This is a genomic window from bacterium (assembly GCA_016703265.1).
Lineage (GTDB): Bacteria > Krumholzibacteriota > Krumholzibacteriia > LZORAL124-64-63 > LZORAL124-64-63 > CAINDZ01.
Window position 1 is genome coordinate 461,372 of sequence record JADJCK010000004.1, and the last position, 57,253, is coordinate 518,624.

Genomic DNA, 57,253 nt, shown 5'->3' on the forward strand with positions numbered 1-57,253 from the left:
CGGGCGAAGGCGGTTCGGGCAGGGGCGTGATGGTATCGTCGTCGGCGGGGGCGATGGCGTCGGGCTGTGCCGTGACCGGCGCCGGCGTCGCGGCCGCTGTGGCGACCTTGTCCTGCCGGCATGCGCAGGCGCATCCGCCCAGCTGCAGGGCCAGTCCGGCCCACAGGATGATCGAGACGAGATTCCGCGCGCGTCGCATCATGCCGGATTCCTTCCGCGGGTCTGGTCGTTGGCCGTGGCCCTGGCCACTGCGGTCACTTGCGCCGGCACAAGTGCCGGACCGGCGCCACTCCCCGATTCGAAGGCCGCAATATAACGCATGGCTGGCGCCGATGCGCGGTCCGTCAGGCCCCGAACCGGGGGCAAGGCGCATCAGGGGCCAAGTATACCGTCCACACTAGTACAAAATGCCAAACCACCCCCGGATCAGGGGTTGAAACAACCCCCTCGTCGCCCCCATGATCCCCGCGATCCCATCCCCCCAAGGAGCCCGCCATGACCAGCGATCCGACCCGCCGCGCCACCTTCGTGTTGAGCGACCTCGAGAAGCAGCTGCTGGTACGCATCGCCGACCGCCTGCCGCGGTGGGTGCTGCCGGACCACCTGACGCTGTTCGGGATGTTCGGCTCGGCGCTGGTGACGGCCGGCTACCTGCTGAGCAACCAGGCGGTGTGGTGGCTGTGGGTGGCGAACCTGGGGTTCTTCATCAACTGGTTCGGGGACAGTCTCGATGGCACCACGGCGCGCGTGCGGAGGATCCAGCGGCTGCGCTACGGCTTCTACCTCGACCACCTGACTGATGCGTTCTCGACCATCGCCATCGGGCTGGGGCTGGGCCTGTCGCCGTACATGCTGCTGTCGGTGGGGCTGGCCATCGTCGCGGGCTACCTGGTGCTGTCGATCAACGTGTACCTGGAGAGCCAGGTGCTGGGCGATTTCCGCTTCGGGTACGGGGTGGTGGGGCCCACCGAATCGCGGCTGATCCTGATGGGGCTCAACACGCTGGCCGTCATCCTGGGCCCGGTGCCGTTCACGGTGGTGGGCGTCGGGGCGACCATTTTCGACCTGGCCGGCGTCTGCGCCGTGGCGGGGATGATGCTGATGCTCAGCCGGCGCGTGGCGCGCAACCTGAAGCACCTGGGGGCGATGGAGCCGGCGAACACGCGGCGCGAGGAGGGCTGACGCCCGCGGCAATGGCAATCGTATCAATAAGCGCGGGCGACCCCACCTCGCCCAAGTGGGATCCTCCCGCGCCCGCGCCGGGCCATGCAGGGCCCGATCGCAGGCGGGATCATCCCACACGACCGTTCCGTCCCACGGAACGGTCTGAAGGTATCCTGGAGTCATGATGCAGAAGAAGAAGTCGCCCGACCGCAGCTACGGCGAGAAGCTGATCCGGCTTTTCGCCAAGCTGATGTTCACCGGCCAGAAGTACTCGCTGACGGACCTGGCCCGCACGCTGGGCTGTTCCAAGCAGACGGTGCTGCGGCTGGTCGACGAGATCACGCTGGTGTACGACGTGCCGCTGCGCGACGAGCTGCGGGCCGGCCGCAAGTGGGTGTGGATCGACCGCAGCGGGGCGCAGGCTGCGGGCGCCGGCGCCGGCGCCGGCGCTGCACCCGAGCCGGCGGCGCTCATCAGCGAGCACGAGCACCGCACGCTGCAGATGTGCCGCGCCTTCACCGAGCACCTGCTGGGGCGCGAGACGTTCGACGAGATCGAGCGGGCCATCGAGAAGAGCGGCCATCACCTGCCGGCGGGTGTCGACGGAAGCGGCCCGGTGTTCGGCGTGGTGCGCTCGGGCGTCATCGACTACACGCGCCACGAAGACGTGCTGCGCACGCTGCTGGCCGGCATGGAGGAGCGGCGGGTGTGCGAGATCGCCTATCGCGGCCTCGGTGCGCCGGCGGCGAAGACCTTCCACATCAAGCCGCTGCAGGTGTTCGCGCACCGCGAGACGGTGTACGTGCACGCGCGGCGCGCGAAATCGCCCGGCCAGCCCTACAAGCCGCCGAAGTACGACCCGCTGCTGGCGCTCCATCGCTTCGAGTCGGCCCGGCTCACCGAGGCGCCCTTCCATCGCCCGCGCGGCTACGACTTCGACAAGGTGATGAACCGCGGCTTCGGCGTCTGGATGCAGAAGCGGTTCCGTGTCGTGCTCGACCTCGAAGGCTGGGCCGCGGCCTACGCCCGCGAGCGCACCTGGAGCCCGGACCAGGAGCTGGCCGACCTGAAGGGAGGCGGCCTGCGCCTGTCGTTCTGGTCGACGAGCGAGCCCGAGGTGATGTCTCTGGTGCTCGGCTTCGGCGCCTGCGCGCGGTTGCGCGAACCGGTTTCGCTGGTGTCACAGGTGCAGGAAGAACTGGGGGCGATGGCGCGGGGCTACGGCGTCGGGCCGGCGCCCCGGGAAGCGAAGGGCTGATGGCAAGCGACATCGACAACACCGGCGATGACACCGGCACCGGCGACGATATGCAGGCGGTCCTGCGCGGGTTCGTGGAGTCCGCCCTTCCGTTCGCGCGCGACACCACGCTGCCGCCCGGCCTGCTCGAGCAGTACACCGTGGGCCGGCTGCTGCGCGAACCGACCTTCTGCGACACTTCGTACCACGTGGCCGGACTGGTGGCGCCGCATCGCTATCTGGTCATTTCGGCCATGGCGGTCCCGCTGGAGGACGAGGACAATCCCGACCGGGGACTGTGCGTCCTGCGGAACGATGCGCTGCTGAAGGTGATCGACCGCGTCGAAGTGGGTGACCACGCCCAGGTCACGTTGCTGCACGTGCCGGACCCGCTCCTGCCCTGGTTTCGCGACACGACGCTGAACCCCATCGAACAGCAGTTCGTCGAACTGGCGCGGGCGTGCTTTGCGGAATGCCTGGACCAGCCGCCGGTGCCCGCGCTGGACACCGATGACTGGCGCGACCGCCTGGTGTACCCGCTCGGTTTCGACGACGACGGTAAGCCCTTCGATCTGCCGGCAGTCGCCGAGCCGGAGGCGTGCCCGTTTGCGGCCGGCGACACGGTCACGGCCGAAAGCGGCGTCCGGGCGGGCGACATCGTGTGGTTCGAACGCACGGCTTCCGACCAGATGGTGATCCACGTGTATGAGCCTGATGATGTTCGTGCCGACGGCAGCCCGCGCTTTCGCGTGGTGGCGGGACAGAAGCCAAATTCGGTGGAGTTCGTGCCGGTCGACTGAACGACGACCTGTCGGCACGATGTATGGAGAAGGGGACTTGCGCCGGCGCAAGTCCCCTCCTGGTGTGTCAGGTCCGCATTGCACTACGAAAAGTCGCGCGCCCCCTGATTCGCCAGTTCGTGCAGGTGGCGGTCGTCGAAACCGCGCGAACGCGGCCCGCCGCGGCCCGGAGCCGCCGCCGGCGCCTCGTAGCTCACGGTTGCCGTTTCGCCCGTCACCAGGCGCTGCAGCTGGCCCACGATTGCGCGCAACTGCTCCGACTGCGCGTTCAGTTCCTCGGCAGCCGCCGCCGTTTCCTCGGCCGTGGCGGCCGCGCCCTGCGTGGTGTGGTCGAGCTGGCGCATGGCGGTGTTGATCTGGTCGATGCCGGTGGCCTGCTCGCGCGCGGCCTTCACGATGCCGTCGACCTGCGTGCCCACCTGCTCGGCGTTGTGCGCCGTGGCCATGAAAGACTCGCGGGCTCCGGCCGTCACCTGCACGCCGCGGTTGGCGTGCTGCACCGACTTCTCGATCAGTTCGGACGTCTCGCGCGCGGCCGCGGCAGCGCGCTGCGCCAGGTTGCGCACTTCCTCGGCGACCACGGCGAAGCCCTTGCCCGCTTCGCCGGCGCGCGCGGCTTCCACCGCGGCGTTCAACGCCAGCAGATTCGTCTGGAAGGCGATGCCGTCGATGGTACCGACGATGCGCGCCGTGGCATCGGAACTGGCCTTGATGGTGTCGATGGCCGAGACCATCTCGGTCATCGAGGCCAGGCCCTGCTGCACCACCTTGCGCGAGTCGGCCATGAGCTGCTGGCAGGTGTCGGCCGCCGTGCGGGTCTCGGTGACGTTGCTCGCCATCTGCTCGAGGCTGGCCGAGGTCTCCTCGACAGCCGCCGCCTGCTCGCTGGACTGGTTGGCCAGCTGCACGCTCGCGTTGGCGATCTCGGTGGCGGCCACGGTGGTCTGCTCCGAACCGGCGTTCAGCTCGATGATCATCGCATTGATGGGGCCGCTCACCGAGCGCGCCACGAAGAACACGATGCCCCCGACCACCAGCACCGACACGAGCGTCAGGATGATGCCGAAGTTGCGCAGCCGGTTCGACGCGGCGTAGATCTGCGATTCGTCCAGCGCCACGGCGCTGACCCAGCCCAGCTTCTCGCTGCGGGCGAACGCCGACTGGCGGTCCTTGCCCTTGAAGTTGTAGGCGATGACGCCGTTGCCCTCGGCCATGATCTTCTGGCCGAAATCCCACTCGGTCACCTTGTTCTTGAGGATCAGTTCCTTCTTGGGGTGGGCCAGGAAGGTGCCGTCGCGGTCGCAGACATAGACGTAGCCGGTGGCGCCGACCTTGACGGGATCGACGAACTCGGCGGCGAACTTGCCCAGGTCGACCACGCCCAGCAGCGCGCCGGCCATGCGTCCGTCGGGGCCGTTGACGGGCTGGCAGACGACGATGATCGGGTTGCCGGTCACGCGGCTGGCCACCGCGCTCGAAAGGGTGGCCTTGCCCAAGCGCAGGCAGTCCTGGAAGTAGGCGCGGTCGCCGACCTTCAGCGTGCCGGTCATGCCGTTCACGCTCGAGGCCACGGTAAGGCCGTCCAGGCCGACCAGGTGCACGCCCTCGTAGTCGATGGTGTGCTCGGCCTGGGTGCGCAGCAGCGCCTCGGCCGTGGCTGCCAGCGAGTCGGGCGCCACCAGGGCGGCGCGCAGGTCCGGCAGCTCGCTCCAGCGCTGCACATCCAGTTCGCGGTGGGTGACCCACGACTCGAGCTGGTCCTGGATCAGGTGGTTCAGCTGGGCCATCTCGTCGTGGACGGTTTCCTCCAGGGCCTCGGCGGCCTGGTGCGTGGTGACCGTCAGGTAGGTGGCGAAGGCCACCACCAGGGCTGCCGCCGTGGGCAGCAGGAATCTGTTGCGCAGGTTCAGTTTCATGTCGCGTGCCTCTTGATCTTCTCGCCGCGGGAGGAGAGCGATGCGCCGGCCGACCGGATGCCCCGCTTCGGGCGAGCGGGGAAACGATTCAGGACCAGTGGGAATCGATCTTGATTCGCCAAAAAAACATCACGCTTTAGTTATGTTTCATGATGATGCAGTCGGGAAAAAGCGAACAGGGGAGCCCGTGGGCTCCCCTGTCGTTGCCGCTGCCGTCCCTCGCGGGTGGAGGCGTCCTAGGTCCGCCGGGACAGTGCGGCCCCGCGAATCAGTTGCGGCCGCCCAGGCCGTTGCCGTCCAGCTGCGGGGTGCAGGTGCCGTCGCCGGGACCAAAGCCCGAACCGTCGCCGGGGCCCTCGCCGCCGTTGCCGGTGCCGTCGCCGGGGCCGAAGCCCGAGGCGCCCAGGCGGTGGCTCCACTTGAAGCCCTGCCGGTAGGCGAAGCCGTCCTCGTCACAGCCGGTGTCGGCGCCCAGGCGATTGCCCGTGCCGTCCATGGGCGGCGCGTAATCGGGATCGACACCATTGGGGATGCCGTCGCCGTCGGCGTCCGGGGCCAGGTCGTTGAATCCGTCGCCGTTCTCGTCGAGGAAGCCGCCGACCATGTAGCCGAAGCCGCCGCTGCCGTCGGTCTGCGCGAACACGGGGGATCCGAAAGCGGCAATCGCCAGGACCGCCAGCGCGCTGAGGATGAAACGGGTCTTCATGGGTCTGCTCCTTGCGTCTGCATGGGCTGAATCGGCGAGGATTCGTACGGGAGCCCCATGCATCGGTCGGGCCAGTTGGCCGGCGAGGTCGCGAACATGCCGGAAACGCCTTGTTTTGCAGGGAAATCAGCGGGAGGCAGCGTCGGCGTGAACCGCCGCCATGCGGCCGGGTGCTCGACGTTCTCGTCGAATCCCTCGACGATCCTTGTCGCCGGCAGCGGGGTCCGCTACCATCGCCGCAGCTTCGCGTGCCCATCCACCGGCGGGGAATCCAGGGTGTCATGAGCCATCCGGCGGGAAAACGAATCTGGCTGCTGCGCGCGCCCATCGTGGTGACGGTGCTGGCGCTGGCCGGCGTCGTCTTCGTGGTCTCGACGGTGCGCGAGATCCGCGGCGCGCGTGCCGCGATGGGTTCGCTGACGGTGGGCTACGCGGAGCAGGTGCGCCGTGTGGTCGGCGAGAGCCAGGGCCACGCGCTGGCCGCCTTCGAGGCCTGGGAGACGCAGGCCGGCCAGCGGCTGCTGGCCATGGCCTCACTGGTGAACGTGGTGGCCGGCTCGGGCCGGCCGTCGCAGGCGATGATCGACAGCCTGGCCGCCGCCAACGACCTGGTCTGCCTGACCGTGCGCGGCGCCGACCAGCAGGTGCTCGCCTCGGCCCGCACGCCGGACGGGCTGCATGAAGAGGTTTCCTGCTGGAACGAGCTCGCGACCACCGGTGCGGCCGACCTGGCCCCGGGCCAGGCAGCGGTGCTGCATGTCCCGGATCCCGTCGGGGGCGGCTATCGCCTGGTCGGCGCCCTGCGGCGACCCGACGGCGGCCTCGTCTGCGCCGGGCTCGACGCGCAGGCGCTGGCCGACGCCCGGCGTCGCATCGGCCCGGGCCGGCTGCTGCAGGCGATCGGGCAGCTGGGCGGCTCCTCGTACCTGGCGCTCCAGGGCGGGCAGGGCATCCTCGCGGCCACGGCCAACGTCAGCAGCCTGGCCGCGGTTGCCGACGACACGCTGTTGTCGCGCGTGTTGCGCACGGGCCAGCCGGCCTCGCGCGAGATCGTCTTCGACGGCAAGCCGACCCTTGAAACCGTGTCGCGCCTGGAGGTCGAGGGCCGCCCGGTCAGCCTGCTGCGCGTCGGCATCGACCTGACCACGGTGCAGGCGCGCCAGCGCGAGATCGCGCGCAGCCTGATCGTCCATTCATTCCTCCTGCTGGCGGCGCTGGGGGCCGGCGGCGCGCTGCTGCTGGCGAGCCGGCGCCTGGCCACGGCGCAGGCGGCGTGGGAGCAGGCGCGCCGTGAAGTGTCGGCGCTGGAAGCGGAACAGGCGCGTCGCGAACGCAGCTTCGCGCTGGGTGAGCTGGCCTCGGGCGTGGCGCACGAGATCCGCAATCCGCTCAACGCCATCGGCATGGTCGTGCAGCGCCTCGGGCGCGAATTCACGCCCAGCGAGGGCCAGGACGAGTACCGCCAGCTGACGACCACCGTCCACGGCGAAGTCCACCGCATCAACCGCATCATCGAGCAGTTCCTCAGCTATGCGCGTCCGGCGGCGCCCAGCTTCCGGTCCGTCGACCTTGCGGTGCTGGTGCGCGACCTGGCGGCCCTCGTTCGTGAGCGCTTCGAAGCCAAGGGTGTCGGCCTGGTCGTGGAGTCGCCGGAGCGGCTCGATGTCGTGGTCGACCCCGACCTGGTGCGGCAGGCCCTGCACAACCTGCTGGACAACGCGCTCGACGCGTGCCCGGCGGGAGCGGAGACGCGGCTGTCGTTGGCCGTGGCTGGAGACCGTGCCCGGCTGGTGGTGGCCGACACGGGGCCGGGCATTGCCGCGGCCGACCTGCCCCGCATCTTCAACCTGTACCACACCACGAAGCCGCGGGGCACCGGCGTGGGGCTGGCCATCGTCGACCAGGTGGCGGCGCAGCACGGCGGCCGCGCCCGTGCCGCGAGCGAACCGGGTCGTGGCGCTACCTTCAGTCTCGAACTGCCGCTGGGCGGCCTGGAAAAGGCGAACTGATGACCGAGGCGAGGATCCTGATCGTCGATGACGAGGCCGTGCAGCGCGAGTCGCTGGGCGGCTTCCTCGTCAAGCAGGGCTATGATGTCGTGCTCGCGGCCGACGGGCCGACGGCGTTGCGCATCGTCCACGATGCCGTCGTCGACGTGATGCTCACCGACGTTCGCATGCCCGGCATGGACGGCGTGGAGCTCCTTTCGCGCGCACGCGCAGCGAACCCGCTGCTCGAAGTGATCGTGATGACCGCGTTCGGCACCATTGCCGATGCGGTCGAGGCGATGAAGCGCGGTGCGGCCGGCTACCTGACCAAGCCGGTCGACCTGGACGACATCCTCATCCAGGTGCGCAAGGCGGTGGAGCGCCGGAACCTGGTTTCCGAGGTGCAGCAACTGCGGCGGCAGGTGGCGGCGGCACATTCGTTCGCGGGCATCGTCGCCACGAGCGACGGCATGGTCGCGGCGCTGGACCTGGCCGCGCGCGTGGCCGCCACCGACGCCACCGTGCTGGTGCGCGGCGAGAGCGGCACGGGCAAGGAACTGGTGGCGCGCGCCGTGCACTACGCCAGCGCGCGCAAGGACGGGCCGTTCGTGGCGGTCAATTGCGCAGCCATCACGCCCACGCTGCTCGAGAGCGAGCTGTTCGGCCACGAGAAGGGCGCCTTCACCGGTGCCGACAAGGCGCGGGCCGGCCGGTTCGAGGCCGCTGCCGGCGGGACGCTGTTCCTCGACGAGATCGGCGACCTGCCGCCCGAGCTGCAGGTGAAGCTGCTGCGCGTTCTCCAGGAGCACACCTTCGAGCGGGTCGGCAGCAACCGCGCCGTTGCCACCGACGTGCGCATCGTGGCGGCCACGCATCGCGACCTGGAGCAGATGGTGGCCGACGGCGCCTTCCGCCAGGATCTCTACTACCGGCTCGATGTGGTGAGCATCCACCTGCCGCCGCTCCGCGAGCGGCGCGGCGACATCCCCCTCATGATCGAGCACTTCCTGCGCAAGGCGGCGGCGCAGTACCTGCGGCCGGTCGAGTCGATCAGCCGCGAGGCGATGGACGTGCTGGTCAAGCACGACTACCCGGGAAACGTGCGCGAGCTGGAGAACCTGGTCACGCGCATGGTCGTGCTGGCGCGCGGCACGGTGGCAACGATGGCGGACCTGCCCGGCGGCATCGGCCAGGGTGGCACGAACCGTCTCGACGATTTCGGCGGTGACCTGCCGCGCTACCTCGAGGATGTGGAGCAACGCGTGGTGCGCGACGCCCTCGACGCGGCGCAGGGCAACCAGAGCCAGGCGGCGCGCGCCGTCGGGTTGAGCGAGCGCAACCTGCGCTACAAGCTGCGCAAGTGGGGCTGGTAGGCCGGCCGGTGCGGCGAAACGGTCGAGGGCTTCGACGATTACGTCGAGCCGGGCGCGGGTCGGCGCAACCCGGAATCCGTGCAACCTGTTGATGTGCAATGGTTTGGTTGTGTCGTGAAAATGGGCCACGAACTTGCAATGAGGGTCGAGGGTGCGCGAAAGCGAACCCGGGGAGCGGAGCCGGACAGCATGAACTTCTGCACGTTTGGCGCGTTCCGATGATGGAGGGGGGCGGGAGAGAAGGCGAGGCTTTCCCGCCCACCCTGCTAATTAAGGAGAAGGCGGCCATGAAACTCATCATCGTATGCATCATCAGCATTGCCGCATCGGTCGCCCTCGCCCAGGGTGCACCGGGCGCCGCGCCGGCGCAGGCCGGTTGGGTGGATCATGACGGCGACGGACGTCACGACACCTTCCGCGACCAGAACGGCGACGGGATCAACGACCTCAACAACCAGTCGTACGCGCATCGTTTCACGTGGGTCGATGAGGACGGCGACGGCCTCAACGACTTCTACTGCGATGCGGACGGCGACGGCGTCAACGACCTGGAGACTTCCTTCCGCGACCGTGACGGCGACGGGCGCGACGACAACGTGCTCGACCTTGACGGTGACGGGCGCAACGACATCACCGGGCTGGCCTATGGCCGCGGCGACCTGCACGGCGACAAGTTCGGGTTCGTGATCGACGGCGCCGGCTGGGTCGACGAGGACGGCGACGGCTTCGCCGATCAACTGACAGGCCCGGGCCGGCGCGGGACCGAGGACAAGTTCATCGACAGCGACGGCGACGGCATGGCCGACGGTTGCTGGTTCGAGGACGGCGGTTTCCAGCACCATCGCGCGCGCACCGGCCAGGGCGGCGGCGCCGGCGGCGGCGGTGGCGGCGGACCCCAGCGCGGGGGCGGTGGTGGCGGCAGGTGGGCACCGGAGTTCGGGAGCCCGCTGTGAGCGCGCGCTCGGGCCTTCAGCTGCGATCGTTGCTGAAATGCGGCGCCGCGCTGTTGATCGCCGCATCCGTCTTGCCGGCCGCAGCCGGCGCCGGCCAGGCTTCACCTTTCACGCTGGGCGCCGGCGCCACGCAGGTGTGGACCGACAACGTGTTCGGCACCGAGCCCTCGCCCGGCGACGGCATCACCGACGGGCGCGGCTGGCTGTCGTGGTCGCACGCGTCTCGGTGGCGGCTGGGGGCCAGCGGTCGCCTGCTGCGCTTCCAGGACAATCCCGACCTGAACCACGGCTACGTGACGCTGATGGCCGAGGCGATGCCATCGGCGAGCGGCGCCCGCACGCGCGTGCAGGCCGGGGTCTCGAGCGCCTGGCGCCTCAACGGCTCGCTCTACGAACCGTTCAACTACCGCGACACCAGCGCCTACGCGACGCTGCGGCACTACCTGGCCGAGGGCTTCAGCGCCCAGCTGCGCGCCGACCTGTCGGCGCGCGAGTATCCCGAGCAGGTCATCGAGGATGCGCGCAAGGCCTGGCTGTCGGTGCGCCTGCAGAAGTCGCTGCCGACCCGCACCAGTGTGACGCTCTCGCTGCGCGGCGGCTGGAAGGCGTACGTGGACGAGACGCAGTCCGACGCCGCGGTGCGCGAGCTCAATGTGCAGGCGGCGCAATCGATCTCGCCGCGCCTGGCGCTGCGCGCCTGGTGGTCGGATGCGAACCTGTACGAGCACGGCAGCGCCGCGGCCCAGATGGAGGCCTTCGACAACCCGCTCCTGGACGAGTTCTCGTTCGACGGCCGCCGGCTCGGCACATCCCTCAAGGTGATCATGCCGTGGAACCTGACCGCCGAACTGGCCGGCGAACGGGCCTGGCTGGACTACCCCGGCCGTCCGCCGGCGCTGTACGACCCCCTGGCGGACACCTTCGTGCTGAACGGCGAGCTGCTGGCGCTGGCCGAGGGCGAGCGCAGCGACGCGGTGACGCGCCTGCGGCTGGCGCTCGAGCGGCGCGGCGCGCGCCTGTTCGGGACATCGCGCGTGGACCTGAACGCCGCGATCGAGTGGAGCGACCAGGAGTCGAACGACCTCTACTGGCAGTGGAGCGGCTGGTCGGTGCAGGCCGGCGCCTCGGTCGAGTTCTAGGCGGCGGCCAATCACTACCTGTTTGGTATGGATTTGATTCCCGCTGTCCGCCACCCGTGCCATGTGTTATGGATTGGGTGCGCCGGCGCCACAGCGTGCCGGCGCACCCCGTTCTGTACCTGTGACTGCCGCGACGTCCCGCGCCGCGGCGCCGCCCTGAAGGGCCCATGACCACACATCCCCAGATCATCCAGGGCGGCATGGGTGTTGCCGTGTCGAACTGGAGCCTGGCGCGCGCCGTGTCGAGCCTGGGCCAGCTCGGGGTCGTGTCGGGGACCGCGCTCGCGGTCATCCTTTCCCGCCGCCTGCAGATGGGCGATCCGGGCGGCCACATGCGCCGCGCCCTGGAGAACTTTCCCGTGCCGGCCGTGGCCCGTCGCGTGCTGGCCGATCATTTCGTGCCCGGCGGCAAGCGGCCCGAGGCGCCGTTCCGCGGCGTGCCCCTGCCCGGCCTGAAGCCGGCGCCCGCGCTGGTCGACCTGACGGTGACGGCCAACTTCGTCGAGGTGTTCCTCGCGAAGCACGGGCACTCGGGCCTTGTCGGGATCAATTTCCTGGAGAAGGTGCAGTTCCCCACGCTGCCGTCGCTCTACGGGGCGATGCTCGCGGGCGTGGACTACGTGCTGATGGGCGCGGGTATCCCGCTGGCGATTCCCGGCGCGTTGGACCGCCTGGCCGCCGACGAACCCGTCGAGCTGAAGATCGACGTGCCCGGCAGCACGCCCGGCAAGCCGTTCCTGTCGCGCTTCGATCCGCGCGCCTTCCATGGCGGTCCTTCGCTGCGCCTGCGGCGGCCGCGGTTCCTGGGCATCGTCTCGTCGTCGACGCTGGCCGTCACGCTGGCGCGCAAGGCGAGCGGGCGTGTCGACGGTTTCGTCATCGAAGGCGCCACCGCCGGTGGCCACAACGCGCCGCCGCGCGGCCCGATGCACCTGGACGAGGCCGGCGAGCCCGTCTACGGCGAGCGCGATGCGCCCGACCTGGCGGCGTTCCGCGAACTGGGCCTGCCGTTCTGGCTGGCCGGTTCCTACGGCGAGCCCGGCCGCCTGGCCGATGCGCTGGCGCTCGGTGCCGTGGGCGTGCAGGCGGGCACCGTCTTTGCCGCGTGCGAGGAGTCCGGCATCACCGATGAACTCAAGCAGCAGGTCATCGAATTGAGCCGCGAGGGCCATGCGAACGTGTTCACCGACCCGTTGGCCTCGCCCACCGGGTTCCCCTTCAAGGTGCTTCAGGTCGAGGGCTCGCTCTCGGAAGCCGAGACCTACGAGGCGCGTCCGCGCCTGTGCAACCTGGGCTACCTGCGTCGCGCCTTCAGCCTGCCCGACGGCACGCTGCGCTACCGCTGCCCCGCCGAGCCGGTCGACGAGTTCGTGCGCAAGGGCGGCGCCGAGGCCGACACGGTCGGTCGCAAGTGCTTCTGCAACGGCCTGCTCGCGGCTGTCGGGCTGGCGCGCGTCGAGGACGGGTCGCCGATCGAGCCGCCGCTGCTGACGGCGGGCAACGCCGTGTCACGCGTGGCGCAGTTCGTCAAGCCGGGGCGGCGCACGTATTCGGCTGCCGACGTCATCGAGCGGTTGCTGAAGCCGCGGGGGTGAGGCGCTGCGCCGGTTGCGCCGGCGCCAGCCCGTGGCTCCCCGGGCGTTTCGGAATTGTCCCTTTTCCCTCCTGCCTGCGTATCCTCCGTGAACGACCCGGCCGGCGCGACCGGCCCGCCACCGCTTTCACCGGAGTACCGCGATCATGCCGAAGCTGCGCCACCTGTCCAGACTCCTGCTGCCGACCCTGATCCTGCTCCACGCGGTGCCGGCCATGGCGGTCAACCTGCACCTGCTGGTCGAGCAGGCCGATGGCGTGGCCCTCGAGACGGTGGCCGTGCCCGAGACCGGCGAGGTGGTCGTCACCCGCCCCGACCTCGTGACCGTGGTGCTGCCGTTCGGGCTGGGGCAGTCGGGCGACCTGGTGCCGAAGTCGCGCCGGCCGGCACGCCTGGTTGCACGACTGGAGGGCGGGCAACTGCGCGTGGAGATCACCGGGGCCGATGGGCGGGGCCGCGCCTTGCCGCCGGTGGCGGTGGCGGACCTGGCGCGGTACGACCTGCGCGTGAACGTGACCGGAAACGGCGGACGGCAGCGGGCGTTCGTCGTGCGCGCGAACGGGCCGGCAACGGCGGCTTCAGGACCGGTGCTCGACATGTTCGGCGGGAAGATCCCGCTGGCGCCAGGAGACTGGGCACTGACCACCGAGACCACCGCGCAAGCCGGGGCTGCAGGCCTGGCGGGTGCCGTGCCCTGCCAGTGGAGCGACGGCCTCGTCTTCACGCAGGTGACCGGGCCGGACGGGCGCCGCGGGCGCTTCGTGATCGACACCGCGGCGGGTGCGACGGTGCTGGCGCGCGGCTTCCTGCCGAAGACTGCGACCATCGAGTCCATCGAGGGCGTCGAGCACTCGGAGAAGGGCGCCCGCGTGGTGCCGGGCGCGATGAGCGGGGCCGGCGGCGAGGTGGCCGGACTGCTGGGTGCCTGCGAGCCGGGAACGCTCCGGCTCGGCGACCTGTCGGTCGAGGGCGTGCGCGCCAACGTGATGGCCGCATTGCCGGAGCTGGGCGGCGCTCCCGTCGACGGCATCCTCGGCCTGGATGTGCTGTCGCGCTGCGGCCTGCTGCGCTTCGAGCGCGGTGCCGATGGCGAAGGGACGCTCGCGTTCGACCCGCAGCCGACGGCGCCGGCCGCCGGCGCCATCAACTGTCCGTTCTCGATCGTCGCGAAACACATCGTGCTGCCGGCGCAACTGGATGGCACCGACGTCTCGCTGGTGCTGGACACGGGCGCCCGCGGCTCGCTGCTGCCGACGGCGCTGGCCGCAAAGGCCGGGCTGCCCGCCGCTTCAGGCACGGCCGCGCGCGAGTTCCGCGGGCTCGACGGGCGGCCGCTGCCGGCGCGGCCGGTGCAGGTGCAGCGCCTGGCGCTGGGCGGCGCGGCAGCCGGCCCCGCCGTGTTCCACGCGGGCGACCTGCCGGCGCTGGCGGCCCTCGGCCTGGATGCCGACTCGGGGCTGTTGGGGGGCGATGTGCTGGCGGCGTGGCGGCGGCTCGAGATCGACTTCGCCGCGAACCTGGTGCGGCTCACGCGGTGACTCTCTTTTCCCGGCTGCCCCGCTGATCCCCGGGGTTGCGCCCGTTTCCCTTGACTGGGCACCTGCCGTTTTCTATAGGTCTGTCGGTAATGGTCCTTCATCGACGATTCGGACCGCTATCGGACGCCACGACCGGCAGGGAGCGCTTCATGGCCTGTCACCGGACCTTGCCCGCGAGACGCGTTGCCACCCGCATGCTGCCGTTGGTGCTGTTGCTCGTGTTGCTGGCACCCCTGGCGGCCGGCGCCGAAGAGGCGCCCGTCGCCCCGCTGCGTCACTGGGCCTTCGGCTGGGATCCCGGCGATTCCGAGCGCGGCCTCACCGTCCGCTACCGCTTCACGCCTCGCTGGGACCTGAGCGTCGCCGCCGGTCCGAACGACTATCGCCAGGAGACCGAGAGCCGCGGCTGGGATACCGACAACGACACGAGCGACGACGGCGCTCCGAGAACCGAAGACTCGCGACGGGAACAGGGCTGGGTGCGCCTGGCGGCCGGCGGGCGGTTCTGGCAGGAAGGCCGCTGGGCCGTCAGCGGCGTCGGCGCGGCGACATACACCTGGAGCGTGGAGGACTACCGCTCCCGCCACTACGAGCACTACACCGGAGCCCTGTGGGACTATCGCAACTCGCGCCAGAGCACCGACCGTGAGACCTGGTACATCACGCTCGGCATTCGTCCCTCGTTCCGGGTCTCGAACCGCATGCAGGTCGAAGCCGAAGCCGGCCTGAGCTTCTCGCGCGAGACGGAAGATTACGAGAGCCTGTACTGGTGGGACAGCTACACGCCCACCGAGCGGAACGAGCGGACGACACACTACCGCAATTTCCGGAGCTACGGCGGTGTCGAACTGTACAAGCTGAAGCTCATCTTCTGGTTCTAGCCCGCCGCCCGGGAGGGCCTTTCGTGAAACTGCGCCGCGTTTGCATGCCACTCCGCGTCCTTCCCCTGGTGCTGCTCGCCGGCGCCGCTCTTGCCCAGCCTGCGCCGGCGCCCGAGCCGGGCCTGGCGGTCATCACCGCCGAGTCGCTGCTCGCCGATGTGGCGCACCTTTCCTCACCACAGTACGACGGGCGGTTGTCGGGCTCGCGTGGCTATGTGGAGGCTGCGCGCTGGGCTGCGGCCCGCTTTGCCGCCCTCGGCCTGGAGCCGGGTGGCGATGCTGCGGCCGATGGCAAGGGCTGGCTGCAGTGGTTTGCGTCCGAGTACAACGAGATCACGGACTCGCCCCGGCTGGAAACGGTGGACGCGAAAGGCGTCGTCACGACCTGTCGGCCGGGCGCCGATTTCACGGCGCGCGGATTCTCGGGCAGCGGCGAATTGGCCGCTCCGGTGGTCTTCACCGGCTACGGCCTGAGCCAGCCGGCGCGCGGCTACGACGACTTTGCGGGCGTGGACGTGAAGGGGAAGATCGTCCTCTGCTTCAAGCCGAACCCGGCGTGGGCGCCCGACTCGACAGGCTGGGACGCGCAAAGCCAGACGCCGCGAAAGAAGTCGCTCGCGGCGCGGGCCCACGGCGCCGTGGCGCTGCTGTGGTTCGAGACGGCGGCGGCGGGCAAGCCGGCGCGCGCGCCCATCGGCAGCGTGCTGCACGGGCCGGGCGAACAGCCGCTCGACTTCCCGCAGCTCGAGATCAGCGAGGCCGTCGCCGAGCGGCTGCTCGGCGGCAGCGGCGAGGCGGCGCAGTTGCGCGCGCTCATCGACCAGGAGAAGAAGCCGCATTCGCAGGTGCTGCCGACGCGGGCAACGGTGGCCGTGCAGGCCCGCTACGAGGCCGCGCACCCGACCTGCAACGTGGTGGGTGTGCTGCGCGGCTCGGACCCGGCGCTGGCCGACAAGCCGCTGGTGATCGGCGGGCACCTGGACCATGTGGGGCGGCAGGGATCCGGGTTCTATTTCCCGGGCGCCAACGACAATGCCTCGGGCAGCGCGGCGGTGCTCAGGCTGGCCGAGGCATTCACGAAGGCGGGTCGTCCGGCGCGCACGGTGGTGTTCGTGCTGTTCGCCGGCGAGGAATCGGGGCTGGAGGGTGCGAAGCACCACGCCGCCCATCCGCGCCTGCCGCTCGCCGACACCGTCGCGATGTTCAACCTCGACTGCGTGGCCTGCGGCGACAGCGTCCAGGTGGGCTCGGGCAAGACCTCGCCGGAACTGTGGGCGCGGGCGAAGGAACTCGATGCCGCCAACGATGCCTGCATGGTCACCCGCACCTGGGGCGGCGGCGGCGCTGACGCGGCGCCGTTCCACGACCTCGGCGTCAAGACGCTGTACTGGGTCACGACCAACAGCTACCCCCACCTGCATGCGCCGCACGACACGCCCGAGACGCTGAACGGCCCCTTGTACGAGAAGTTGGTGCGGCTCTGCTTCCGCACGGCATGGGACGTGGCGATGGGCGGCGGTTCATGAGGCGCGCCGTAATGGTGGCGGCGCTGGTGCTGCTCGTTGCGGCGTCCGCAGGCGGGGTGGCGGCAGGGCCGGCGCCGGGGCCGACCGCGCGACCGCAGTGGGAACGGATCTTCAGCGAGAACAATGCCACCGGCACGATCTTCGTGGTCGACGAACGCAGCGACGAGCAGTGGGTTTGGGACGCAGAGCGGGCGGCGACCCGGTTCTGCCCGGCCTCGACGTTCAAGGTGCCGCACGCGCTGTTTGCGCTGGACGCGGGCGTGCTGCGCGATGAATTCGCGAAGATCACCTGGGACGGCAAGGAACACACGATTGCCGGCTGGAACGCCGACCAGACGCTGCGCTCGTCGATGCGGCACTCGACCGTGTGGGTGTACCAGGGCTTCGCGCGCGCGATCGGCGCCGAGCGTGAACGCGCGTACCTCGCGAAGGTCGGCTACGGCAATCTCGAGGTGGGCGACAACGTCGAGACGTTCTGGCTGGACGGCTCGCTGGCCATCTCGGCCGTGGAGCAGGTGGCCTTCCTGCGTCGCCTGTACCGCAACGAACTGCCGTTCGACGTTGCGCACCAGCGCCTGGTCAAGGACGTGATGATCAACGAGGCCGGCCGCGACTGGATCCTGCGCGCGAAGACCGGCTTGTCCGTGCGCATCGACCGGCCGGTCGGCTGGTGGGTGGGCTGGGTCGAGACGCCGCAGGGCGCGGTGTTCTTCGCGTTGAACATCGACGTGCCCGGCGGCATGGCCGATGCGGCCAAGCGCGAGGCGATCGGGCGGGCGGTGCTTGTCGAATTGGGCGCGCTGCCGGGGTCGTGACCGGTCCCCGCCACCTTTCCAGGCCCGGAATTCCCCTCGATATGATATAGTGTAGGTTCGCGCCGTCCGTTGCCGGACGGCGCCGATTGGTCAACTTGTTGGGGGACAAGGGGCTTATTCGGCCAGCAGCCGTCCGGAGCCCGGACCGGCGCCTTCGCAGCGCCCAAAAGTGAGCATTCATCATGTCGAGAATCGCCCGGATCTCGCGCAGCGCCTGTGTGTTAACTCTCCTTTTGGGCCTCGGGGTGCTGGCGGGCGTGTCCGCGCCGGCCCCGGCGGCTCAGGCAGCGCAAGCGGCGGCGGCGGTCGCCGACCCGGCCTGGCGCGTGCTGGACAGCACGGCCACCACGCTGCGCCTCGAGTTGACGATCCCCGGTTACGAGCGCCGCACAGTCGGCGATGCCGCGCACCCGGATGCGGTCGCCCTGCTGGTGCCCGGCGGCGGCGAACTCGGCGCACTGGGCGCACCGGCGTTGCCGACGGTCAGCCGCCTGGTCGCGGTGCCGGCAGGCGTGCGCGTGAGCGGCGCCGTGGTCGACTACCACACTGTCATCCTGGAAGACCTCGACCTGGCGCCGGTGACCGCCGGTGACGGCACGCCGTTCACGCGCGATGCCGCGGCGTACGCGACGGCCGGCTGGCAGGCGCCTGTCTTCAACGCGGCGACAGCCACGCTGTTGTCGTCCGCCGACAAGGCCGGCCTGCCGGCGCCGACGGTGGCCGTGGGTGCGCCGGCCGTGATGGCCGGCCAGGATCTGGTGGCGCTGACGATCGCGCCCGCGCATTACGATGCGCCGGCGCGGCGCGCTGCGGTTTGCGATCGCGTCGTTGTCGAGTTGCGTTTCGACATCGTCGATGCGAAGGCGGCGAGTGCGGCGCAGCGTCCGTTGCCGCGCTCGTTCGCGCTGCTGGCGCAGGAGCAGGTGCTGAACCTGCCGCGCGAAAAGACGCTGCCGGCCGACGGCGCCGAGCCCGGCCTGTGGGTGGCCGTGGCGCGCAGCAACGCCACGCTGCGGGCGAAGCTGCAGCCGCTCATCGATTGGCGCAAGCGGCAGGGCTACAGCGTCGAAGTGGTGGATGCCGACGCCGTGGGCAACTCGACCAGCGGCATCAAGGCGGCGCTGCAGGCGATCTACGACGACCCGGCGCGGCCGCCGCTCGAGTTCGTGGTGCTGGTCGGCGACGCCGGCGGCACCTACGGCGTGCCGACCTGGAACGAGCAGCTCTCCGGCTACGGCGGCGAAGGCGACCACTACTACGGCATGCTCGACGGCGGGGACATCCTGGCCGACGTGCACGTGGGCCGGCTCTCGTTCTCCAATACCAGCCTTTCCCAGCTCGACGTGCTGGTGAACAAGATCCTCAACTACGAGAAGACGCCGCCCATGGCCGACACCGCGTGGTTCGGCCGGGCCCTGGTGATGGGTGACGAGAGCGCCTCGGGCATCACGACCATCTGGGTGAACCAGTGGCTGAAGACGCAGCTGCTGGGCCTGGGCTGGGCGCGCGTCGATACGTGCTGGAGCGGCAATTTCCCCACGCAGATGACCGCCTCGCTGAACCAGGGCGCCTCGGTGTTCGGCTATCGCGGCTACCTGGGCATGAGCGGCATCCAATCGGGCAACATCAGCCTGCTGGCCAACGGCGGCAAGCTGCCGGTGGCCCTGCTGCCCACCTGCGATACGGGCAGTTTCGCCAGCTCCTCGGAATGCCGATCCGAATCGTGGATGCGCGCGGCGAACGGCGGCGGCATCGCCGCGGTGGGCACGGCGACGACCGGTACGCACACGCGCTACAACAACGCCTTCTTCATGGGCGCCTGGGACGGCCTGCTGCACGGCGCCGACCACCGCGTGGGCGCCGGGCAGACCGCCGGCAAGGTGTGCCTGTACACGAACTACTACGTGGGTGAGCCCGATCGCGCCCAGATCTGGGCCGTGTGGAACAGCCTGATGGGTGACCCGGCAACCGACATGTGGATCGGCGTGCCGCAGACGCTGACGGTGACGGCCCCGGCTGCGTTGGCACTCGGCGCCGGCACGCTGGCCGTGACCGTGCAGTCGGGCGCCGCGCCCGTGCCGGGCCTGCTGGTCTGCGCCCTCGACGCCGGCGGCGCGCGGGTGCGCGGCATCACCGATGCCCAGGGCCACGTCACGCTGGCGGGCGCCCCGTTCGCGACCGGCTCCCTGCAGTTGACGGTGAGCGGGCACGGCTTCCTTCCGTATGTGGGCACCGTGACCGTGGGCCAGCAGCCCACGTTCTGCGGCCTGTTGTCCACGCAGATCATCGACAACGGGACGCTGGGCAGTTCGGGCAACAGCAACGGCCAGGCGAACCCGGGCGAGACGCTCGCCCTGGTGCCGACGCTCAGGAACACGGGCACGACCACGGCCTTCGGCGTGAGTTCGACGCTTGCGGGCGGCGCGCCCTGGGCCACCGTGACGACCGGTGCGCAGTCGTACGGCGACATCAACGCGGCGCAGTCCGTCGCGGCGGCGCCGGTGGCGCTCGTCACGCTGGCGGCCGACGTCCCCGACGGCCAGGTCGTGGGCCTGGACCTGGTGGCGACCAACGGTGCGCTGACCTGGAATTCGACGGTGCAACTGACGGTGTCCGCGCCGCGACTGTCGGTGGCTTCGGTCGCCTTCGGCGGGCCCGGCGGCAGTCTTGATCCCGGCGAGGGCGGCGCCCTGACGGTGACCCTGGCCAACGGGGGCTCGCTGGCCTCGGGCGCGCTCACGGCCACGCTGTCCACCACCAGCCCCTGGTTGTCGGTGACCGATGCCGACGGTGCCTTCCCCGGTGTCGCGCTCGGCGGCAGCGGCAGCAATGCGGGCGCGCCGTTCGCGGTCTACGCCAGCACGGAGTGCTTCACCGGTCACCTGGCGCCGTGCACGCTCGTTCTCAGCAGCGGCGGCGAGACGGTGGCCGAGCTTCCGTTCGCGGTGACGGTGGGCACGCAGATGGCGCACTCGCCGACCGGTCCCGATGCCTACGGTTACTACGCCTTCGACGACACCGACATCGCCAGCGGGCACGCGCCCGTCTACGACTGGGTGGAACTGACGCCCGCGCTGGGCGGCAGCGGCGTGAGCGTGGGCCTGTCCGACTACGGCTGGGAACAGGACGACACCAAGCTTGTGACCCTTCCGTTCGCCTTCCGCTACTACGGCAAGGAACAGACCGAACTGTCGATCTGCTCGAACGGCTGGGTGGCGTTCGGCCAGTGCAGTCTGGTCAGCTACCACAATGCGGGCATTCCCGGCGCCGGCGGCACGCCGCGCGCCATGCTGGCGCCCTTCTGGGACAACCTGATGCAGAGCGGCGACAACCTCGTCTACCACTGGTACGACGCGGTGGAGCACCGCTACATCGTGCAGTGGCGCGACATGGTGCAGTGCTACCAGGGCTACACACAGCACCCGCAGGACTTCCAGCTGATCCTGCTGGACCCGGCCTACTACCAGACCATCAGCGGCGAAGGCATGATCCTCTTCCAGTACAAGACGGTGAACAACACCGACGACCTGAATGCCTACGCGACCGTCGGCATCCAGAGCCCGGACGGGCAGGACGGCCTGCTCTACTCGTACTGGAACCACACGATGGGCGGCGCGGCGACGGTGGCCGCCGGGCGCGCCATCCTGTTCATGCCGCTGGGCGGGCTGCTGCAGCCGTCGGCCGTGGTGACGCCTTCGTCGGTGACGGCCGGCGTGGCGCCGGGCGGCGTCGTCACGCGCGACTTGCTGGTGACGAACGCCGGTGACGCGGGCTCGCTGCTGCAGGTCTCGCTGGCGAAGCTGGATCCGGCGGTGATGGGCGGCAGCAAGTCCGCTGGAATCGGTGCCGAAGAGCCGATCCTGACACCGTCGAGCATCGCCGGCAGCACCTTCACCGCCGACGCCTTCGAGTACGACGCGGGCACGACGGTGGACCTGCACCTGACCATCGATGCCGTGACCGGAGGCCAGGAGTGGATCATCGGCATGGCCTTCGACGCGCCGCCGGGAGTGATCGTCAACGCGAGCACGGCCTGGTTCGGCGGCAACAGCCCGGTCAACTCGAACGATGCGACCGGCGACGGTGCGCGCGTGGTCTGGGGCGACGGCGGGTTCCTCGACAACGGCCAGATCGGCACCGCGACGGTCAACGTGACCTTCACGGCCGGGTTGGCCGGCAACGCGGCCTTCGGTTGGGAACTGCAGGGCGACAACTGGGGCGACGACCCGCACTTCCTCAGCGGCCAGATCGTGCTGGTTTCCACAGGGCCGGCCATCCGCGTCAACGCGCCCGCGGCCGGCGTCGTCGCGGTGCTGGGACAGCCGCTGACGGTCGGGTTCCAGGCCTTCAACGGCCCGACCAGCGTGGCGGTCGACCTGCAGCGCGCCGACGGCGGCGCCTGGGAAACGCTGGTGGCCTCGACGCCGGCGGCGGGCGGTACCTGGACCTGGCCCGCGGTGACGGGCGAGCCCCGGTCCGTTTGCGCGCGTGCGCGTGCGCGACGTGTCGGCGCCCGCGGTGGCCGACACCAGCGCCGTGTTCGCCGTCGGGCGCGACCTGGGCTGGCTGCAGTGGTCGACATCGACGCTGACCGTCCCGGCCGGCAGCAGCCAGACGCTGCAGCTGACGCTGGACTCGACGGGTCTTGCCGAAGGCGTGTACGAGGCGCTGCTGGTGATGGCCGGCAACGGTGCACCGGCCTCGGTGCCGGTCACGTTCTCGGTGTCGAGTACCTCGGCTGTCGGCGACACGCCGCCGGCTTCGGTCGTCACACTCGGGGGCGCCGTGCCGAACCCGTTCAACCCGCGCACCGTGATCACGTTCTCGGTGCCGGCGGCGCAGGACGCACGGCTGGACATCTACTCGCTGGACGGCCGCCTGGTGCGGCGCCTGGTCGACGGGCATGTGTCCGCGGGCGCGCACGACGTGGTCTGGGACGGGCGTGACGACGCAGGGCGTGAAGCGGCGTCGGGCGTGTACTTCCATCGGCTGAGCAGCGGTGGCGTCGTGAAGTCGGGGAAGATGATCCTGGCGCGCTGATCCGGCGCGGCACTGGCTGGGAACGCAAGGAGCCTCCCGTGAAGGAGGCTCCTTGTCTTTTCCATCACCGCGCAGGCGGCGCTACCGGAAACTGCCCTTGAGTGTGCCCCACGGCGCCGTCTCCACCGCCACCGGTTCGCACGGCGTGCAGGTCACGCTCACTTCGTACGGCGTCAGGACACGAAGCGGCGACGAGAGCAGGATCGAGTAGTAGCCCGGGGGCAGGCAGATGGTCACCGTCGGGTTCGGCATGAGCGTGGAATTGGCCACGCAGTCGTTCGCGGTGTACGGGGACTGCAGCATCGTCACCTCGAGGAAGGAGGACACCGTGGTGACCGTCACCTGCGAGGGGACCAGCAGGTTCACGCCAAAGGCGTCGGCGTTGCCGCCGGTCATCACCGTGCCTCCGCAGAGACCAGGGACGGTCGCCACGTTCCAGCCGGAACCGAGCTGGCCGCTGACCGGCGGGTCGTTGCAGTACAGGTCGGTGGTCATCGTCAGGTCGAGGGACTGGGCGGCGGCGGGCAGGGCGGTGGCCAGGGCGATCACGATCAGGAGCAACGGGAGCGAATGGCGCATGACGCACCTCCGGTACGGGCTCTGGGGCGCCGCACCGCAGGGGAGCGGCTGGGCCTGTGATGGTATTTGATAATTGGGATTAATTTCAACCGGATTCGGTCGGGTCCGGAGACGGCCGCTCCGGGACAAAGAAAAGGAGCCGCCTCTTGGGGCGGCTCACTTCTCAGGCGATGGGCGATCCGAAAGCGTCTCCCGGGGGTGGAGGCTCAATTCCGCTCCGGGGACGCTGAAGGCTCGTTTCATCAGTACCAAGACAGCTTAGCAGGGTAGCCAGTCTAATGCAACCTGATTTTGTCAGGTTTATTTGAATTGGCGCCCGGCGGCCGGAACCGCCCCGAATCGGCCCCGAACCGCCCCCTGTACCTTGCCCGGGCCGCTGCCCACCGCTAGGTTGAGCGTCTGGATTCACCTCCCTGGCACGGCCGGCCCCCATGGCGCCGCCGGGCCCACCCTCCACCAGCGCCAGGGCCGCCGCGGGTCAGGCAGGCCGGGCGAAGGAAGCACAGGTTCCATGTACGGGAAGATCCAAGGCAAGGCGGCCTGCGGCCTGGCCGTGTTGGCCATGCTGGCGACCGCGGCGCTTCTGCCACTGGCGGGCTGCGGCAGGAAGCCGCAGCAGGAAGTGTGGATCATCGGCCTGGATGGCGGCGACTGGGACATCCTCGAGCCGGTGATGAACGCCGGCCATATGCCCAACCTGAAGAAGCTGCGCGACGAAGGCGCCTGGGGCCGCCTGCGCAGCGAGATGCCGCTGCTGTCGCCGGTGCTGTGGACCAGCATCGCCACCGGGCAGACGCCAGATCGCCACGGCGTGACCTGGTTCATGTCGACGACACCCGACGGCCAGAAGATCCCCATCAGCAGCCGCAGCCGGCAGGTGCGCGCGGTGTGGAACGTGGCCAGCGAGAACAAGCTGACGGCCGGCGTGATCGGCTGGTGGGCCACATGGCCGGTCGAGCCCATCAACGGGTTCATGGTCAGCGACTATGTGGGGTGGCACAGCTTCGGCATCACCGGGCGCGGTGTCGACGATGTCGGCAAGGTGTGGCCCGAGGCCTACGCGAAGGACGTGGCGGGCCTGCTGCCGGCGCCGGAGGCGATCCCCAACGCGCTGCTGCAGCGCATCGTGAACCTGACCGAGGCGCAGATCGCCGCAGCCACGACGGCCACCGACAACCCCTACAGCACGCCGGTGGCGCACCTGCGCCAGGCGATGGCGACGGCGCGCGGCTACACCGACATCGCACTGGAGAGGCTGGCCAAGCAGCGGCCGTCGCTGCTGGCCGTGTATTACGAGGGCACCGACGCCTCGATGCACCTGTTCAACAACTTCGCCGAACCGAAGCAGGAATGGGTTTCCGACGCCGACTATGCGGCGTACAAGGACGCGGTGGCGGCGTACTGGTCGTGGCAGGACTCGCTGGTGGGCGAACTGCTGGCCAAGCGCGGGCCGAACACGACCATCATCGTGTGTTCGGACCACGGGTTCCGCACCGGCACCGAGCGGCTGCGCGAGGATCACGTCGACACCGAGCTCGCCGATGCCTCGCACATGATCGACGGCATCCTCGTGCTGAACGGGCCGGGTGTGCGCGGCGGGACGCCGATCACCGGCGCGAGCATCTACGACATCGCGCCGACGGTGGCGGCCCTGCTGGGCCTGCCGGTGGCCGGCGACCTGCACGGCCAGGTGCTCAGCGGCGCGCTGAGCGGCGAATTCCGCACCGCGAACCCGGTGCGCCAGGTGGCCACCTGGGAGACGACGCCGCTGCAGCACAGCGGTGAAGTGGTGAACGACCCGGAAGCGGCCGCGCGCATGGAGCAGATGCTGCGCTCGCTGGGCTACGTGGCCGGCGCGGATGACGCCGCGACCTCGCCGGGCGTGGCTGTCGGGGCCGAGAACGCCGTGAACATGGCCACCATCTACATGCGGCAGGGCCGCATGGCCGAGGCCGTGAAGGTGCTCGAGGCCGAGTACGGGCGCTCCCCGCAGGACCGCACGGTGCGCCTGAACCTGGCGCAGGCGTGGGCGCGCAGCGGCCGCGTGCCCGAGGCGCTGAAGATGTACCGCGGCCTGCGCGCCGACGAGCCGCGCGACCTGGCCGTGGTCGAGGACTACGCGCACGCGCTGATGGGTGCCGGACAGTTCGCGCACGCCGTGGCGGTGTACGACTCGGGCCTGGCCGTGGACCCGAAATGGGCCTGGGGCCTGGCCGGCAAGGGTTACGGGATGCACCGCCTGGGCAGGTCGCGCGAGGGCGCGGCGCTGGTGGCCCAGGCGCAGCAGCTCGATGCGCGGCTGCCGCGCTCGTACTTCTACGGCGGGGTCATCGCGCTGGAGACGGGCGATCGTGCGCTGGCGCGCACGCAGCTGACGCGCTCGCTGGAACTGGATCCCGTCGACGAGCAGAGCGCGCTGGCGCTGTCGAGCGTGCTGATCGACGCGAACGACATTCCCGGCGCACGCGCCGTGCTCGAGAAGACCCTCTCGGCCGCCGGCAATGCACCGCGGCTCGCCGGCCAGCTCGGGTTCGTGTTCATGCAGATGCAGCAGCCGGCGCAGGCCGTGCCGCACTTCAAGTCCGCCGTGGCGGCGCTGGCGGCCGCGAAGCAGGACGACCCCTCGTTGATGGGCAACCTGGGCGTGGCGCAGGCGATGAGCGGCGACCTGGAAGGCGGCATCGCCACGTTCAGGCGCATGATCGAACTGTGGCCCGACAGCGCCGAGGCGCACGGCCAGCTGGGCGGCTTCTACGCGCAGGCCGGCCGCAAGGCCGACGCGGTGCGCGAACTGGAGCGCGCCGTGCAGCTGGCGCCGGGCGACGCGCAGCTGAAGAAGGTGTTGGCGGCGGTGAAGAACCAGTAGATCGCAGGAGGAAGGACGGCGATGGGCAAGGGCCGGCTCGAGGCGTTCAGCGACGGCGTCATCGCCATCCTGATCACGATCATGGTGCTGGAGCTGAAGGTGCCGCACGGCACCTCGCCGGCCGACCTGCTGCCGCTGGTGCCGGTGCTGCTCAGCTACGCGCTCAGCTTCGTGTACCTGGGCATCTACTGGAACAACCACCATCACCTGCTGCAGGCGGCGCGTCACGTGGACGGCCGTGTGCTGTGGGCGAACCTGCACCTGCTGTTCTGGCTCTCGCTGGTCCCGTTCACCACCGCCTGGATGGGCGAGAACGAATTCGCCGCCTGGCCGGTGGCAATGTACGGCGTGGTGCTGCTGCTGGCGGCTGTCGCGTACTTCGTCCTCACGCGCGCACTGGTGGCGCGGCACGGCGCGGACTCGGTGCTGGCGGCGGCGATCGGTCGCGACGGCAAGGGTATGCTCTCGCTGCTGCTCTACCTGGTGGGCGTGGCGCTGGCCTTCGTGCTGCCGGCAGCCGCCTGCGGCGTCTACGTGCTGGTGGCGGTGATTTGGCTGGTGCCGGACCGGCGGATCGAGAAGCGGCTCGACGCTTGACGGCTTGCCCGCCAATGGTGACCTTCGCCCGTGTTGCCGCCTGATGCTGCACGACACCGCGAGGGGCGCGAGTGCCCCCGAACGGAGCCCGCCATGGACCTGACCGGATACGCCCTCCTTTCCCTGTCATCGCTGTTCGCGGTGGTGGACCCGCTCGGCTGCATCCCGTTCTTCTCGGGCCAGACCGCAGGCATGTCGCGCAAGCGCAAGCGGCGCATCCTGTGGCGGGCGCTGCTGGTGTCGCTGTTCGTGCTGCTGGCGTTCACCTACGCGGGCAGCACGCTGCTGCACACGTTCGGCATCACCATCGACGCGTTCCGCATCGCCGGCGGCGTCATCCTGTTCGGGATCGGGCTGGACATGCTGCAGAGCCGGCCGCGTCGCTGGCATACCGGGCTGGACCAGGCGGCGCGCGCCGTGGCAGCCGGGCCGGTCGAGGTTCCTGTCGATCCCGACCACGACCCCTCGGTGACCCCGCTCGCGATTCCGCTCATTGCCGGGCCGGCCTCGATCACGGCGGTCATGGTGCTGCAGGCCGGCGCGCCGGGCGTGCCGGGCGCCGTGGTGGTCGGCGGCTCGGTGGTGCTGATCCTGCTGCTGACGGGCGCCATCCTGCTGACGGCCGACACCGTGCTGCGCCGCCTGGGCGCCACCGGCATGAAGATCGTCGAGAAGCTGATGGGGCTGCTGTTGACGGTCATCGCCGTGCAGCTGGTCATGAACGGGGTGGGGCCGTTCGTGAGTGGGTTGGTGAAGTGATCCGACCATCGGCGACGCGGGAGTGAGGGTCCCATGGACTGGACCACGAAGCCGCAGCTTTACGATCATCTCGGCCGCGACTACGGGAGCTACCGCCGGCCCGACCCGCGGCTGGCGGCGGCGATCCTCGCGGCGCTGGGCGATGCTGCGCCCGTCGTGAACGTGGGCGCCGGCGCCGGTTCGTACGAACCGACGGATCGCGAGGTGCTGGCCGTGGAGCCCGCCTTGGCCATGGTGAGGCAGCGCGCGCCCGGCGCGGCCCCGGTGGTGCGCGCCTCGGCCACGCACCTGCCGCTGCGCAGCGGCTCCTTTGCGGCGGCGCTCGCCGTGCTCACGGTGCATCACTGGCCCGACCGCGTGCGTGGCCTGCGTGAACTGGCGCGCGTGGCGCGGCAGCGTGTGGTGATCCTCAACCACGACCCGCTGGCGGCGCCGTTCTGGCTCGTCGACGACTACTTCCCGGAGATCCGCGAGATCGACCGCGGCATCTTCCCGACCCTCGTCGAGTTCGAGTCTGCGCTGGGCCCTGTCACCGTGACGCCGCTGCCGATCCCGCACGACTGCACCGACGGCTTCCTGGGCGCGTACTGGCGCCGCCCGCAGGCGTACCTCGACCCCGGCGTGCGGCATGCCATATCCACGTTTGCACGTGTGGCGAATGTCGAGGCCGGGCTGGCGCAACTGCGCGCGGACCTGGACAGCGGAGCGTGGGAACAGCGGCACGGTCATCTGCTCGGGCTGGCGGAAGTGGATCTCGGGTATCGGCTCGTGACGGCGCGTGCGGCCGGCGCCGATGAGGACTGACCGGTGCCACGTGCGTCGGTGTTGCGCCGGCGCAAGCCTTGCGTCACCATGAGCGGGTTCACCCGGGCGCGCCTTCGCGCCTGACCGCGCACATCGCCGGCAAAGGAGTCTCTCCCATGCCCCCCGCCAAGCCCCGCAACCTGGCCGAGTACATCGCGCGCCTTCCCGACGACAAGCGCGCGGCGCTGGAGAAGCTGCGCAGCCGGATACTCGCCGCGGCGCCCGGGGCCGAGGACAGCATCTCCTACGGGATGCCCGCCGTGAGCCTCGAGGGACGCGCGCTGGTGTGCTACGCCGCGGCGCGGGACCACTGCTCGCTGTACCCGATGAGCCCGCAGGTGATCGAGGACCTGGCGGACGAACTGGCGGGCTACAGCCTCAGCAAGGGCACCATCCGCTTCGACCCGGCCAAGCCGCTGCCGGCCGCGCTGGTGAAGAAGGTCGTGAAGGCGCGCATCGCCGAGAACCGTGCGAAGGGGAAGCCGCGCTGCCGTTCGTAGGACTTGCGCCAGCGCAAGTGGATGGAGCGCGAGGATGACCGGCCGGGGCGCTAGGTGGGCGCGCACCGGCCGGACAATCGTGCGGGTCAGCGCCGCGGGCCCACCATCGCGAACATCGCACCCTGGGGATCGAGGAACTGCGAGATCCACATGCCGCCCGGCACCTCGTGCGTTTCCAGGAGTTGCTTGCCGCCGGCGTCCTTCGCGCGCGTCACGGCCGCATCGATGTCGTCCACGCACACGTAGTAGAGCCACATGGGCGCGGGTGTGTCGGCCATCTTCGTCATCATGCCGCCGGCCGACTCGCCATTGATGGCGTAGATCTGGTAGATGCCCAGCGGGCCCATGTCCATGGCTTCGGCCTTCGTCCAGCCGAACATCTCCGAGTAGAAGGCGAAGGCCTCCTCGCCGTTGCCGGCGTGCAGTTCGCGCCAGCCGATGTGGCCATTGGTGTAGGGGGGCGCCGCTGCGGGTTCGTGGTCGGTGACGGTGCCGCGGAACAGCACGAACGAGGCGCCGTGCGGGTCGGCGACGACGGCAAAGCGACCGATGCCCGGGGATGTCGGCGGGTTCCTTGTACACCTTGCCGCCGGCGGCCCTGACGCGTGCGGCATCCTTGTCGACATCGTCGGAACCGATGTAGCCGAGCCAGAACGGCGGCATGGCCGTGTCGCAGCCGACATCGGCGAACGACAGCATGCCGCCGAGCTCGACGGAGGCGGCCGACAGCAGCAGGTACTTCATGCCGGGCAGGCCCGAGTCGCGCGCGTCCCAGCCGAAGACCTTCTGGTAGAACGCCAGCGCGGCGGATGTATCGGTTGTCGTCAGTTCGTACCAGACGAAGGGCTTAGCGTTGGTCGCCATGATCATCCACTCCTTGGTGGTGGTTGGTTGCGGGGGAATCGAACAACAGTTCCAGGTAGCGTCGGAGATGGGACAGGCATGCATCGGCCACCGCGGGGCCGCCGCTGGCCTTCGCGAGGATGAATGAGCCCTGCAGCACGGCCTGCGTGAACAGGCCCAGGCTCTCGGCGGACCAGGCGGCCCGGGGGGCGTGGAGTTCGCGGGCCGCCTCGATGTCCTGCGCGACAACGGCGGCATGCGCGCTGATGTGGGTGTCGCAGGCTTCGCGCAGCGCGGGGTGCGTGTCGTAGGTCTCCTGCACCACGGTGCCCAGCAGGCAGGTGAACTGCGGCAGGCTGCCCTGCAGGATGGCGCGCCGGAAATCGACATAGCCCAGCACGCGGTCCCGCGGGTCCTCGGGTTCGTGGTACGGGGCCTGCGCGAACAGCGCGTCGGCCCCGGCGGCAAAGTGGGCGGCCGCCGCCAGCGCCAGGTCCTCCTTCCCCCTGAAATGGTGGAAGAAGCTGCCCTTGGTCAGGCCGGCGGCGCGGCAGAGGTCGTCGATGGTGGCGGCCTCGTAGCCCCGGGCCCGGATCAGGTGGACGGCCGCGTCGAGGAACCGGCGGCGCGATTCGTTCCGGGGCGGGCTTTCCGGTGTGGTATCCTGCATGGCGACTCTTTTCGTTGGGATGAGCATACCAACCGGTTGGTATGGCGTCAAGGGATTCGCGGCGAAACACGCCGACCGCGACACGACTGGGGTTCGGTGGACTGGGCCAGCACAGGGGGGCGGGGGGAGCGGCTGCGCCGGAGCCCCGCTATGTACGAGACCCGCATAATATGATATCAAAGGCCCACACACCCGTAGGACACACCAAGCCCCCCCGAGGAGCGTTTCCCCGCCATGTGCTCGATTTTCTGCCTGCTCGACCTGAAGTCGGACCCGGTGGCGCTGCGGCGCCGCGCCCTGGAGATGTCACGCCTGATGCGGCACCGCGGGCCCGACTGGTCGGGCATCCACACGGCGCCCAACGCGATCCTGGCGCATGAGCGGCTGGCGATCGTCGATCCGGTGGGCGGGGCGCAGCCGCTGAAGAACGCCGAGGGCACCCATGTGCTGGCGGTGAACGGCGAGATCTACAACCACCAGGAACTGAAGGCGCAGCTGAAGGGCGACTACGAGTTCCAGACGGGTTCGGACTGCGAGGTGATCCTGGCGCTGTATGCCGAGCACGGCGAGGGGTTCCTCGACCAGTTGCGCGGCATGTTCGCGTTCGTGCTGTACGACGAGGCGCGGGGGCGGTGGCTGATCGCGCGCGACCACATGGGCATCATCCCGCTCTATACCGGGTACGATGCCGAGGGAACGCTGCACGTGGCGTCGGAGCTGAAGGCGCTCGAGCCGGTGTGCCGCGAGGTGGCCGTGTTCCCGCCGGGCCACCTGTGGATGAGCGGGCAGAAGGCGCCGCGCCGCTGGTGGCGGCGCGACTGGCAGTCGTGGGAAGGCGTGAAGGACGCGACCACCGACAAGGCGGCGCTGGCGGCCGCGCTCGACGATGCGGTGCGCTGCCATCTCATGTCCGACGTGCCGTACGGGGTGCTCATCTCGGGCGGGCTCGATTCGTCGGTGATTGCGGCGCTGGCGGCGCGTCATGCGGCGATGCGCGTGGAAGACGGCGAGCGTTCGCAGGCGTGGTGGCCGCGGCTGCACAGCTTCGCGGTGGGGTTGAAGACCTCGCCTGACCTCGTGGCAGCGCGCGAAGTGGCGGCCCACCTGGGCACCGTGCATCACGAAGTGGTCTACACCGTGCAGGAGGGGCTCGACGCCGTGCCGGACGTGATCCGGCACCTGGAAACGTACGATGTGACGACCATCCGCGCGGCCACCCCCATGTACCTGATGGCGCGCCGCATCAAGGCGATGGGCATCAAGATGGTGCTGTCGGGCGAGGGTGCCGACGAGATCTTCGGCGGCTACCTCTACTTCCACAAGGCGCCGGGCGCCGAGGAGTTCCACCTCGAGCTGCTGCGCAAGCTGGAGAACCTGCACCTGTACGACTGCCTGCGCGCCAACAAGGCGATGGCCGCCTGGGGCGTGGAGGCGCGGGTGCCGTTCCTCGACAAGAACTTCCTGGACGTGGCGATGAACATCGCGCCGGGCGACAAGATGTGCGGCGGCGGCGTCATCGAGAAGCGCGTGCTGCGCGAGTGCTTTGCCGGACTGTTGCCCGCCAGCGTGGCGTGGCGCCAGAAGGAGCAGTTCTCCGACGGTGTCGGCTACGGCTGGATCGATTCGCTGCGGGCCACCGCCGAGCAGGTGGTGACCGACGAGGTGTTCGCCGACCGCGCGGCCATGTTCCCGATCCATACGCCGCTGTCGAAGGAGGCGTACTTCTACCGCGCCGTGTTCGAGCAGCATTTCGGCGGCAGCGATTCGGTGCTGCGGACGGTGCCGTACGGGAAGTCGGTGGCGTGCTCGACGGAGGCGGCGCTGGCCTGGGATGCGAGCCTGCGGTTGCGCGATGACCCGTCGGGGCGGGCCGTGCCGGGCGTGCACGGCAGTGCGTATGCGGCGCCGCCGTCGCGCGAGAGCGGGGCGGTGGGCTAGGCTCAGCCGGTACGGCCGAGCAGCGCTCGCACGCGGGTGACCAGTGCTTCGGGGCCGAACGGCTTCTGCAGGAAATCGCCGCCGGCGCCCGCGAGTTCGCGCAGGTCGTCGACGTCGTCGGTGTAGCCCGAGATGAACAGCACGCGCAGGCCGGGGCGCTCCGCCGTCAGGCGCGAGGCCAGTTCGCGCCCGCCCAGTCGCGGCATGACGACGTCGGTGACGAGCAGGTCGATGTTGCCGGCGTGCCGGCCGGCCAGTTCCAGCGCGTCCAGGCCGTCGATTCCCGCCACCACCGTGAAGCCCGCCCGTGCCAGCAGCTGGACGGTGGTTTCGCGCACGTTGGGATCATCCTCGGCGAACAGGATGGTGGCCGCCTCGGCAGCGGTCGGGCGCGGCGCGGGCGCGGGCTCGGGTTCGGCGCCGGCCTCGACGCGCGGCAGGTACACCGTCACCGCGGTGCCGCTCCCGGCGGCGCTGTCGATGAACACGCCGCCGCCGCTCTGCTTGACGATGCCGTACACCGTCGACAGCCCCAGGCCCGTGCCCTTGCCGCGGTCCTTCGTCGTGAAGAACGGGTCGAAGGCGCGGGCGCGGGTTTCCTCCGTCATGCCGATGCCGTTGTCGGCCACCACCAGCGCGACATGCGGCCCGGGGCGCAGCCAGACGTGCCGCTCAGCCAGGGGGCCATCCACGTCGATGGGCGCCACGGTGATGGTGATGGTGCCGCCTTCGCCGCCGGTGACCTTCTCTGCAATGGCATCGCGGGCGTTGACGACCAGGTTGAGGACCACCTGCTCCAGCTGGCTGCGGTCGACCCGCGCCCAGCTGCCTGCCGGGTCGATGGTGATGCGAAGCCGGATGTTCTCGCCGATGAGGCGGTGCATCATCTCGCCCAGGTGCTCGACCACGGCGCCCAGTTCGAGCACCTGCGGCGAGAGCACCTGCCGGCGACTGTAGGCCAGGAGCTGGCGCGTGAGGGCCGCGGCGCGCTCGGCGGCGCGCAGCACGCCCGAGCCGAAACCATGCACCTCGCCCTGCCCGGGCACCGACGAGCGGATCAGCTCGGCATAACCCACGATGGCCGTCAGCACGTTGTTGAAGTCGTGGGCGATGCCGCCGGCCAGCTGGCCCACCGCCTCCAGGCGCTGCGATTGCCGCAACTGCTCTTCCAGGCCCTTCCAGACGGTGATGTCGGTGATGGCCCCGTCGTAGCCCGTGATGGCGCCGTCGGGGCCGTGCACGACCGTGCTCGAGACCAGGCCCCAGAACGTGGAACCGTCGCGGCGGCGGAACAGCACTTCCTCGTTCGCGATGAAGTCGCTCCGGGCGATGACGCCCTTCAGCTCCTCCCGCCGCTCGGGATCGGCGTGGAGCGTGAAGGCGTTGGTCGGCAGGATCTCCTCGGGTGTCTCGCAGCCGAAAAGGCGGGCAAAGGCCATGTTCGCGTAGATGATCGTGCCGTCGGGCGCGCTGCGGTAGAGGCCCTCGTTGACGTTGCGGTTGATCGAGGCCAGCAGTTCGCGGCTGTGGGCCAGCTCGGTGTCGGCGCGACGGCGTTCAGCTTCGGCGGCGCGCCGCTCGGCGACCAGGGCGCCGAACACGAGCGGCATGCCGACCAGGAACAGCTCGAGCAGCTGCAGCACGACATGACGCTCTTCCCGCGCCACGGCCAGGAACGGGCCGGCTCCCCTGGTCGTTGCCAGTGCAATGACGATGGCCGCCAGCGCCCCGGCAGTCACGGCACTGCGCGGCCCCTGGTACACGGCAGCGTAGAGGGGAACCAGCACCGTCAGGTTCAGGAGAACCACGCCGGTAACGCCGCCGGGCCCGAAGACGAAAATGAAGGCAACCAGCGTGGCCTGGACGAGGGCCACCAGGGCAATGTGCAGCGAGCCCAGGCACACCAGGCGTGGCCGCGGATGCGCCAGCCAGATCACCGTCACCGGTACGACCGCCAGGGCGCCGATGACATTCATGCGCCACCAGCCGTCCCATCCCGAATGGAACGGGATGTGGGGATCGGGCCAGAGGTAGGCGCGCGCGATGAACGACATCAGGATGCTGGCCAACGGCGAGACTGCCGCCGCGACACAGAGCGCCAGCACGTCACGCAACCGTTCGAAATGAGGCCGGAAGCCGAAGCGCCGCAGCAGCAGCAGGCCGACAAGGGCTTCAGCCGTACTGCCGATCCCGGCCGGCAGCGACACCCCGAGCCCGTAGCCGATGGCCAGGCGGGTGAAAACCGTCGAAACAAACACGACCCACCACGCCCGCGCCCCCAGCAGCCACAACCCGGCCAGGGCCACCCCCGTGGGCAGCCACATCACGGCCTGATCGATGACCAGATAGCCGATTTCCCTCACTTGTGCGGACACAATGAGGGCCAGGGCGAGAAGTAGAAGCCGGCCCGCGCGGAGCCAGGAGCGCATCTTCATGGTGGGGCGCGTCTCGGTGGGTATTTGTGGCAATTGGGCCATTCGCGGGCCCCCTGCCCGGAATCGACGCATGTTGTCTGCGACGATAGCGGGACGAGGGGGCGCCGTCAACGGGCCGCTGCCGGAACGCCGCGTGGCCGCCTGACATATCGGGGGGGGCGCGGCTGTAGCGCCGCCTCGCAGCGGCGGGCCTTCCCGCCAGCACCGCCCGCACGTCGCGCACGACCTGCTTCCGTCGTGTAGTCGGCCGACCAGCCGGTGACGTGAAGCCGTGTCGACTGCGGCCGCGCGCGGCAGAGCCGAGGCGCGTGGGGGGGGGGGCGGCGTTGGGGGAGGGGGGGGGGGCGGGCGTCGGCGGCCAGAGGAAGCGAAGGGGCCCCCGAGCGGGCGCCGACGGGCGTCGGCGGTCGTCGCGTAGGCGAGCAGGGGCACATGCCGCCGTCCGACGGCCAGGTGAGACCACCACGTCAGGCGCGCCGCCATAGGTCTCGTGCAGGGCGAAAACCGGAGGCCAGCGCCCCGCGGAAGCTGAACGTTGTAGCCGGGGATGAAGACGAGGGGGGATCCGGCCCAGGCCTTCAGGGCGACCGGCCCTGCGGCGCGCCCCGGGCCATCGTGCGGGGGGGGGGGGGGCGGCCCAGCCCATGCGCCGGCGCAGCGCGCCTCGGCGGCCTGCCTTCACGGCCTTCAGCAGCGCGTTGAAGGCCTGGGTCCGACAACTGCGGCTTGAGCGCGCGGATATCCGCAGCACCGGCCTGGTGGATCAGCTCCAGCTGCGTCGCAACTCGCGGTGGCACAAGCGGCTCGGCGCGAGGCATGCCCGGCTGGCGGCATCCCGGGCAGCCCTGGCAACGCCGCCGCAGTCCCAGGCGCCCAGCCGGCCCACGCTCAGGGCGCGGGATGGTGGCGTTCGCCGTGCGCGGCGGTGGAACGGCGCCCACGGCATCGAGCACTCGTCGCGCATCGAGCGGCGCGATCAGAGCCTCAGCGCCACGGCCCAGCCAGACGCCGCGAGCACCACGGGCGGCGTGGCCAGCCCGGTGAGGTTGCCCTCGGTGATGAACTCCCTGAGGTACGCCGGCTGCCACTGCGTGACGAGGAAGTCGTCGGTGCGCCGGCGCAAGTCGGCGAAGTGCAGCCGGATGAGCGCCTCGTGCGAGCGCTGCACCTCGTCGAGGTCGGCGCCCATCACATGGGAGAGTTCGACGACTTCGCGAGGGACTGTGGCGCAGGCGGCCAGGGACAGGAGGATGGCGAGGGCGGTCAAGGCCTGGGCGGCGCGAAGAGAGCGCATTGGGGCTCCTTGCCGGGGTGGGCCGACGGCGAATGTGGATTCGGCAACATGGTAGGCGCGCAGCCGGGGGGCGGCAATATCCCGACTGGAGAGTCTGCTTGCCGGTTCCGCGGCCGGCCGAAATGTGCTATCATCGCGGGATCGCGACCTGTTCGCCCTGCTCAAGGGGATCAAATGATGCGCCCACGACTCCTGTTAACGCCCCTCGCGGCGGCCGGCCTGCTGGTCAACCTGGCCGCCTGCGACAGCACGGAACCCAATGCGCCGCAGTTCGGCACGATCGCCATCCAGGTGGCGCCCGATTCGCTTGCCGCTCCGTGGCAGCTGGCGGGGCCGTACGGGATCTCGCGTTCGGGCACGGGGGCGGCGACGCTGCCGAACAAGTCGGCGGGCAGCTACACGCTGACCTGGGGCGCGGTCGCCGGCTGGCACGCGCCGGATCCGCAGGTCGTGACGCAGGCGCTGGACGGCGACGACACGCTCGTGTTCGGGGGAACCTATGCCCCGGCGGTGGCGACCATCACGATCGACGCCGAGCCCGACCGGATCGCGGCGCCGTGGCAGCTGTACGGGCCCGAGGGCCTGGTCGGGGAGGGCGCCGGCGACCTGGTCATCAGTGACCTGCCGCCCGGTATCTACCATGTGAACTGGCTGCAGACCGCCAGCTGGCGCCGGCCGGATCCCGAGACTCAGACGCAGACGCTGGTTGCCGGCAGTGCGTTGACGTTCAGCGGAACGTACACGCCCATCACCGGGAACCTGACCGTCGATGTCACGCCCGACGGCATCGGCGCTTCGTGGCTGGTGACGGGGCCGGACGGATTCAGCCAGGCGGGCGTCGAGGACCAGGATCTCGGCGAGGTGCTGATCGGCGAGTACACGGTCACGTGGGGCGATGTGGAGACGTACTACACGCCCGAGGCCTACAGCTGGGCCGTGGCGGAAGGCGCGACGTTCACGTTCTCGGTTCACTATGAACTGCTGGCGCTGCCGTTCCCGGACAGTACCTGGGTCCTCATGTCCAACTTTCTGACCAGTTACAGCCGGATGAGTGCCGGCGACTACGCGGCCCTCCTGCATCCGGACTTCGTCACGATCCTGCAGCCGGGCACCGTCGCGCAGTTCCCCGACGTGGGGCCGACGCTCGATGCCGTCGAGGAGCGCCGGATCCATGAGCGCATGTTCTCGGGGCACCTCGTGACCGATCCTGAAGGTGCGCCGGTGCCTGCCGTCGAGCGCATCGGGATCAACGGCTTCATGCAGGACACGGTCTGGGACCTGTCGCCGGCCGATGATCCGATCCCGAACACCTTGTGTGCGAGCTACTACGTCGCCTTCAGCGTTGATCGCGGGCAGAACCACACGTTGCTGCGGGTCGACGGCACGATCAGGTTCTACGCCACCTATCGCGATTCGCTGGTCGACGGCGTGAATCGTCGCTTCTACCAGCTGGTCGGGCAACTCGACCAGACCAACGGGGACAAGGATGCCGGCGCTGCCGACAAAGCCGTGGAGCGTGTGAATTGGGGATCCGTGAAGGCGTTGTTCCGATGAGGGTGCGTCGCGTGGCCGTTGCCGTGTGCCTGGTCGGCCTGGTCGTGATGGCTGGCGGGTGCGGTGAGACGGCTCCGGATATACCGCAGGACGACTGGAGGCCGACCACCTTGCCGTTCCCCGACACGGCAGACAAGCTGATGGCGAACGTCATGTCCACCTACGAGACGATGGACTACGACGAATTCCTGAAGCTGCTGCACCCGGACTGCGTCACGATCCTGCAGCCGAGCACGGTCGCGCTGTTCCCGTCCCTGGGGCCGACCCTGGATGTCACCGAGGAGCGGCGCATCCATGAGCGCATGTTCTCCCGGAACGACGTGACCGACCCGAACGGGGCGCTGGTGCCGGGCGTGCAGTCGATCGCCTTCCAGACGTTCGCCCGCCAGGGGACGTGGGGCACTTCGTCGGGCACCGACCCGATTCCCGACACGTGGTGCGCGCTGTACGACGTGGTGGTGCTCTTCGATCACGGGCCGCTCTACGCGACCTCGAAGGTGCAGGGCACCATCAAGTTCTATGTGACGGCGCGCGACTCGGTCGTGGGCGGCGTGACGAAGCCGTACTTCCAGATGCGCGGCCAGCTGGACTTGACGCAGGATATGAAGGCCGGGCTGGCCACCGAATCCAGTTCCTGGGGCGAGGTGAAGGCGCGGTATCGGTGATCCCGCGGGCGCAGAACCCTGAATCCGAAATCGCTCCCCGGCGATTGTCATGGGTAGCGCGCCGGGCCGGCGGTCGGACAAAGACGGACAGGACTTGCACGATTCCGAACTGACAATCGAGAAGCGCTGGCTGATCCTGGCGCGCCTGGATCCGGAGGACTTCCGCCGGTTCTATGCAAAGTATTGCGATGGGGTCTATCGATTCTGCCTGCGACGCACCCTCGACCCCCAGGTGGCGGAAGACCTGACCAGCGAGACGTTCCTGCGCGCCCAGCGCAACCTGTGGCGATTCCGGTGGCAGGGCGTGACGTTCGGGGCCTATCTGTATCGCATCGCCCTGAACCTGGTGCGGCAGCATGTGGCGATGGCCGCGCGCTCGGTGAACCTGGACGAGCCGGACCTGACGATCGTCGATGCGCGGATCAATCCGCTGGCCGAGATCGTGCTGACCGAGCGGCAGCTCGCGGTGCGGACAGCGGTGGCCAGCCTGGATGCGTTGAGCCGGGAGATCTTCCTGCTGCACTACTGGGAAGAGATGACGACCGTCGAGATCGCCGCCGTGCTGGGAACGCCCGAGGGCACGGTGAAGACGCGCCTGCGCCGCGGACGGGAGGCGCTGCGACAGCAGCTGCGGCGCCGCGGCATCGACCCCGCGGTTGCGCCCGGTGACAAGCCCGGAGACAGGCCCTGTGAAAGGCCCAGGGAGGAGGCGGAATGAACGACCAGCAGACGACGCGCCCGGACGACGACGATGACGGCGACATCCGCGCGCTGATGGCTGAATCGGACTACCGGGGCCGGCCGAGCGACGACTTCAAGCGCGAGCTGTTGCGCGAGCTGAACCACAACTTCAGCTACCACCCCCTGCGGACACGCGTGCTGCCGGTTGCGGTGGTGGTTGTCGTGGCGGCCCTGGCGCTGTGGCGGGTGACGGATGTGGGGAGCGACGGCTTCACCCTGCAGCCGACCGGCCGCACCCTGAACGGGGATCCCGTCGTCGAGGCGCCGATGACCGGCGCGCGCTTCAATGCGCCGGCTGTGGGCGGCAGCGCCGAGGAGGGCATCGCCGCGGTCCAGGACGTGTACGAGCAGGTCGCGGCGGGCGCCGTGAAGGTGCTGCGCCTGGAGATCTGGATCATCGGCGGCGAGACGGTTTACATGGCCCAGTGCGAGATCGAACGGGACGGAAAGCCGGAACTGATCACGCGCGCCCGCGGCGGCACGAGGAAGTTCAACGCCCCCTGGCTGGCGTTCCGGTCCGGGCCCGGCCGCGAGGCGCTCGAGGCCATCGAGCGGGGCACGCTGGCACCGGCGACGACCGAAAAGGTCCACTACCTGGATCAGGACTTCACCATGGGCGTGTGGACCTGGAACACCGTCGCATCCGGGCCGATCGTCTACAAGCGCAGCCTGCCGTAGCTCCTTGCAGAAAATTGACGAATCCGAAACGCCCCCATCCCGATTGTACAACTGCAGCCTTGTCGCGAAGCACGCGCCCCGTGCAACGCTATGCATGATGTCCGCCCGGCGGAGCCAGGTATCCTGGACCTGACATACCTTGGAAGATCAACTTGGATACACCGCGGGGCGCGGCAATCCGTGGCGGCCGCCGCTTCGCGTGATGGTGCGCTTGATATTGTGATTGATTATCTATCTCACGAGCCTCGCCCGCTTCTTGCAAATAGCATCGCGCAGCGCGGCTGAACCCAACGGACCATCGGTGTTGAGTGCGGCCCTGCCGTTCCGTCGCACGGAACGCCCGCAACCGATCATGGAACCCGGCTGCCCACCCCAAGGAGTCCGCCATGCCCCAGGCCTACCTGCAGGGCTACGACTGGTCCGACCTGACGCGCGAGAAGCGGTTCTATTGCGGTGCTCTGGCCGAGCACGCGCGGCGCGATCCGTTGCCGCTGGTGCGACGGCTGCGCGACCTGGCCCAGGGGCGCATGCAGGCAGTGGAGTGCGACGCGGCCGGCGACTGGGAAGCGGCCGCCGATGTGTACCTGTATCGCGACTTCCTGTGGCACCAGGGCAGGAAGGCGCGTCCGCCCGAGTTCTCGGCGCAGCGCACCTTCGATGTGTGCCTGTTCGGTGCGCGCGACCTGATCCTCATCGAGGCGGAGATCGGCGCGCCGTTCGACGTCATGACGGCCAACGTCGCGCGCGAAGACCGCCGACGCCTGCCGGCACTGTTCGGCGAGACGTGCCCGCGCATCTGGCTGTGCGCGCTGGCGCCGTCGCACTACCTCGAGCGCGGCGGCGCGCAGGCGGCGGCGTTCGCCGACGTGGCGATCAGTTGGCGGGATACTCACCAACTCTACGGCGATGCGCGGTTGCTCACGGCCGATGCGATGGGTGGCGAGGCGGGGGGGCGGCTGTTGGGATCGTCGGGGCTGGAGGGCAGGGGGTAGGTGCGTGAGGCGCGTTCGTGCGGGTGTCGCGCCATGTTCTCCTGGGCCCGAAATGAGGTTGTCCAATAAAGGGCCGAAACGAAGGGCCCCTTATCGGACAATGTCAAAACCCACCAAAGTGACCTGACGAGAGAGACGGCCAAACTACGCCAAATGCTCCCGCACATAAGCCTCCATCTTCGCCAGATGCTGCTTCCCACCCTCGATGGCCCCGTACTTCGTGACGACCTCGTCGCGCGACTCGCGGCTCGGGAAGAGGTGGCGCAGCGTCACCATGGTGCCGGTGGCGGTCTCGTCGAGGAGGATCGAGGCGATAAACCAGATGCGCTGGCCGTCGCCGTGGTCATAGATGAGGCGTGCGGGGGGCACGATCTCGGTGAACACCGAGTGGTTGGGGTAGCGGGTGCCGTCGGGGCCGACCATGTCGAAGATCCAGGTGCCGCCGACGCGCAGGTCCATCGTCAGGTTCTCGATGGTGAAGCCGTCGGGGCCCCACCACTGCTGCATGTGGGCGGGGTCGGTGATGGCCTTCCAGACCAGGGCGCGCGCGAACGGGATCTCGCGGCGAAGGACCACGTCGCGTTCGTTCTCAGGCGTTGTCATCGGCGGTTCCTTTCGGGGAATCGTCCATGGTGCGCAAGTGGGCCTCCAGGCGGTCGAGCCGGGACTCCCACGTTTTTCTCTGTTCAGCCAGCCAGTCGGTAGCGGTCTGCAGCGGCGCCTCTTCCAGGCGGCAGGGACGCCACCGGGCACTGCGGCCCTGCGTGATCAGGTGCGCGTTGGCCAGCACGCGGATGTGCTTGGTCACCGCGGGCGCCGACATGCCCAGGGGGGCCGCCAGCTCGCCGACCGTGGCCTCGCCCCGGCCCAGCCGCTCCAGCATGGCGCGACGGGCGGGGTGGGCCAGGGCCTTGAAGACGGCGTCGAGGTCGGCGTCGGGTCGCGACAGCTGTTGTGTGAGTTGATTAACCATATGGTGAAGTATAGCGCCGGTCTGGCTCTTGTCAAGCTTGGTGCCCTGCCGCGCCTTCATGGCGGTGCGGCGAGGCCGCCTGGCGGGATGGGGCGCCGGCCAGTGAAGGAACGCCCTGGGCCGCAGGGACTTGTGCAGGGACTTGTGCCGGGACTTGTGCCGGCGCAAGTGGCGAAACATCCAAATTTCACACCCAAAGGCATATCAAGAATTGATCGGAGTTATATAGTGCCCGGCCCCCCATCCAGCCCCCAGGACGTGGGGTGGCGCGAAGGCCATGAAAAGAGAGGGTGGCTGGGTGTGCCGGTTATGGTGGCGAGCGGGCGCGGGTCTCTCTTCACAGGTTGTTTTCGCCGGTTGGTTGATCTATCAACCAAATGGGTGGGTTGAATCGGCGCGCTGTGCTGGCTGATATGGTTGATAGGTCAACCGATGCGCAGCAACGGCAACTCACACAAGAGGCCCGCGGCCGCGATAACAATATATCAGTCAGATGTATTCGACCGCCGCCCCGCCGCCGCGGTCACGCCCAAAGGCACGAGCCCGACCCACAGGCGGTCGGGCTCGGAGCCAGAGGGAGGTCCAGTCCCCGGCTAGACTACAGCCCCATGCCGATCAGGAGCATCAGGCCGCTGTTCTTGATGGTGTCGGGATCACTGGTGTCGTCGAACGACGACAGGCCGATCGTGTAGCGGGCCTCGAGGCTGAACTTTTCCATCGCCACGCCGGCACCGAACGTGAGGCCGAAGTCGAGGCTCTTGATCTCGTCGAGATCCTCCTCGGCACTGATGCCGTCGGCCTCGGCTTCAACCTTCGCGCTCAGGTTGATGCCCACATCCGGACCACCGTAGAAGAAGAAGTTGCTGCCCTCGGGCTGCATCTTGAGCAGCAGGGGGATCTGCAGGTAGGCGAACTTGAATGTCAGGCTCTCGCCGCCGTCTTCGTACTTGGCGCCCTTCATGGCGTAGTACGCTTCGGGCTGGAATGACAGCGTGGGCGACAGCGCGTGATTGAGGTAGCCGCCGAATGCAAAGCCCATGCGATAGTCAGGATCCACGCCGACGAGTTCGGCATCGGATCCCGTGAACGTCGACATCGTCAGGCCAGCCTTGAGGCCGCCGCCGGCGGCGCTGGCGGGTGTAGCAAAGGCGAGCAACGCGATCGCGGCAAAGGTGAAGAGAAGGACGACGGACTTTTTCACAAGAGCCTCCTGGATATTCATGGGTCTGCTTCATTCCGGCAACATGGGGCAGCCGGACTAATCGCCAAGTATTGTCGAGCGAGTGCGCGCGGTGTTCAAGACTGCATTTCGAAAAATTCGTGAGTAATGCCGAGTGTTTGGCGGGGTGAAGTCGGTGATGAGCGAGGCGCGCACCATCGAAGAACGTGTGACCATTCCGTCGCACGGAACGCTGATCCTTGATGATTCCGACAGAGAACGCTGCGCGCGTACGTCGCGCCAGTGACCAAAATCGTGGATGAACTTGATCTCGAATGGCAGCACACAATGTGTCGTATCCCTTGTCGTAAGTGCTCGCCGCTGGTTGGCGCGCTTTCCGGAGCACTGCGACTGGGGCTCGGCTGCGCAGCCCTGACGTTGACGCTGTCTTCCCTTGCGGCGCCCGCACTGCAGGCCGTGCGCGGCTATCCGGCGGGCGAGGGTGCCTACAGGATGCTGTCGCACATCTGCCACCAGTACCCGAGTCGGTGCGTGTGGGTGGCTGGACGGCCGTCGGCGCTGTGTGCGCGTTGTACGGCGGGATACCTGGGCGTGGCGGCCATGGCGCTGGCGATGCCGTGGCTGAGGCCGCGCCGCTGCGCCCGGCGCATCGGGCTGGCGCTGCTTGTGGTTGCGGTGGCCGAGCCGTGGGCGCGCGGGCTGGCCGGCGACGAGAGCAACCTGATGATGCGGCTGATTCTGGGTGCTGCGGGCGGAGTCGGCGTTTGCCTGGTCACATTCCCGCACCTGAAGTCCACAACCGAGGAGCATGGAACATGAAGGCGAGATCGATCACGATGATTCTGACGGCGGCAATGATCATGGCCATGGCGGCGCAGGCGGAGCCCGTGCGGTTGCCAAACAACACGGTCGTAGTCGTGAAGGCGACCGAGGAGATCAGCGCCAAGAGCGTGCAGACGGGCCAGGAGATCGTGCTCGTTGTGAGCAGCAGCGTCCAGGTGAACGGCCAGACGGTGATCAAGGCGGGCGCGCCGGTGGTGGCGTTCGTGGATGATTCGAAGGGCGCGCAGATGGCAGGAATTGCGGGCCGCCTGGCGCTCTCGTTCCGGTCGACGGTGGCGGTCGACGGCACAACGGTGCCGCTGACGGGACAGATGGTCAACGCCGGCGACTCAGAGGTTGGTGCTACCGTGGCGACGGGAGCGATCCTCTGTCCGCTGGCCCTGTTGAACAAGGGCAAGACGGGAATGATCGCGTCGGGAGCCGAGGTGCGCGGCATGTCGATCGGGGACTTCGCGATCGATGTCGATCATCCGGTGGAGATCCAGTACCTGTCGACGGAGGCGAAGAGGCCCGTTGAGCAGGGGAAGAAGGCAAAACGGGTGGACGAGGACAATCTCTGAGCCGGGGCCAGCTGCGGGGCGGCGCCGGGGGAAGAGGCGTCGCCCTTCAATTCGATGTCCGTACACGCGATGATTGGGCCCACCGAATTGCGCCGGCGCAAGTCGACGAATCGCGCAATTTGGATATTTCTATTGGTGTGACGCGGCCAACGCAAAACTGCAACCGTTGGTTGCAGAAATCAGCTGGGCCAAGAATCTGGTCATTTTCAGCCACTGCAAGGACGACCTGGCGCGCGAATTCTATCTGCGCGCCGCCGCGTGCTTCGGTTGGGCGGGTCTCTCTCTTCACCGGTCGCTTTCGCCGGTTGGTTGACCTATCAACGATTCGCGGGGCTGGATGCGCTGATTGGAGCGCATGCCGCGGGCCCAACTGGTTGATAGGTCAACCGATGCGCAGCGAAGACAACTCACACAAGAGGTCCGCGGCCGCGCCGGGTCGGGGGCCCATTGAATCGGTCCGCATGATGCGATATGATCCACGCCATGGCCGATGGCCATTCCGCCCCGACCATCGATGATGCGACAAGAACAGGGGGCGGCACGGCCGCATGAAGTGCAGGGCGGATCATGAACCGCGAAGGGGGCTACCATGAAGATGTTATGGGTGCTGTTGATTGTGGGCTTGATGGCGCCGGCTGCGCTGGCGGGAATCGATCCGGGCGCGGATTCGTTCGGCATCTACTTCGATACGGCGGGCAACATCAACTGCGCGGTGGTCGGGGCGTTCCAGCCGGTGCCGGTGTATCTCGTGCTCATGAACCCCTCTGGTCCCACGAATGGATTCGAGTGTTCGGTCACCTTGACGGGAGCGCCGCACTTCATCCTGACGACATCCTTCAACAGTGAATGCGGTCCCGAACCGGATGGGGATTGGCCCGCGAGCGACTTTATGTGCTCCGCCCCGTCGCCCTTCACGGTGCCGGCAAACGGAGCCGTGGTTCTGGTAACCATGCACGTCCTGCTCCAGGTGCAGGAGGCGTTGCTTTTCTACATCGGCCCGTCCAGTATCCCGTCCATGCCCGGCGGTCTGCCGGTCCTGACGGGCAACGGTGTCCTGCGTCGGGGCGCCGTAGCGTCCGGCGATGTCAGCCTGCCGGTGGCGGGGATCAACGCGGGCAACTGCCCGGTTGGCCGGGAGAGCGATGCCTTCGGCACAGTCAAGAGCCTGTTCCGGTAGATGGTGGCCGCCATTCTGCCTGACGTACGATGTCGTGGCGGCGGGGAGTTGGCAGGTCATCATGAGGCGCATCCGGCTCATCACGCTTTGTGTGTTCCTTTCCGGGTGCGCCACCTATAGGCAGGCAACCGTGCCGGTGGTCGGGCCGGGAGCGGGGATCCCCGAGGATGCGGCTGCGATCAGGGAGGGGGACACCGTCCGCCTCGTGCTTGACTCCGGGGAGACGGCATCGGGAAAGGTTCTCCGGCTGGATGACGAGAAGCTGGTCCTGGACCTTGGCGGGAACTACGGTCATGAGGAACAGGTCATCGGTCTTGCGGAGATCGAGCACGCGGAGTTCCGCAATGAGTCGGACGGGCAGATCGAGGGGCACTGGTTCCTGGCGCTTGGGGCGGCGCTTGCGGTCTCGGTCCTGGTGACGCTTCGGAGTATAGGGTATTGAGTGGTCGAGACGATCGGGGTTTCGAGTGGTAGTCCTCCGCGCGACAGCCAAGGTGATGAAATCCCTGCGGCCAACCGAGACCGCAACCATTGAGTCCGACACGGCACTCGGTGACTGGTACGTAAACCGCATGGTCATCGACAGGCGACCTCTCCTGTTGCTCGTCAGCGCCAAGTCGTTGCTCCCCATCGTGGAGCCGGCGCGCGACGTCCGCGGACTGCCGGCGCGACTCGCCAGCATTGTCGCGGCGAGATTGGATGGCATGGCGGTCCCACGTGACTGGGTGCGCGCCGAGGTGGACGCGATGGTCCCGACATTGGTTGCCAAGACCGCCAGTCGATCGGTGCTCGGCGTCATGGTCGACTTTGCGAAAGTGGCCCCATACCATCAGCGAGCGGAAGGCTGGGATGAGGCCTGGCCCCGGGAGCTGGAAACTCGACTCGCCGACACTCCATGCTTCGCTAAAAGGCCCCTGGGGAAAGCGTTCTATCCTGCAGACGAGGCGATACGACTGCTTGCGGAGAAGTGGGATTCCGTCGCACGGTATTGACGGCCTCACTCAGTTGGGTTATAATTATGTTATAACCAAAGGGGGTCAAAGTGATCAAGCAACTCCGTAAAGTAGGCAACAGCAACGCGTTAATCCTCGACAAGCCGATCCTGGAGCTTCTCGGGCTCGAGGAAGACGGCCAGGTTCAGCTGACCATTCAGGATGGCCTGTTGATTGTCGCGCCGGCCAATCCCCGCCGATTGATGCCGGACGACCTTCAGGACCATCTCGACTACGTGGTGAAGAAGAGACAGGGTGCGCTGAAGCGACTGGCGCAGTGATGGATGGGCTGATCTTCGTCAGCGTCGGCGATGCCATCACCATTCATCGTCGCATGGTCGACGAGTTCGGCGGCGACTCGGGCTTGCGTGACCGGGGCCTGCTGGAGTCTGCCCTGGCGATGCCCAAGGCCATGTTTGACGGCAACTACCTGCATGTGGACCTGCCGAGCATGGCCGCCGCTTACCACTATCACCTCTGCGCGAATCATCCGTTCGTCGACGGCAACAAGCGGGTTGCCGTGGCCGTTGCCGAAATCTTTCTGCGGGCCAATGGCTTGCAGTTGGAGGCATCGGACGATGAAATCGTTGAGCTGACCCTTGGCGTGGCAAGCGGCACGGCGGGCAAGCCTGAAGTCACGGGCTTCTACGCGAAGCACGTGCGTGAACGTTGATGCGGGCCGAGCAGGTTGAAGCCGTCTGTCCCGCTCCGATCGACGACGAAGGGCTGTGGCCAAGGACCTGTGGCTTGCGCCGGCGCAAGTGGGGCAGGAGGTCCCGTGACTAGTCGAACAACAACATCGGTTGCCGCGGCGTCAGCATGCGCGTGCTTGATGCTCTTCGCGGCATGCGGTAGTGACAATCCGGCGGAAGCACCACTTGACAGCACGCCGAAGCCGCTGGCGACCATGACGTTTGGCTGGGGCTTCGGGGTCTGGGCAGAGTCGGTCGACCATGTCGTCCTGAGCATTGGTCCAGCACCACTCGGATCGCGGGGCTACCTGGCCATCGTGAATCTCGATGCGCATCAACAGGGCGACACCTTGACCTATGATTCACGTACGCCGGCGTCGTTTGCGCGCTTTGTCGACCTGTTCACCAACGGCCTTGCCGATACGATCGACACGCGATTGAGTGTCCTGGCGGCGGAAGGCGGGGCGAACATGGGCCCTGGCCATCACCCCGGGATAGACGCCCTGGTGCCGAGGGCGGGTCACGTGGGCGTTGATCTGGCGGACACCCTGGTGTCGCGAGTCGAGCTCACCATAGACCAGCTGCGAATTGCGATTCCAGGGTCAGATCTCAACCACGACGGGCGCTGGATTGACACGCACGCCGTCCTGACGTTGAGCGTATACTGAGACGCGGGCCCGCACGGAGTATTCACACCGCTGATGCCGGTGCGGGCCGAGAGGGACGATCATGAAGCTCCATTCGACAATCACCGCGTTCATCGTCGCCTGCGCGGCCGGGGCGGCGCTTGCCGGCCTGGGAATGGCTGAGCCGACTGACGCGTGGATGGTCAAGCAGCCGGCGGTCATCGTCGGCACCGTCTTCCACGTGGCGCCCACGGTGCCGCATCCACATCCGCGCATGCACCCGCGTCCGGGTCAGCTCGAGGCCCGGTATCCAAGCTCGAGGGCTCGCATCGCCATTGTCGAAGTCCTGCAGAACAGGACCGAGGGCGCATTGGCGGCCGGCGATACCATCGATGTGTTCTTCGTGACCGAGGATGGGAGCGAGTTGATCGCTGATTCGGATATGGTCAGGACTATCGCATTTCTCGCCTGCGAGCCCGACTTCTCGTCGGGAAACCATGGCGCCGAGATCCTGGAGTGGGTGGGCGGCGAGTGGTACTGGAATTGTTCGCTCTACGATGCGGCGAGGGTGAGAGAGGCGTTTCGGGTGTACGGTGAAGATCCGTCGCGTCACGACAGATAGCCTCGACAGGAGCAGATGATGGATGATCTGGGTTCACGCATTCTCGCGGTCATCGTCGTCAACGGTGCCATCGCCGTCGTGCAATGGTTGGTGCGGAAGCAGATCCCGACGATCGGCCGCGACGGCCAATTCGGGATCTACCTCATTCTCATGCCGCTGGGATTCGGCATGTGCGGGTGGGATCTGCCGTACCTGGCCATAGCGCCGTTCGTTCTGGCCGGGTTGGCGACGCTTCTTTATGCGATGAAGAAGCAGCTGGTGACTGCGCAGGGATCGTACCGGCCATGACCTTCGAGATGCGGACCGGCATGGCGTGACTGAAGGCAGGTGTTGGCCATGTCATTGAGGCGGCCGGTGTGTTTGCGCTGACTGTTCGCGCGGCGACCCCGTGCTGTTCCTGTACGTGTACGACTTCGGCGAAAACTGGGAGCACATGGTGGCGCTGGGGGGCATTGATGCCTCCATCACCTACTGCAACAACCGCCCCAACAGCACGTCCTCCACATTCCGCCGCGAGTCGATGACGGACAGGACCAGGACCCGGCGCCCTTCGACCCGGTAGATCACCCGCCAGGGTGCGACCACGACTTCCCGATACTGCGAGATGCCCTGTCTGAGCAGTTCGGGGACGATGCGGCCCTGCAGCGGTGACTGTTTGAGCCGGGCCGTTCGGTTCCTGATCCGGGTCAGGACCTTCAGGGCGGTGCCCGGGCTGTCATCGGCGACGTAGAGGATGATTCCCAGGAGGTCGTTCTCGGCGACGGCGGCCCAGTGGACCTCGAAGGACCTGGTCATTTCCCGTCGACCGCCTTGGCGATCCTGGCGAACACCTCGTCCTGGGAGCGGACACGGTCCCGGCGGACGTCCTCCTCGCCTTGCGAGATCAGCTTCATCAGGCCCAGCGCATAGCGCATGTCTTCGTAGCTCTTCGCATCCTGGAGAACCGCGCGGGGCTCGCCGTTCTGGGTGATGATCACCGGGCGCTGGGTGTCGTTCACCTGCTTCAGGAGGTCCGCGGCCCTCGTCTTCAGGTAGGTGACGGGGCGAATGTCTTTCTTCAGGCTCACCTGGGTTACCTCCGGATCGGGTGGTGCCATATATGATACCTTATTCGGTCCCATCGTCAAGACCGCCCACCCTTACCCTTCTCCACCGCCACACAAACCCGATGCAACCGCCGCATCACCTCGTCATTGCCGTGCAGCAGCATGATGGCGCGGTTCAGGATCGTGATGTGCGTCGTGCCGCTCTCGTGCTCGATCTCAAGGCGGTCGACCTGCACGGGAGAGCCCGCGCGCGCATCGCCGTACTCGCCCTCCAGCTCGGTGATGCGGTTGTCGAGCACGGCGCAGCGGAGTTCGCGCGTCACGTTGGGGCCGGCAAAGACGATTTCCGCGAGCTGCGCCTCGTCGCCGGGGCGGCGCTGGAATCCCGTCACGAGGCTGATGCGCGCGATGGGCGGCAGGTTCGGGCGGTCGCCGAAGTCGTGTGCCGTGCCCTGCCAGTTGTGGATCTCGCCGACATCACCGCAAACCGGGCACGTCCAGTGGATGTCACCGCGCGCGGCGTCCTGGTGCGCGAGCAGTTCGCCGGGGCAGGGTTTGCGACCGGGGCGGCGCCGGCAGGGGATCGGCGTCGGCACGGGAGTGGCCGAGGCGACGGAACTGGCCACCTCGACGATGGACTGCAGGTGCCGCGCAACACGGGGCAACGTTGCGCCGGTCGAGCGGCCCGGCTTCGGCAGGAAGTGCCGGAGGTCTGCAATCGTCAGCGCCGGCGCGGACGACGCGGGCAACTCACGGTCGAGACCGAGGTCGCGCCGCAGCGCGTCCAGATCGGGGCCGGGCACGCCCGTCTGCTCGATGCGACCCGCGAATTCCAGCAGGAGGGCCTCCAGACGCTCGCGACCGGCAGGCGTGCGGGCTGCCTGGCGGGGCGTGTCGCCGCGCAGGGCCGGCAGAGATTTGTCGGGCCACGCGGCCCAGTGCTGGCGCGCCAGCTTCTCCATCAGGGCGCGCGCCTCGGGTGACCGCTCAAGGGCCTCTTGCTCCTGCTGCCGCTTCACGGCCTCGGGCGACCGGGCATTGGCGCGAGCGGTCGCCTGCAACTGTTCCATGGACTCGATGACGGCGCCCTTGAAGCGGGCACGATCGCCCAGCCGCACGGCGATCTGCTCGCGGGCGGCATCGGCCCGCTGTTGCGAGTTCACCTGCACGGAAAGGCGGCCTTCGGACAGGTCGAGGTTTGCCAGCACGGTGTTCTGCATGGAGCCGCCGGGACGCGTCGGGCGCAGCCACGGGATCGAGGCGAAGACCAGCGCGCCGGCCTCGTCGCGCTCGAACGTATCGGCGAAGACCCCGGCATCGTCTTCGCCCGTCAGTGGGAGCAGCGCGTCGAGGGCCTGCTGCACCGTGCAGCGCAGCTCGTAGTCCAGGCGTGTCATCTGCAGCGGGTCGCCGTCGGTGTTCGTCAGGGCCGGCGGGGCGGGGTCCATCTGCTCCCGGCGCAGGGCCAGGTAGAGGTCGCGCAACTCAACATCATGGCGACGCACCAGATCGATCGGCTTGCCGCGGCGGCGCAGGATCAGGTCGCGGGCCTCCAGAATCATGCCCACCCGGTTGCCGGGCAGGACGATCGGTGCGCAGCCGAGCATCACCGATTCGCCGTCGAGACTGACGATCTTCGTGTAGATCACGTTGCCCGCACTGAGTGTCTTCGAGGCCTGCCGCTCCTGCACGGTGACGTCGCGCTTCAGCAGCAGGTCCCGCAGGTCGAGCCGCAGGCCGGGCTCGACCGCCACCACCTGGCAGAAAGTGTACGGCTGGGTGCAGGCCTCTTCCAGCCAGCGCCGCTCGTACGAGTCCAGGTCGCCGCCGCGCCTGGCCATCAGGTGGCGGGCCGGCGTGACGGCGGGCAGCGCGTCGCCCGTCGCCGTGGTGACCCGGCCGTCCGGACGCCGGCGGCGCCGTGCCGCATGGCGACCCGGTTCCCAGTTGAACAGCAGCCAGGCGACGAAGGCGGCCTCGAGCTCGGGCCACTCTTCTGCGTCGGGCGCCTCGTCGGTCCACAGCGTGTATTCGTCCCACCCCAGGTCGAACGCCACCCGGCCGTAGTCGCGGTGGAAAAGCGCCATGATCCGCTCGACAAGCTCGCCCTCGGTGCGCCGCATGCGCAGCCAGCCGGCCTCGACGGGAGCCGCCGTCACTTGTTGCTTCGGCAGGCAGCACTTCTTGTACTTGCGGCCGCTGCCGCAGGGGCAGGGCTGGTTGCGGTCGATGGACATTCGGGGCTCCTGCGAGGGTGATTCGCGTCACAAACTTGGGACGCCTTGCGCCGGCGCAAGTGACTGGAAATCAACAAAGACGACCTCACGGCATGTGAGTGGGTCGGCGGCCCGAGTCTGTCGGGCGTCATTCCGCAACCACCATGCCGCAAGGCGTATTATAGTCGGCCGGCGGCAGGCTGTCCCGCCCATGAAACCGCGGAGAGGAGCGACCGTGTTCGAACGCGCCATCATCCAGGTCAGAGGCCCGCCGGGGCAAGACCGCCCTGATCGAACTGTTGATCCGTGCCTTGGGCGATGAAGAAGTGGCCTGTGTCCGCGGATGGCGGATGCCACCGCACGCGACGCCTCCGAGAGCGCGCCGGAAGGACACCCGGAACTGGAACGTTGACGCCGGGCCGGAGCGTCGGCCGTGGCGCTCTATCGATTCGATCCCGGCAATGGCACGATCGCCGACGACTTCCATGCGACCGACACGATGGCCACGTTCGCCGGGGTGATGGTAATCGAGGGTGACAGCCCGGTGGAAACCGTCGACCTGGAGGTATTCGTCGCGCGGCCGCCCGGGCCGGGCTCGACGCTGCTGCAGCGCGCACGGCGCGACGTGGTCGCCGAACGGCAGGCACAGTTCGATGCGATGATGCGGACGCTGGCGACCTCCGACCGCCTGCTCGGCGGTTCGGGCAAGCACAAGCTGGACCCCGAGGTGGCGGCCGAGGCGCGCCGGGCGTTTGCAAGCGCCCCGGCCGACGAAGGCGCGGCCGCCGAGAAGTGGCAACTGGCCGAGGGATACGCAGGCCTCGAGTGCGCCGAACTGGTCATCGCCAACCTGTTCAGCCCGGACGAGCAGGCGCTGGCAGCGCCGTTCCTGCGCGAAGTGGCGCGCCTGCGCAAGGACCAGGACGTGTTCGACGACGTGATCAGCTGGCGCGGCTCGCGCGTGGCGATCACGGCCGTGGCCGGCAACCTGCTGGACGCGAAGGACCCGGGGTTGCGCAAGGCGGTGGCGAGGGTCAGGCGGGCGGTGCGGGGGCGGGGGTGCTCCGAAGGTAGTTTGGGATTCCGGTCGATGGGCTGACGGACGCGAGCGCCAACGCAGGTGGCGAATGGTCAACATGCAGAATTAAACAACAAAAGAGGCAGCGAAGACGTCAAAGAACCATCGCAAACACCCGGCGTGGCGATTTCAGAACAGCCGGAAGCAGCAGTGTGGGAGTATATACATCCGGACGGCAACCGCCTGCGGAGTTGCCGCAACAACCTGACCGTTACCAACCAGTTTCCCCAGGCCGAATATGAACGCCCGAGCACAACCCTCGCCATCTACCACATCACCCACGTGGACAATCTTGCCGCGATTGTCGCCAGCGGTTGTCTGCTGAGTGACGCCGCGATGGCTGCCAAAGGAGGGCCGCAGCGGTCCATCGGCATGAGCAGAATCAAGCAGCGGCGCCTCGAGGAGATCGTGGTACCGCCGCATCCGGGGACCCATGTCGGGGACTACGTTCCGTTCAATTTCTGCCCTCGATCGGTTATGCTGTATGTGATCCATCGCGGGAACGACGCGGATCTATCCTATCGCGGGGGTCAGTGGCCCATCCTGCACCTGCGGGCGGACGCGACGCGGGTCATCGATTGGGCCGAGGCCGAGGGCGGCCGTGGGCCCTCTTCGTTTACCAATGCGGGGAACAGGCTGGCGGAATTCAGCGCGCGGCGGCAGGACCTGGACCGACTTGACCGGACGGCCATCGAGTCGCTGGACTTCCGGGACCGGGCCGTCAAGGAAGCCAAGCAGGCCGAGTTCCTGATCCACGACCGACTGCCGTTCGAGTTCATCGACAAGATCGGTGCCGCGACGGACACGGTGCGGGGTCAGGCCCTCGAGATCCTGGCGGCAAGCGGCTACGAACCGAACGTCGAGACCACGCCGACGTGGTACTACCGATGAAGGGAGGATCAGCGTTGATCGAATCGAGGACAGGCGACCTGCTGGCGACCGACGCCGAAGCTCTCGTCAATACGGTCAATTGCGTCGGCCACATGGGCCGCGGCGTGGCGCTGCAGTTCAAGAAGTCGTGGCCGGCGAACTTCCATGCCTACGCCGCTGCCTGCCAGCGCCAGGAGGTGCGGCCGGGCCGGATGTTCGTGTTCCAGACCGGGCAACTGACCAACCCGCGGTTCATCATCAATTTCCCACGAAAGCGGCACTGGCGCGGCAAGTCGCGCCCTGGAGGATATCGATTCGGGACTCGTGGCCCTGGTTGCGGAGATCCGGGCGCGCGGCATAAGCTCGATCGCGCTGCCGCCGCTGGGCGCGGGACTCGGGGGCTGGCGTGGGAAGAGGTCAAGCCGCGCATCGAGCGTGCGCTGGGCGACCTGCCGGGCGTCCGCGTGATCCTGTTCGAGCCGCGCGGGGAGCCAGCGGCCGTCGTCCGCGCGCAGCCGGGCAAGGCGCCGCCGATGACTACGGGTCGAGCGGCGCTCATCAAGTTGATGGAGCAGTACCTCGGCGGCCTGATGGACCCCTATGTCACGCTGCTCGAGGTGCACAAACTCATGTACTTCATGCAGGCCGCCGGCGAGCCCTGCGCCTGAACTTCACCAAGGGCTACTACGGACCCTACGCCGAGAACCTGCGGCACGTGCTCCATGCGATCGAGGGGCACTACGTCACGGGCTACGGCGCCGGCGGTGACGACCCCGATAAGCCCCTCGAGCTGCTGCCGGGAGCCGTCGCCCTTGCGACCGCGTGCCTGGACGGCCAGGCGGCGTCACTGGCCCGCTTTGATCGCGTTGCGCGCCTGGTGGACGGGTTCGAGTCGCCGTCGGCCATGGAGCTGCTGGCCACCGTCCACTGGATCATGGCGCGGGAAGCCCCATCGGATCTGCAGGGGCTGGTCGAGTCCGTTCACGCCTGGGGCGAGGGCAAACAACGCTTCGGGGCCGCGCAGGTCGGGCTCGCAGCAGGGGTGCTGCGGGAGCAGGGATGGATTGCGGGCGGCGGGTCGGCGGCGTGACCTCCCCGGATTCGCTTGCGCCGGCGCAACTTCGAGTTTGGGGCCCGACGCCCCCACGGGCTACGCCGAATTGCTCGCCCCGGAACATATGGCCGATGCGCCAGTCTTTCCTCGAATACCACGACAAGCCAATTCTCGCACCATTGGTTAGAGAAATCAGCTGGGCCAAGAACCGGGTCATCATCGGCCGCGGCAAGGAAAAGACCGTCGTGGAGCATGCATTGCGCACCGCGACGCGCCCGCTCGGGGTGGCGACCTACACGGTCGTGCCGCACCTGCCGGAGGACTACACTGAATGCGCCACAAATGTCGCAGTCTCGTGAGCACTTGCGCCGGCGCAAGTGGTCGCGCCTCAAAAGATCCACCAAGCCGGACCGCTGGAATGCTCGCCGGCATCAAGCAGAAGATCCAGCGACCCGGGACAGGCAGGCTCAACAGGAGCACATGATGAATGGCCCGGGCGCGCGCATGCTCGCGGTCACTCCGGGCCGCCGGCATACGGGCCCTGGCGTTGAAACCGCCGGCGCGTTGCGCTATGATCCACGCCATGGCCGATGACCATCCCGCCCCGATCGCCGATGATGCGATGAAAGGGGTCCGCTATGCCGTTTGTCAGACGCTCCTGCCCGAACTGCGGCACCCCGGTGGGCGCCAGGCGCTATTGGCTGCTCAACTGGTGGGGTGATCGCTGGGCCTGCCCCGGATGTTCGCACGTCCTGAAGTTCAGCACCCGACGCAAGATCCTCGTGGCCGTGCTCAACCTGCCGGTGATGGCGGCGTACGCGTACGCGCTCGTGACGCACGAGTGGTGGGTGGCGGTGGTAGCCATCGGGTTGGGGCGCTGGTGGCGAGTCTGGATACTATGGAGCTGGCGGATGGGGCGCGGGGGATGGGGTTGTGGGGGCGCAGGTGGGGCGGGGGGCGGTAGAGGGTTCGTGGATGACGTGGGCGGCACTATTGAACCAGGTGCTATGCAGACGGAGACCGTCAGGCGTGTCATTGACACAGCTCCAACTACGCTAGAACCTGCTCGCCTGAGGGTAGGTTCATGGTTCGATCACAACAATTCCAACGGGGAGCCAGTGTGAAGAATCGTGCGGTACTTGAACAGGGGGCAATGGTGGCGATAGGCGTGTTCCTGGCCAATGCGATGTTCTTTCCCCTCATTGGAGAGGAATCCCTTGCTCGCGGTCTGCGAAAGGGCGTCATCACTGCCGGCCTTGTCCTCGTGGCCTATCTAGCGATCGCGCTCCTTCGGCCGGCCAAGCGAGATGCCGGCGCGGTCGAGCGTCAAGGCGTCCCGAGAGACTAGGTGGCGCTCTGGAGTTCGTGAGGCGCTTGATGTCGCATCCCTGGCTGGCGCACAACGAGATTGGCGCGCAGCCCAACGCTCATCCGGCGCCGCGGATGCATAACAATAGCGTGCAGCGGACGAGGCCACTTGTCACGTCGCCTGCTTGCGCAAGCGTCGCGCCGAACGCGCCTACTGCCGGAGCAAGGTGTTATGCGGCCTGACACGGGTCGCCACTATAGGGGCTACAGATGCGACACGTACTGATCTTGATTCTAGTTCTTGTGTTTGCCTCCGCCGCGGCCGCCGGCGAATCGTGGATTGCGGTCGGCCTCGGGAGCAGCTCGTATTCGCTCGAGGGCCTGGCTGACGGCACCACGAGCTATCGCGGGTTCACCCCTGATTCGGGCCAGCTCGAATCCGGCAATCTGGTTCGGGCGGGGGTCGGCGTGGCACTGGGGAGGTCTGGGCGGCGGGCTTCGTCTATGAACGCTGCAGCGCGGTGTCACCGGACATTCCGCGGACTACAGCGTGGACGGCCAGGTGCCGCTGGATATCTGGAAAGTGGCCGGCGAACGCTTTCTGTTCTGCCGGGGATCCCTTCGCGTCGGTGTCGGTGCGGGATTCGGCGTCGCGCACCTGGCCGCATCCGCGGATTTCACGAACGCGGCCGGGTACACCAGGAGCGGGTCGGCGGATGCCGTAACCGCGCTGTTGGATGCTCAGTTGACCCTGGATTGCTCCGTTCTCAGGAACCTCTCCATCGTTGCGGCATTGGGCGCACGCCCGCGACGTTCGACGAAATCCGAATCGGCTACGCGTCGCTTCAGCGGGATTCAGACGGCAGTGTGGAGTTGAAGCAGACTACAGCGGGTGGTTCATTCTCGCGGGTTTGAGGTGGCAGTTGCCGGCTTCGATGGTTGGCATCTGAAGGACAGCTGCATTCCTGCGTGGAGCGGACGCAAGGCCAGAGCTTGCAGCAGACGAAGCCGCCGTTCACGGTGCCTGTTTGCGCAGGCGATGCGCCGACATCGCCCACTGTTGAAGCAAGGTGGTCAACGAATCCTGAGGCCAAAACCATGTCCCTGTTCCTTGTCGTCTTCGTAACCGCAGGGTTGTTTGTATGTCGCGCTCGGCGTGCCGCTCCTGCGCCGACGGGTGAAGCGCAATGCGTGGTACGGGTTGAGTCGGCGAGACCTTGGCAAACGACGAAGTGTGGTACGAAAGCCAATGCGGCTTGCGGGAAGCAGTTCATCATTCTCGGCGCCTCAGAGGCTCTGCTCGCCATTGCGCTGTACTTCGTGCCTGGTCGGATCGGAACACTACGCACTGACCTTGTCCGGCGTCGTCACTGTGAGCACGATGATCTTCGCATTCTGGGGAATCGCGACGGCCAAGGAGATCAGCAAGCG

The 57,253-nt window shown here is 68.4% G+C and carries 55 protein-coding genes and 2 pseudogenes (1 of these 57 only partly in view); 43 read left to right on the plus strand and 14 right to left on the minus strand.

All coding sequences use genetic code 11. From position 1 onward, the window contains the following. A protein-coding gene (locus tag IPG61_09355) for a TlpA family protein disulfide reductase (protein ID MBK6734283.1) crosses the window boundary here: on the minus strand, positions 1–202 show its 5' portion. Its footprint begins 452 nt before the window's first position; only the first 202 of its 654 coding nucleotides appear in the window; it begins with the start codon at positions 200–202; its stop codon lies off the left edge, out of view. A 293-nt stretch (positions 203–495) separates the two neighbouring features. Between IPG61_09355 and IPG61_09360 the strand changes: the two genes are divergently transcribed. The 3 genes from IPG61_09360 (at position 496) to IPG61_09370 (ending at position 3,201) form a co-directional block, all read left to right on the plus strand. Further along, a complete protein-coding gene (locus IPG61_09360; GenBank protein MBK6734284.1) occupies positions 496–1,182 on the plus strand; it encodes a CDP-alcohol phosphatidyltransferase family protein in 687 nt (228 codons plus the stop codon). Positions 1,183–1,345: 163 nt separating this feature from the next. Continuing rightward, the gene (locus IPG61_09365) at positions 1,346–2,422 is read left to right on the plus strand and encodes a WYL domain-containing protein (GenBank protein MBK6734285.1); all 1,077 of its coding nucleotides are present in this window, start codon (positions 1,346–1,348) and stop codon (positions 2,420–2,422) included. Continuing rightward, complete coding sequence (locus IPG61_09370) at positions 2,422–3,201, plus strand: hypothetical protein (protein MBK6734286.1); 780 nt, start codon at positions 2,422–2,424, stop codon at positions 3,199–3,201. The genes IPG61_09365 and IPG61_09370 overlap by 1 nt, the downstream gene beginning before the upstream one ends. A gap of 83 nt (positions 3,202–3,284) precedes the next feature. Here IPG61_09370 and IPG61_09375 read toward each other — a convergent pair whose 3' ends face one another. After that, positions 3,285–5,117, minus strand: coding sequence for a Cache 3/Cache 2 fusion domain-containing protein (locus IPG61_09375; GenBank protein MBK6734287.1), 1,833 nt, complete (start codon positions 5,115–5,117; stop codon positions 3,285–3,287). A gap of 268 nt (positions 5,118–5,385) precedes the next feature. Next, positions 5,386–5,823, minus strand: a complete 438-nt coding sequence (locus IPG61_09380) for a hypothetical protein (GenBank protein ID MBK6734288.1) — start codon at positions 5,821–5,823, stop codon at positions 5,386–5,388. A 147-nt stretch (positions 5,824–5,970) separates the two neighbouring features. Here IPG61_09380 and IPG61_09385 point away from each other — a divergent pair, with 147 nt between their 5' ends. The 11 genes from IPG61_09385 (at position 5,971) to IPG61_09435 (ending at position 22,576) form a co-directional block, all read left to right on the plus strand. Beyond that, positions 5,971–6,108 (plus strand): hypothetical protein, encoded by a 138-nt coding sequence (locus tag IPG61_09385; protein MBK6734289.1) that lies wholly within the window; start codon positions 5,971–5,973, stop codon positions 6,106–6,108. Beyond that, positions 6,105–7,832, plus strand: coding sequence for a hypothetical protein (locus IPG61_09390; GenBank protein ID MBK6734290.1), 1,728 nt, complete (start codon positions 6,105–6,107; stop codon positions 7,830–7,832). Before IPG61_09385 ends, IPG61_09390 begins: the two co-directional genes overlap by 4 nt. Continuing rightward, on the plus strand, positions 7,832–9,184 hold the full coding sequence (locus IPG61_09395; protein MBK6734291.1) for a sigma-54-dependent Fis family transcriptional regulator: 1,353 nt from the start codon (positions 7,832–7,834) through the stop codon (positions 9,182–9,184). The genes IPG61_09390 and IPG61_09395 overlap by 1 nt, the downstream gene beginning before the upstream one ends. A 287-nt stretch (positions 9,185–9,471) precedes the next feature. Further along, on the plus strand, positions 9,472–10,137 hold the full coding sequence (locus IPG61_09400; protein ID MBK6734292.1) for a hypothetical protein: 666 nt from the start codon (positions 9,472–9,474) through the stop codon (positions 10,135–10,137). Further along, positions 10,134–11,276 (plus strand): hypothetical protein, encoded by a 1,143-nt coding sequence (locus IPG61_09405; protein ID MBK6734293.1) that lies wholly within the window; start codon positions 10,134–10,136, stop codon positions 11,274–11,276. The genes IPG61_09400 and IPG61_09405 overlap by 4 nt, the downstream gene beginning before the upstream one ends. Before the next feature lie 167 nt (positions 11,277–11,443). After that, on the plus strand, positions 11,444–12,871 hold the full coding sequence (locus IPG61_09410; protein ID MBK6734294.1) for a nitronate monooxygenase: 1,428 nt from the start codon (positions 11,444–11,446) through the stop codon (positions 12,869–12,871). 145 nt (positions 12,872–13,016) lie between these two features. Further along, the gene (locus tag IPG61_09415) at positions 13,017–14,408 is read left to right on the plus strand and encodes a retropepsin-like domain-containing protein (protein MBK6734295.1); all 1,392 of its coding nucleotides are present in this window, start codon (positions 13,017–13,019) and stop codon (positions 14,406–14,408) included. A 149-nt stretch (positions 14,409–14,557) separates the two neighbouring features. Next, positions 14,558–15,289 (plus strand): hypothetical protein, encoded by a 732-nt coding sequence (locus IPG61_09420; GenBank protein ID MBK6734296.1) that lies wholly within the window; start codon positions 14,558–14,560, stop codon positions 15,287–15,289. Between the two features lie 23 nt (positions 15,290–15,312). Continuing rightward, a complete protein-coding gene (locus tag IPG61_09425) occupies positions 15,313–16,815 on the plus strand; it encodes a M20/M25/M40 family metallo-hydrolase (GenBank protein ID MBK6734297.1) in 1,503 nt (500 codons plus the stop codon). Between the two features lie 11 nt (positions 16,816–16,826). Further along, the gene (blaOXA, locus tag IPG61_09430; GenBank protein ID MBK6734298.1) at positions 16,827–17,630 is read left to right on the plus strand and encodes a class D beta-lactamase; all 804 of its coding nucleotides are present in this window, start codon (positions 16,827–16,829) and stop codon (positions 17,628–17,630) included. 182 nt (positions 17,631–17,812) lie between these two features. After that, positions 17,813–22,576, plus strand: coding sequence for a hypothetical protein (locus tag IPG61_09435; protein MBK6734299.1), 4,764 nt, complete (start codon positions 17,813–17,815; stop codon positions 22,574–22,576). 175 nt (positions 22,577–22,751) lie between these two features. Here the strand turns inward: IPG61_09435 and IPG61_09440 are convergent, their stop codons facing one another. Continuing rightward, positions 22,752–23,249: a hypothetical protein gene (locus IPG61_09440; protein ID MBK6734300.1), complete on the minus strand. Its 498-nt coding sequence runs from the start codon at positions 23,247–23,249 to the stop codon at positions 22,752–22,754. A 511-nt stretch (positions 23,250–23,760) separates the two neighbouring features. Here IPG61_09440 and IPG61_09445 point away from each other — a divergent pair. The 5 genes from IPG61_09445 to IPG61_09465 all read left to right on the plus strand — a co-directional run bounded on the left by IPG61_09445 (position 23,761) and on the right by IPG61_09465 (position 28,775). Beyond that, entirely contained in the window at positions 23,761–26,115 is a 2,355-nt protein-coding gene (locus tag IPG61_09445; protein ID MBK6734301.1) for an alkaline phosphatase family protein, read from the plus strand. 21 nt (positions 26,116–26,136) lie between these two features. Beyond that, on the plus strand, positions 26,137–26,712 hold the full coding sequence (locus tag IPG61_09450; GenBank protein ID MBK6734302.1) for a DUF1211 domain-containing protein: 576 nt from the start codon (positions 26,137–26,139) through the stop codon (positions 26,710–26,712). A gap of 93 nt (positions 26,713–26,805) precedes the next feature. Further along, positions 26,806–27,471 carry a MarC family protein gene (locus IPG61_09455; GenBank protein ID MBK6734303.1) on the plus strand — a complete coding sequence of 222 codons (666 nt, stop codon included), beginning with the start codon at positions 26,806–26,808 and terminating at the stop codon, positions 27,469–27,471. 33 nt (positions 27,472–27,504) lie between these two features. After that, a complete protein-coding gene (locus tag IPG61_09460; protein ID MBK6734304.1) occupies positions 27,505–28,275 on the plus strand; it encodes a class I SAM-dependent methyltransferase in 771 nt (256 codons plus the stop codon). Between the two features lie 116 nt (positions 28,276–28,391). After that, positions 28,392–28,775: a DUF1801 domain-containing protein gene (locus IPG61_09465; protein ID MBK6734305.1), complete on the plus strand. Its 384-nt coding sequence runs from the start codon at positions 28,392–28,394 to the stop codon at positions 28,773–28,775. A gap of 86 nt (positions 28,776–28,861) precedes the next feature. On the opposite strand, the pseudogene IPG61_09470 reads toward IPG61_09465, so the two are convergent. Next, positions 28,862–29,639: pseudogene (locus tag IPG61_09470) on the minus strand (VOC family protein). After that, entirely contained in the window at positions 29,623–30,288 is a 666-nt protein-coding gene (locus IPG61_09475) for a TetR/AcrR family transcriptional regulator (protein ID MBK6734306.1), read from the minus strand. Before IPG61_09475 ends, IPG61_09470 begins: the two are co-directional and overlap by 17 nt. A 234-nt stretch (positions 30,289–30,522) precedes the next feature. On the opposite strand from IPG61_09475, the gene asnB reads away from it, so the two are divergent. Next, entirely contained in the window at positions 30,523–32,226 is a 1,704-nt protein-coding gene (asnB, locus tag IPG61_09480; protein MBK6734307.1) for an asparagine synthase B, read from the plus strand. A 2-nt stretch (positions 32,227–32,228) separates the two neighbouring features. On the opposite strand, the gene IPG61_09485 is transcribed toward asnB, so the two are convergent. Beyond that, positions 32,229–34,661 carry a response regulator gene (locus IPG61_09485; GenBank protein ID MBK6734308.1) on the minus strand — a complete coding sequence of 811 codons (2,433 nt, stop codon included), beginning with the start codon at positions 34,659–34,661 and terminating at the stop codon, positions 32,229–32,231. Between the two features lie 976 nt (positions 34,662–35,637). Beyond that, entirely contained in the window at positions 35,638–35,955 is a 318-nt protein-coding gene (locus tag IPG61_09490; protein MBK6734309.1) for a hypothetical protein, read from the minus strand. A gap of 174 nt (positions 35,956–36,129) precedes the next feature. Between IPG61_09490 and IPG61_09495 the strand changes: the two genes are divergently transcribed. The 5 genes from IPG61_09495 to IPG61_09515 all read left to right on the plus strand — a co-directional run bounded on the left by IPG61_09495 (position 36,130) and on the right by IPG61_09515 (position 40,585). Beyond that, positions 36,130–37,509 (plus strand): hypothetical protein, encoded by a 1,380-nt coding sequence (locus IPG61_09495; protein MBK6734310.1) that lies wholly within the window; start codon positions 36,130–36,132, stop codon positions 37,507–37,509. Beyond that, on the plus strand, positions 37,506–38,174 hold the full coding sequence (locus tag IPG61_09500) for a hypothetical protein (GenBank protein ID MBK6734311.1): 669 nt from the start codon (positions 37,506–37,508) through the stop codon (positions 38,172–38,174). Before IPG61_09495 ends, IPG61_09500 begins: the two co-directional genes overlap by 4 nt. A gap of 94 nt (positions 38,175–38,268) precedes the next feature. Continuing rightward, positions 38,269–38,892: a sigma-70 family RNA polymerase sigma factor gene (locus tag IPG61_09505; GenBank protein MBK6734312.1), complete on the plus strand. Its 624-nt coding sequence runs from the start codon at positions 38,269–38,271 to the stop codon at positions 38,890–38,892. Further along, positions 38,889–39,593 (plus strand): hypothetical protein, encoded by a 705-nt coding sequence (locus IPG61_09510; GenBank protein ID MBK6734313.1) that lies wholly within the window; start codon positions 38,889–38,891, stop codon positions 39,591–39,593. The genes IPG61_09505 and IPG61_09510 overlap by 4 nt, the downstream gene beginning before the upstream one ends. A gap of 386 nt (positions 39,594–39,979) precedes the next feature. Then, positions 39,980–40,585 (plus strand): hypothetical protein, encoded by a 606-nt coding sequence (locus tag IPG61_09515; protein ID MBK6734314.1) that lies wholly within the window; start codon positions 39,980–39,982, stop codon positions 40,583–40,585. Between the two features lie 144 nt (positions 40,586–40,729). Here IPG61_09515 and IPG61_09520 read toward each other — a convergent pair whose 3' ends face one another. The 3 genes from IPG61_09520 to IPG61_09530 all read right to left on the minus strand — a co-directional run bounded on the left by IPG61_09520 (position 40,730) and on the right by IPG61_09530 (position 42,759). After that, a complete protein-coding gene (locus IPG61_09520) occupies positions 40,730–41,188 on the minus strand; it encodes an SRPBCC domain-containing protein (protein MBK6734315.1) in 459 nt (152 codons plus the stop codon). Further along, complete coding sequence (locus IPG61_09525) at positions 41,175–41,558, minus strand: helix-turn-helix transcriptional regulator (GenBank protein ID MBK6734316.1); 384 nt, start codon at positions 41,556–41,558, stop codon at positions 41,175–41,177. The genes IPG61_09520 and IPG61_09525 overlap by 14 nt, the downstream gene beginning before the upstream one ends. Positions 41,559–42,156: 598 nt before the next feature. Continuing rightward, a complete protein-coding gene (locus IPG61_09530; protein ID MBK6734317.1) occupies positions 42,157–42,759 on the minus strand; it encodes a PorT family protein in 603 nt (200 codons plus the stop codon). A 396-nt stretch (positions 42,760–43,155) separates the two neighbouring features. Here IPG61_09530 and IPG61_09535 point away from each other — a divergent pair, with 396 nt between their 5' ends. The 11 genes from IPG61_09535 to IPG61_09585 all read left to right on the plus strand — a co-directional run bounded on the left by IPG61_09535 (position 43,156) and on the right by IPG61_09585 (position 48,538). Further along, a complete protein-coding gene (locus tag IPG61_09535; GenBank protein MBK6734318.1) occupies positions 43,156–43,557 on the plus strand; it encodes a DUF2085 domain-containing protein in 402 nt (133 codons plus the stop codon). After that, the gene (locus IPG61_09540) at positions 43,554–44,141 is read left to right on the plus strand and encodes a hypothetical protein (GenBank protein ID MBK6734319.1); all 588 of its coding nucleotides are present in this window, start codon (positions 43,554–43,556) and stop codon (positions 44,139–44,141) included. Before IPG61_09535 ends, IPG61_09540 begins: the two co-directional genes overlap by 4 nt. Before the next feature lie 73 nt (positions 44,142–44,214). Continuing rightward, a complete protein-coding gene (locus tag IPG61_09545) occupies positions 44,215–44,454 on the plus strand; it encodes a hypothetical protein (protein ID MBK6734320.1) in 240 nt (79 codons plus the stop codon). A gap of 282 nt (positions 44,455–44,736) precedes the next feature. Next, positions 44,737–45,318: a hypothetical protein gene (locus IPG61_09550; protein ID MBK6734321.1), complete on the plus strand. Its 582-nt coding sequence runs from the start codon at positions 44,737–44,739 to the stop codon at positions 45,316–45,318. Between the two features lie 61 nt (positions 45,319–45,379). After that, positions 45,380–45,760, plus strand: a complete 381-nt coding sequence (locus IPG61_09555; GenBank protein ID MBK6734322.1) for a hypothetical protein — start codon at positions 45,380–45,382, stop codon at positions 45,758–45,760. A gap of 52 nt (positions 45,761–45,812) precedes the next feature. Then, positions 45,813–46,310, plus strand: coding sequence for a hypothetical protein (locus IPG61_09560; GenBank protein ID MBK6734323.1), 498 nt, complete (start codon positions 45,813–45,815; stop codon positions 46,308–46,310). 50 nt (positions 46,311–46,360) lie between these two features. Beyond that, entirely contained in the window at positions 46,361–46,591 is a 231-nt protein-coding gene (locus IPG61_09565) for an AbrB/MazE/SpoVT family DNA-binding domain-containing protein (protein ID MBK6734324.1), read from the plus strand. After that, a complete protein-coding gene (locus tag IPG61_09570) occupies positions 46,591–46,983 on the plus strand; it encodes a type II toxin-antitoxin system death-on-curing family toxin (GenBank protein ID MBK6734325.1) in 393 nt (130 codons plus the stop codon). Before IPG61_09565 ends, IPG61_09570 begins: the two co-directional genes overlap by 1 nt. Positions 46,984–47,139: 156 nt before the next feature. Further along, the gene (locus IPG61_09575) at positions 47,140–47,670 is read left to right on the plus strand and encodes a hypothetical protein (protein ID MBK6734326.1); all 531 of its coding nucleotides are present in this window, start codon (positions 47,140–47,142) and stop codon (positions 47,668–47,670) included. A gap of 61 nt (positions 47,671–47,731) precedes the next feature. Next, the gene (locus IPG61_09580; GenBank protein ID MBK6734327.1) at positions 47,732–48,250 is read left to right on the plus strand and encodes a hypothetical protein; all 519 of its coding nucleotides are present in this window, start codon (positions 47,732–47,734) and stop codon (positions 48,248–48,250) included. A gap of 15 nt (positions 48,251–48,265) precedes the next feature. Continuing rightward, positions 48,266–48,538, plus strand: coding sequence for a hypothetical protein (locus tag IPG61_09585; protein MBK6734328.1), 273 nt, complete (start codon positions 48,266–48,268; stop codon positions 48,536–48,538). Positions 48,539–48,718: 180 nt separating this feature from the next. Here the strand turns inward: IPG61_09585 and IPG61_09590 are convergent, their stop codons facing one another. Genes IPG61_09590 through IPG61_09600 form a run of 3 tightly spaced genes read right to left on the minus strand, consistent with a single transcriptional unit; the run spans position 48,719 to position 51,533 of the window. After that, a complete protein-coding gene (locus IPG61_09590; protein ID MBK6734329.1) occupies positions 48,719–49,045 on the minus strand; it encodes a type II toxin-antitoxin system RelE/ParE family toxin in 327 nt (108 codons plus the stop codon). Beyond that, positions 49,042–49,317 (minus strand): type II toxin-antitoxin system Phd/YefM family antitoxin, encoded by a 276-nt coding sequence (locus tag IPG61_09595; GenBank protein MBK6734330.1) that lies wholly within the window; start codon positions 49,315–49,317, stop codon positions 49,042–49,044. The genes IPG61_09590 and IPG61_09595 overlap by 4 nt, the downstream gene beginning before the upstream one ends. Positions 49,318–49,373: 56 nt before the next feature. Continuing rightward, positions 49,374–51,533, minus strand: coding sequence for an SEC-C domain-containing protein (locus IPG61_09600; GenBank protein ID MBK6734331.1), 2,160 nt, complete (start codon positions 51,531–51,533; stop codon positions 49,374–49,376). A 412-nt stretch (positions 51,534–51,945) separates the two neighbouring features. On the opposite strand from IPG61_09600, the gene IPG61_09605 reads away from it, so the two are divergent. The 7 genes and pseudogenes from IPG61_09605 (at position 51,946) to IPG61_09635 (ending at position 56,699) form a co-directional block, all read left to right on the plus strand. Beyond that, entirely contained in the window at positions 51,946–52,611 is a 666-nt protein-coding gene (locus tag IPG61_09605) for a hypothetical protein (GenBank protein MBK6734332.1), read from the plus strand. A gap of 243 nt (positions 52,612–52,854) precedes the next feature. Then, positions 52,855–53,481: a DUF4433 domain-containing protein gene (locus IPG61_09610; GenBank protein MBK6734333.1), complete on the plus strand. Its 627-nt coding sequence runs from the start codon at positions 52,855–52,857 to the stop codon at positions 53,479–53,481. Positions 53,482–53,495: 14 nt separating this feature from the next. After that, a pseudogene (locus tag IPG61_09615) lies at positions 53,496–54,550 on the plus strand (macro domain-containing protein). After that, a complete protein-coding gene (locus IPG61_09620) occupies positions 54,520–54,873 on the plus strand; it encodes a hypothetical protein (protein ID MBK6734334.1) in 354 nt (117 codons plus the stop codon). The pseudogene IPG61_09615 and the gene IPG61_09620 overlap by 31 nt, the downstream one beginning before the upstream one ends. 212 nt (positions 54,874–55,085) lie before the next feature. Beyond that, positions 55,086–55,235 (plus strand): hypothetical protein, encoded by a 150-nt coding sequence (locus IPG61_09625; protein MBK6734335.1) that lies wholly within the window; start codon positions 55,086–55,088, stop codon positions 55,233–55,235. A 399-nt stretch (positions 55,236–55,634) separates the two neighbouring features. Beyond that, entirely contained in the window at positions 55,635–55,862 is a 228-nt protein-coding gene (locus IPG61_09630) for a hypothetical protein (protein MBK6734336.1), read from the plus strand. Positions 55,863–56,372: 510 nt separating this feature from the next. Beyond that, complete coding sequence (locus IPG61_09635) at positions 56,373–56,699, plus strand: hypothetical protein (GenBank protein ID MBK6734337.1); 327 nt, start codon at positions 56,373–56,375, stop codon at positions 56,697–56,699. The last annotated feature ends 554 nt before the right edge of the window (positions 56,700–57,253 follow it).

Coding starts and splice junctions, on each gene's coding strand:
- IPG61_09360 (MBK6734284.1), top strand. CDS start 496: ATGACCAGCGATCCGACCCGCCGCGCCACCTTCGTGTTGAGCGACCTC.
- IPG61_09365 (MBK6734285.1), top strand. CDS start 1,346: ATGATGCAGAAGAAGAAGTCGCCCGACCGCAGCTACGGCGAGAAGCTG.
- IPG61_09370 (MBK6734286.1), top strand. CDS start 2,422: ATGGCAAGCGACATCGACAACACCGGCGATGACACCGGCACCGGCGAC.
- IPG61_09375 (MBK6734287.1), bottom strand. CDS start 5,117: ATGAAACTGAACCTGCGCAACAGATTCCTGCTGCCCACGGCGGCAGCC.
- IPG61_09380 (MBK6734288.1), bottom strand. CDS start 5,823: ATGAAGACCCGTTTCATCCTCAGCGCGCTGGCGGTCCTGGCGATTGCC.
- IPG61_09390 (MBK6734290.1), top strand. CDS start 6,105: ATGAGCCATCCGGCGGGAAAACGAATCTGGCTGCTGCGCGCGCCCATC.
- IPG61_09395 (MBK6734291.1), top strand. CDS start 7,832: ATGACCGAGGCGAGGATCCTGATCGTCGATGACGAGGCCGTGCAGCGC.
- IPG61_09400 (MBK6734292.1), top strand. CDS start 9,472: ATGAAACTCATCATCGTATGCATCATCAGCATTGCCGCATCGGTCGCC.
- IPG61_09410 (MBK6734294.1), top strand. CDS start 11,444: ATGACCACACATCCCCAGATCATCCAGGGCGGCATGGGTGTTGCCGTG.
- IPG61_09415 (MBK6734295.1), top strand. CDS start 13,017: ATGCCGAAGCTGCGCCACCTGTCCAGACTCCTGCTGCCGACCCTGATC.
- IPG61_09420 (MBK6734296.1), top strand. CDS start 14,558: ATGGCCTGTCACCGGACCTTGCCCGCGAGACGCGTTGCCACCCGCATG.
- blaOXA (MBK6734298.1), top strand. CDS start 16,827: ATGGTGGCGGCGCTGGTGCTGCTCGTTGCGGCGTCCGCAGGCGGGGTG.
- IPG61_09435 (MBK6734299.1), top strand. CDS start 17,813: ATGTCGAGAATCGCCCGGATCTCGCGCAGCGCCTGTGTGTTAACTCTC.
- IPG61_09440 (MBK6734300.1), bottom strand. CDS start 23,249: ATGCGCCATTCGCTCCCGTTGCTCCTGATCGTGATCGCCCTGGCCACC.
- IPG61_09445 (MBK6734301.1), top strand. CDS start 23,761: ATGTACGGGAAGATCCAAGGCAAGGCGGCCTGCGGCCTGGCCGTGTTG.
- IPG61_09450 (MBK6734302.1), top strand. CDS start 26,137: ATGGGCAAGGGCCGGCTCGAGGCGTTCAGCGACGGCGTCATCGCCATC.
- IPG61_09455 (MBK6734303.1), top strand. CDS start 26,806: ATGGACCTGACCGGATACGCCCTCCTTTCCCTGTCATCGCTGTTCGCG.
- IPG61_09460 (MBK6734304.1), top strand. CDS start 27,505: ATGGACTGGACCACGAAGCCGCAGCTTTACGATCATCTCGGCCGCGAC.
- IPG61_09465 (MBK6734305.1), top strand. CDS start 28,392: ATGCCCCCCGCCAAGCCCCGCAACCTGGCCGAGTACATCGCGCGCCTT.
- IPG61_09475 (MBK6734306.1), bottom strand. CDS start 30,288: ATGCAGGATACCACACCGGAAAGCCCGCCCCGGAACGAATCGCGCCGC.
- asnB (MBK6734307.1), top strand. CDS start 30,523: ATGTGCTCGATTTTCTGCCTGCTCGACCTGAAGTCGGACCCGGTGGCG.
- IPG61_09485 (MBK6734308.1), bottom strand. CDS start 34,661: ATGAAGATGCGCTCCTGGCTCCGCGCGGGCCGGCTTCTACTTCTCGCC.
- IPG61_09490 (MBK6734309.1), bottom strand. CDS start 35,955: ATGCGCTCTCTTCGCGCCGCCCAGGCCTTGACCGCCCTCGCCATCCTC.
- IPG61_09495 (MBK6734310.1), top strand. CDS start 36,130: ATGATGCGCCCACGACTCCTGTTAACGCCCCTCGCGGCGGCCGGCCTG.
- IPG61_09500 (MBK6734311.1), top strand. CDS start 37,506: ATGAGGGTGCGTCGCGTGGCCGTTGCCGTGTGCCTGGTCGGCCTGGTC.
- IPG61_09510 (MBK6734313.1), top strand. CDS start 38,889: ATGAACGACCAGCAGACGACGCGCCCGGACGACGACGATGACGGCGAC.
- IPG61_09515 (MBK6734314.1), top strand. CDS start 39,980: ATGCCCCAGGCCTACCTGCAGGGCTACGACTGGTCCGACCTGACGCGC.
- IPG61_09520 (MBK6734315.1), bottom strand. CDS start 41,188: ATGACAACGCCTGAGAACGAACGCGACGTGGTCCTTCGCCGCGAGATC.
- IPG61_09525 (MBK6734316.1), bottom strand. CDS start 41,558: ATGGTTAATCAACTCACACAACAGCTGTCGCGACCCGACGCCGACCTC.
- IPG61_09540 (MBK6734319.1), top strand. CDS start 43,554: ATGAAGGCGAGATCGATCACGATGATTCTGACGGCGGCAATGATCATG.
- IPG61_09550 (MBK6734321.1), top strand. CDS start 44,737: ATGTTATGGGTGCTGTTGATTGTGGGCTTGATGGCGCCGGCTGCGCTG.
- IPG61_09555 (MBK6734322.1), top strand. CDS start 45,380: ATGAGGCGCATCCGGCTCATCACGCTTTGTGTGTTCCTTTCCGGGTGC.
- IPG61_09570 (MBK6734325.1), top strand. CDS start 46,591: ATGGATGGGCTGATCTTCGTCAGCGTCGGCGATGCCATCACCATTCAT.
- IPG61_09580 (MBK6734327.1), top strand. CDS start 47,732: ATGAAGCTCCATTCGACAATCACCGCGTTCATCGTCGCCTGCGCGGCC.
- IPG61_09585 (MBK6734328.1), top strand. CDS start 48,266: ATGATGGATGATCTGGGTTCACGCATTCTCGCGGTCATCGTCGTCAAC.
- IPG61_09590 (MBK6734329.1), bottom strand. CDS start 49,045: ATGACCAGGTCCTTCGAGGTCCACTGGGCCGCCGTCGCCGAGAACGAC.
- IPG61_09600 (MBK6734331.1), bottom strand. CDS start 51,533: ATGTCCATCGACCGCAACCAGCCCTGCCCCTGCGGCAGCGGCCGCAAG.
- IPG61_09620 (MBK6734334.1), top strand. CDS start 54,520: ATGGATTGCGGGCGGCGGGTCGGCGGCGTGACCTCCCCGGATTCGCTT.
- IPG61_09625 (MBK6734335.1), top strand. CDS start 55,086: ATGATCCACGCCATGGCCGATGACCATCCCGCCCCGATCGCCGATGAT.